52 protein-coding genes, 1 tRNA gene and 1 pseudogene (1 of these 54 running past the window's edge) are annotated in these 55,145 nt (G+C 72.2%); 31 read left to right on the top strand and 23 right to left on the bottom strand.

Translation table 11 applies throughout. The features are described from left to right. The 4 genes from CR165_RS19565 to alaS all read right to left on the bottom strand — a co-directional run. A protein-coding gene (locus CR165_RS19565) for a glycosyltransferase family 2 protein (RefSeq protein ID WP_109518631.1) crosses the window boundary here: on the bottom strand, nt 1-910 show its 5' portion. The gene continues 134 nt to the left of window position 1, outside the view; only the first 910 of its 1,044 coding nucleotides appear in the window; the start codon lies at nt 908-910; the stop codon falls past the left edge of the window. 194 nt (nt 911-1,104) lie between these two features. Next, the gene (locus CR165_RS19560) at nt 1,105-1,299 is read right to left on the bottom strand and encodes a hypothetical protein (protein WP_109518630.1); all 195 of its coding nucleotides are present in this window, start codon (nt 1,297-1,299) and stop codon (nt 1,105-1,107) included. 60 nt (nt 1,300-1,359) lie between these two features. Continuing rightward, nucleotides 1,360-2,445, bottom strand: a complete 1,086-nt coding sequence (locus CR165_RS19555; protein ID WP_109518629.1) for a DmpA family aminopeptidase — start codon at nt 2,443-2,445, stop codon at nt 1,360-1,362. Then, nucleotides 2,442-5,087, bottom strand: a complete 2,646-nt coding sequence (gene alaS, locus CR165_RS19550) for an alanine--tRNA ligase (RefSeq protein WP_109518628.1) — start codon at nt 5,085-5,087, stop codon at nt 2,442-2,444. The genes CR165_RS19555 and alaS overlap by 4 nt, the downstream gene beginning before the upstream one ends. A 141-nt stretch (nt 5,088-5,228) precedes the next feature. Between alaS and CR165_RS19545 the strand changes: the two genes are divergently transcribed. Both CR165_RS19545 and CR165_RS19540 read left to right on the top strand, forming a co-directional pair. After that, entirely contained in the window at nt 5,229-6,662 is a 1,434-nt protein-coding gene (locus CR165_RS19545; protein ID WP_109518627.1) for a replication-associated recombination protein A, read from the top strand. Next, nucleotides 6,659-7,063 (top strand): fluoride efflux transporter FluC, encoded by a 405-nt coding sequence (locus CR165_RS19540; protein WP_109518626.1) that lies wholly within the window; start codon nt 6,659-6,661, stop codon nt 7,061-7,063. Before CR165_RS19545 ends, CR165_RS19540 begins: the two co-directional genes overlap by 4 nt. Before the next feature lie 53 nt (nt 7,064-7,116). Here CR165_RS19540 and CR165_RS19535 read toward each other — a convergent pair whose 3' ends face one another. From CR165_RS19535 to CR165_RS19525, 3 genes are all read right to left on the bottom strand, one after another. Further along, entirely contained in the window at nt 7,117-7,479 is a 363-nt protein-coding gene (locus CR165_RS19535) for a DUF4440 domain-containing protein (protein WP_109518625.1), read from the bottom strand. A 125-nt stretch (nt 7,480-7,604) separates the two neighbouring features. After that, the gene (locus CR165_RS19530) at nt 7,605-8,558 is read right to left on the bottom strand and encodes an aliphatic sulfonate ABC transporter substrate-binding protein (protein ID WP_245906596.1); all 954 of its coding nucleotides are present in this window, start codon (nt 8,556-8,558) and stop codon (nt 7,605-7,607) included. A gap of 149 nt (nt 8,559-8,707) precedes the next feature. Continuing rightward, nucleotides 8,708-8,926 (bottom strand): hypothetical protein, encoded by a 219-nt coding sequence (locus CR165_RS19525; RefSeq protein WP_109518623.1) that lies wholly within the window; start codon nt 8,924-8,926, stop codon nt 8,708-8,710. Nucleotides 8,927-9,046: 120 nt separating this feature from the next. Between CR165_RS19525 and CR165_RS19520 the strand changes: the two genes are divergently transcribed. Together CR165_RS19520 and CR165_RS19515 are read left to right on the top strand one after the other, a co-directional pair. Then, entirely contained in the window at nt 9,047-10,024 is a 978-nt protein-coding gene (locus tag CR165_RS19520; protein ID WP_109518622.1) for an RluA family pseudouridine synthase, read from the top strand. Between the two features lie 4 nt (nt 10,025-10,028). Beyond that, nucleotides 10,029-12,596, top strand: a complete 2,568-nt coding sequence (locus tag CR165_RS19515; protein ID WP_109518621.1) for an AsmA family protein — start codon at nt 10,029-10,031, stop codon at nt 12,594-12,596. A 79-nt stretch (nt 12,597-12,675) separates the two neighbouring features. On the opposite strand, the gene recA is transcribed toward CR165_RS19515, so the two are convergent. From recA to CR165_RS19500, 3 genes are all read right to left on the bottom strand, one after another. Beyond that, entirely contained in the window at nt 12,676-13,716 is a 1,041-nt protein-coding gene (gene recA, locus CR165_RS19510) for a recombinase RecA (RefSeq protein ID WP_109518620.1), read from the bottom strand. Nucleotides 13,717-13,850: 134 nt separating this feature from the next. Next, entirely contained in the window at nt 13,851-15,479 is a 1,629-nt protein-coding gene (locus CR165_RS19505; RefSeq protein WP_109518619.1) for a hybrid sensor histidine kinase/response regulator, read from the bottom strand. 12 nt (nt 15,480-15,491) lie between these two features. Then, nucleotides 15,492-15,773, bottom strand: coding sequence for a hypothetical protein (locus tag CR165_RS19500; RefSeq protein ID WP_109518618.1), 282 nt, complete (start codon nt 15,771-15,773; stop codon nt 15,492-15,494). Nucleotides 15,774-15,886: 113 nt separating this feature from the next. On the opposite strand from CR165_RS19500, the gene CR165_RS19495 reads away from it, so the two are divergent. After that, nucleotides 15,887-16,123 carry a hypothetical protein gene (locus CR165_RS19495; RefSeq protein ID WP_109518617.1) on the top strand — a complete coding sequence of 79 codons (237 nt, stop codon included), beginning with the start codon at nt 15,887-15,889 and terminating at the stop codon, nt 16,121-16,123. Between the two features lie 54 nt (nt 16,124-16,177). Here the strand turns inward: CR165_RS19495 and speE are convergent, their stop codons facing one another. Both speE and speD read right to left on the bottom strand, forming a co-directional pair. Beyond that, entirely contained in the window at nt 16,178-17,047 is an 870-nt protein-coding gene (gene speE / locus CR165_RS19490) for a polyamine aminopropyltransferase (RefSeq protein ID WP_109518616.1), read from the bottom strand. A gap of 83 nt (nt 17,048-17,130) precedes the next feature. Next, on the bottom strand, nt 17,131-17,583 hold the full coding sequence (gene speD, locus CR165_RS19485; protein ID WP_109518615.1) for an adenosylmethionine decarboxylase: 453 nt from the start codon (nt 17,581-17,583) through the stop codon (nt 17,131-17,133). A 308-nt stretch (nt 17,584-17,891) separates the two neighbouring features. Here speD and CR165_RS19480 point away from each other — a divergent pair. Then, nucleotides 17,892-17,982: transfer RNA gene (locus CR165_RS19480), tRNA-Ser, on the top strand. Nucleotides 17,983-18,105: 123 nt separating this feature from the next. On the opposite strand, the gene msrA is transcribed toward CR165_RS19480, so the two are convergent. After that, nucleotides 18,106-18,663 carry a peptide-methionine (S)-S-oxide reductase MsrA gene (msrA, locus tag CR165_RS19475; protein WP_109518655.1) on the bottom strand — a complete coding sequence of 186 codons (558 nt, stop codon included), beginning with the start codon at nt 18,661-18,663 and terminating at the stop codon, nt 18,106-18,108. Between the two features lie 106 nt (nt 18,664-18,769). Between msrA and CR165_RS19470 the strand changes: the two genes are divergently transcribed. The 4 genes and pseudogenes from CR165_RS19470 (at nt 18,770) to CR165_RS19450 (ending at nt 23,658) form a co-directional block, all read left to right on the top strand. Further along, the gene (locus tag CR165_RS19470; RefSeq protein WP_109518614.1) at nt 18,770-19,861 is read left to right on the top strand and encodes a serine hydrolase domain-containing protein; all 1,092 of its coding nucleotides are present in this window, start codon (nt 18,770-18,772) and stop codon (nt 19,859-19,861) included. Nucleotides 19,862-19,964: 103 nt separating this feature from the next. Beyond that, nucleotides 19,965-21,539, top strand: a complete 1,575-nt coding sequence (locus CR165_RS19465; RefSeq protein WP_109518613.1) for an ABC transporter substrate-binding protein — start codon at nt 19,965-19,967, stop codon at nt 21,537-21,539. Nucleotides 21,540-21,665: 126 nt separating this feature from the next. Further along, nucleotides 21,666-22,577: pseudogene (locus CR165_RS19460) on the top strand (peptidase C39 family protein). Nucleotides 22,578-22,632: 55 nt separating this feature from the next. Next, complete coding sequence (locus CR165_RS19450; RefSeq protein ID WP_109518611.1) at nt 22,633-23,658, top strand: dipeptidase; 1,026 nt, start codon at nt 22,633-22,635, stop codon at nt 23,656-23,658. Nucleotides 23,659-23,709: 51 nt separating this feature from the next. Here the strand turns inward: CR165_RS19450 and CR165_RS19445 are convergent, their stop codons facing one another. Further along, on the bottom strand, nt 23,710-24,552 hold the full coding sequence (locus CR165_RS19445; protein WP_109518610.1) for a GNAT family N-acetyltransferase: 843 nt from the start codon (nt 24,550-24,552) through the stop codon (nt 23,710-23,712). Then, a complete protein-coding gene (locus tag CR165_RS19440) occupies nt 24,549-25,928 on the bottom strand; it encodes a formimidoylglutamate deiminase (protein ID WP_109518609.1) in 1,380 nt (459 codons plus the stop codon). The genes CR165_RS19445 and CR165_RS19440 overlap by 4 nt, the downstream gene beginning before the upstream one ends. Nucleotides 25,929-26,008: 80 nt before the next feature. Between CR165_RS19440 and hutC the strand changes: the two genes are divergently transcribed. From hutC to CR165_RS19375, 13 genes are all read left to right on the top strand, one after another. Further along, nucleotides 26,009-26,749 carry a histidine utilization repressor gene (gene hutC / locus CR165_RS19435; protein ID WP_109518653.1) on the top strand — a complete coding sequence of 247 codons (741 nt, stop codon included), beginning with the start codon at nt 26,009-26,011 and terminating at the stop codon, nt 26,747-26,749. A gap of 25 nt (nt 26,750-26,774) precedes the next feature. Beyond that, a complete protein-coding gene (gene hutU, locus CR165_RS19430) occupies nt 26,775-28,454 on the top strand; it encodes a urocanate hydratase (RefSeq protein ID WP_109518608.1) in 1,680 nt (559 codons plus the stop codon). After that, entirely contained in the window at nt 28,451-29,959 is a 1,509-nt protein-coding gene (hutH, locus tag CR165_RS19425; RefSeq protein ID WP_109518607.1) for a histidine ammonia-lyase, read from the top strand. Before hutU ends, hutH begins: the two co-directional genes overlap by 4 nt. A gap of 91 nt (nt 29,960-30,050) precedes the next feature. Beyond that, nucleotides 30,051-31,262: an imidazolonepropionase gene (hutI, locus tag CR165_RS19420; RefSeq protein ID WP_109518606.1), complete on the top strand. Its 1,212-nt coding sequence runs from the start codon at nt 30,051-30,053 to the stop codon at nt 31,260-31,262. A 300-nt stretch (nt 31,263-31,562) separates the two neighbouring features. After that, complete coding sequence (gene pdhA / locus CR165_RS19415; protein WP_109518605.1) at nt 31,563-32,600, top strand: pyruvate dehydrogenase (acetyl-transferring) E1 component subunit alpha; 1,038 nt, start codon at nt 31,563-31,565, stop codon at nt 32,598-32,600. Nucleotides 32,601-32,603: 3 nt separating this feature from the next. Beyond that, nucleotides 32,604-34,025, top strand: coding sequence for a pyruvate dehydrogenase complex E1 component subunit beta (locus tag CR165_RS19410; protein ID WP_109518604.1), 1,422 nt, complete (start codon nt 32,604-32,606; stop codon nt 34,023-34,025). A 16-nt stretch (nt 34,026-34,041) separates the two neighbouring features. Continuing rightward, nucleotides 34,042-35,418, top strand: coding sequence for a pyruvate dehydrogenase complex dihydrolipoamide acetyltransferase (locus CR165_RS19405; protein ID WP_109518603.1), 1,377 nt, complete (start codon nt 34,042-34,044; stop codon nt 35,416-35,418). Then, on the top strand, nt 35,415-35,897 hold the full coding sequence (locus tag CR165_RS19400) for a GNAT family N-acetyltransferase (RefSeq protein ID WP_109518602.1): 483 nt from the start codon (nt 35,415-35,417) through the stop codon (nt 35,895-35,897). Before CR165_RS19405 ends, CR165_RS19400 begins: the two co-directional genes overlap by 4 nt. A 28-nt stretch (nt 35,898-35,925) precedes the next feature. Continuing rightward, complete coding sequence (lpdA, locus tag CR165_RS19395) at nt 35,926-37,323, top strand: dihydrolipoyl dehydrogenase (protein WP_109518601.1); 1,398 nt, start codon at nt 35,926-35,928, stop codon at nt 37,321-37,323. Nucleotides 37,324-37,437: 114 nt separating this feature from the next. After that, entirely contained in the window at nt 37,438-38,484 is a 1,047-nt protein-coding gene (lipA, locus tag CR165_RS19390; protein ID WP_109518600.1) for a lipoyl synthase, read from the top strand. Further along, nucleotides 38,484-38,969, top strand: a complete 486-nt coding sequence (locus CR165_RS19385) for a type II toxin-antitoxin system RatA family toxin (protein ID WP_109518599.1) — start codon at nt 38,484-38,486, stop codon at nt 38,967-38,969. Before lipA ends, CR165_RS19385 begins: the two co-directional genes overlap by 1 nt. Before the next feature lie 67 nt (nt 38,970-39,036). Continuing rightward, the gene (locus CR165_RS19380) at nt 39,037-39,225 is read left to right on the top strand and encodes a hypothetical protein (protein WP_146201946.1); all 189 of its coding nucleotides are present in this window, start codon (nt 39,037-39,039) and stop codon (nt 39,223-39,225) included. Between the two features lie 31 nt (nt 39,226-39,256). After that, the gene (locus tag CR165_RS19375) at nt 39,257-40,321 is read left to right on the top strand and encodes a threonine aldolase family protein (protein WP_109518597.1); all 1,065 of its coding nucleotides are present in this window, start codon (nt 39,257-39,259) and stop codon (nt 40,319-40,321) included. 69 nt (nt 40,322-40,390) lie between these two features. Here CR165_RS19375 and CR165_RS19370 read toward each other — a convergent pair whose 3' ends face one another. Together CR165_RS19370 and tpiA are read right to left on the bottom strand one after the other, a co-directional pair. Next, nucleotides 40,391-41,788, bottom strand: a complete 1,398-nt coding sequence (locus tag CR165_RS19370; RefSeq protein WP_109518596.1) for a dipeptidase — start codon at nt 41,786-41,788, stop codon at nt 40,391-40,393. A gap of 98 nt (nt 41,789-41,886) precedes the next feature. Then, nucleotides 41,887-42,621 carry a triose-phosphate isomerase gene (gene tpiA, locus CR165_RS19365; protein WP_181378247.1) on the bottom strand — a complete coding sequence of 245 codons (735 nt, stop codon included), beginning with the start codon at nt 42,619-42,621 and terminating at the stop codon, nt 41,887-41,889. Between the two features lie 148 nt (nt 42,622-42,769). Between tpiA and CR165_RS19360 the strand changes: the two genes are divergently transcribed. The 7 genes from CR165_RS19360 to CR165_RS19330 all read left to right on the top strand — a co-directional run bounded on the left by CR165_RS19360 (nt 42,770) and on the right by CR165_RS19330 (nt 50,477). Next, the gene (locus CR165_RS19360; protein WP_109518594.1) at nt 42,770-44,665 is read left to right on the top strand and encodes a peptidylprolyl isomerase; all 1,896 of its coding nucleotides are present in this window, start codon (nt 42,770-42,772) and stop codon (nt 44,663-44,665) included. After that, nucleotides 44,662-46,182 (top strand): anthranilate synthase component I, encoded by a 1,521-nt coding sequence (gene trpE, locus CR165_RS19355; protein ID WP_109518593.1) that lies wholly within the window; start codon nt 44,662-44,664, stop codon nt 46,180-46,182. Before CR165_RS19360 ends, trpE begins: the two co-directional genes overlap by 4 nt. 59 nt (nt 46,183-46,241) lie before the next feature. Then, nucleotides 46,242-46,847 (top strand): anthranilate synthase component II, encoded by a 606-nt coding sequence (locus CR165_RS19350; RefSeq protein WP_109518592.1) that lies wholly within the window; start codon nt 46,242-46,244, stop codon nt 46,845-46,847. Then, complete coding sequence (gene trpD, locus CR165_RS19345) at nt 46,844-47,878, top strand: anthranilate phosphoribosyltransferase (protein WP_109518591.1); 1,035 nt, start codon at nt 46,844-46,846, stop codon at nt 47,876-47,878. The genes CR165_RS19350 and trpD overlap by 4 nt, the downstream gene beginning before the upstream one ends. Before the next feature lie 87 nt (nt 47,879-47,965). Further along, nucleotides 47,966-48,775 carry an indole-3-glycerol phosphate synthase TrpC gene (gene trpC / locus CR165_RS19340; protein WP_109518652.1) on the top strand — a complete coding sequence of 270 codons (810 nt, stop codon included), beginning with the start codon at nt 47,966-47,968 and terminating at the stop codon, nt 48,773-48,775. Then, nucleotides 48,772-49,272, top strand: a complete 501-nt coding sequence (moaC, locus tag CR165_RS19335) for a cyclic pyranopterin monophosphate synthase MoaC (protein WP_109518590.1) — start codon at nt 48,772-48,774, stop codon at nt 49,270-49,272. Before trpC ends, moaC begins: the two co-directional genes overlap by 4 nt. Next, complete coding sequence (locus CR165_RS19330) at nt 49,272-50,477, top strand: molybdopterin molybdotransferase MoeA (protein WP_109518589.1); 1,206 nt, start codon at nt 49,272-49,274, stop codon at nt 50,475-50,477. The genes moaC and CR165_RS19330 overlap by 1 nt, the downstream gene beginning before the upstream one ends. Nucleotides 50,478-50,518: 41 nt before the next feature. Here CR165_RS19330 and CR165_RS19325 read toward each other — a convergent pair whose 3' ends face one another. From CR165_RS19325 to CR165_RS19300, 6 genes are all read right to left on the bottom strand, one after another. Further along, the gene (locus CR165_RS19325; protein ID WP_109518588.1) at nt 50,519-51,610 is read right to left on the bottom strand and encodes an SMP-30/gluconolactonase/LRE family protein; all 1,092 of its coding nucleotides are present in this window, start codon (nt 51,608-51,610) and stop codon (nt 50,519-50,521) included. A gap of 194 nt (nt 51,611-51,804) precedes the next feature. Further along, complete coding sequence (locus CR165_RS19320) at nt 51,805-52,224, bottom strand: hypothetical protein (protein WP_109518587.1); 420 nt, start codon at nt 52,222-52,224, stop codon at nt 51,805-51,807. 21 nt (nt 52,225-52,245) lie between these two features. Then, nucleotides 52,246-52,677 carry a hypothetical protein gene (locus CR165_RS19315; protein ID WP_146201945.1) on the bottom strand — a complete coding sequence of 144 codons (432 nt, stop codon included), beginning with the start codon at nt 52,675-52,677 and terminating at the stop codon, nt 52,246-52,248. A 58-nt stretch (nt 52,678-52,735) separates the two neighbouring features. After that, a complete protein-coding gene (locus CR165_RS19310) occupies nt 52,736-53,158 on the bottom strand; it encodes a hypothetical protein (RefSeq protein WP_109518585.1) in 423 nt (140 codons plus the stop codon). Continuing rightward, entirely contained in the window at nt 53,155-53,703 is a 549-nt protein-coding gene (locus CR165_RS19305) for a hypothetical protein (protein ID WP_109518584.1), read from the bottom strand. The genes CR165_RS19310 and CR165_RS19305 overlap by 4 nt, the downstream gene beginning before the upstream one ends. 5 nt (nt 53,704-53,708) lie before the next feature. Then, complete coding sequence (locus tag CR165_RS19300; protein ID WP_109518583.1) at nt 53,709-54,257, bottom strand: hypothetical protein; 549 nt, start codon at nt 54,255-54,257, stop codon at nt 53,709-53,711. Between the two features lie 635 nt (nt 54,258-54,892). On the opposite strand from CR165_RS19300, the gene CR165_RS19295 reads away from it, so the two are divergent. Next, on the top strand, nt 54,893-55,145 hold a 253-nt coding region (locus CR165_RS19295), incomplete at its 3' end, for a transposase (RefSeq protein ID WP_181378245.1).

Genomic DNA, 55,145 nt, shown 5'->3' with positions numbered 1-55,145 from the left:
GCGCCTTCGCCGCCTGCGCCGCACCCCAGCCCAGGCAGAGCAGCGCATAGGCCAGCGGGATGAACAGGAAGGGCGGCCAGAACGGCGCCAGCAGCACGGCGCCGGCGCAGCCCAGCAGCGCCGCAACCGGCGCCATCTGGCGCGGGCGGGGGCGCAGCCCGTGCTTCATCAGGGTGCGGGCGCGCCCCGCCCCGTGCTTCATGTACTGCCGCGCCAGAGAGGGCAGGTCCTTGCGCGGGTAGTAGGTGACGGGCGCCTCCCGGCACATCCACACCTTGCCGCCCGCGAGGTGGGCGCGGTGGTCCAGCTCGGCGTCCTCGTTGTGGGTGAAGGCCTCGTCATAGCCGCCGATGGAGCGGAAGAAGTCGCGGTTGAAGGCGGCGTGGTGGCCATGGTCCACCCAGCCCGAGACGCCGCCCGCGCGGTGCGCCGAGCCGCCATTGCCGAGCTTGCTGTTCTGCGCCAGCGCGATGGCCCGCTGCATCCCGGCATGGCCTTCCGTCTTCATCGGCACCACCACGGAGGTGGCGCCGGCGGAGGGGCCGGTCCGCGCTTCCAGGCACTGGCACACGCGGGTGACGAAGCCCGGCGGATACCAGGCATGGGCATCGGCCCGCAGCAGGATGCGCGCCTCGGGGCTGGCCTCGCGCGCCGCCTGGTTCACCGCGGCGGATTGCAGCCGGGCCGGGTTGTGCAGCAGCCGCACCTCGGGGTGGCGGAGCTGGATGCCGGCCACGATTTCCCGCGTGCGATCGGTGCTGCCGCCATCGAGCACCAGGACCTCCAGCCGGTAGCCATCGCCCTGCGTCAGCAGCGAGGCCAGGCAGTCGGCGATGTAGTGCTCCTCGTTCAGCACGGGCACGGCGATGGCGACAAGCGGGAGGGCGGCGAGGGGACGATCGGAGGACATGAACCGCCTTGTCTGCTGCAACTGCCGGACTTACTGCGAAGGCTCCGGCGCAGCGTCAAATGCCGATTGCGTGTCCGATCCTCGATCCTCGGATGGGTTTTCCCCGCAGATTCTTGTTTTTGATCCGGCCTGTTACCGGAATGCGCGGAGGGCGTGGCCCAGGGAGGATTTTTCCCCCCTGGGCCCTTTCGGCTTCAGTCGGCCGGCGTGTCCATCTGCGCCAGCCAGACCTCCACCTGGTCGAGTGCAGCCTCGTCCGGTGCCGTGATGACAAGCCTGGGCGGCTGCCCCTTGGCCACGGTGATGGTGACATCCCGGCCCTTGTAGCTCTGCGCCAGGCTGGGGTCGGCGCGCAGGGCGACAGGGCAGTCGACGGTGCGGGTGAGCATGGCGTGCCTCCAGTTCCGTGAGCAGGAGGCAACCGGGCCGGCCCCGCCGGGTTGCGCCGCTCAGCCGCGCGCCAGCACCGCCCGCACGGCGTCGAGGTCGATCGCCTCGCCCTTGCGTTTCCGCCGGCTCAGCGGGTCGCGGCTCTCCACCGTGGTGGCCATGGTGAGGGAGTTCAGCACCGCCTCCTCCACCGCCTCGATGGCGGCCACGAAGAGGGGGGACATGCGCTCGTTCGGCCAGTCCTCGTAGCGCGGCTGGGGCCGCCGCACGCCGGGATGGGTGGAGAAGGCGATGGCGTAGTCGCCCGAGCCGTCCGAAAAGGCGGCGCCGGTGCGGGCCAGCCCGGCCATGGCGCGCAGCGCGAGGCGCCCCAGGTTGCGGTCCGAAAGCGGCGCGTCGGTGGCGATCGCCACCATCACCGAGCCGTCCGCGTCCCCCCGGTCGGCGTGCTCGCGCAGGTAGAAGCGGCCCAGCGCCTCGCCGACGCGGTGGCCGTCCATCAGCAGCGCGCCGCCATAGTTGCTCTGCACCAGCGCGCCGAGGGTGAAGCCGCCCAGCGCCGCCGGCAGCACCCGCGAGGCCGTGCCGATGCCGCCCTTCCAGCCGAAGGCCATGGTGCCCGTGCCGGCGCCGACGCTGCCTTCCGCCACCGGGCCGGGCGCCGCCTGCTCCAGCGCCGCCCGCACGTCCGCGGCCTCCAGGCCACGTGCGCGGATGTCGTTCAGCCGCCCGTCATTGGTCTCGCCCACCACGGCGTTGACCGAGAGCACCGCCTCGTTGCCGGGCTGCGCCAGCGTCCAGTCCACCACCGCCTCGACGGCACGGCCGACCGACAGGGTGTTGACCAGCACCAGCGGCGATTCCAGCTCGCCCAGCTCCTGCAATTGGGTGGCACCGGCCAGCTTGCCGAAGCCGTTGATCGTGGCCAGCCCCGCCGGCACACGCTCGCGGAACAGGTTGCCGCCATGCGGGCGGATGGCGGTGACGCCGGTGCGGGTGAAGTCGCCTTCGATCCGCGTCACCTGCCCCACCAGCACGCCCGCCACGTCGGTGATGGCGTTCAGCGCCCCGGGCGGGAAGACGCCAGGGCGCAGGCCGAGGTCGCGGGCGCGGCGGCGCGCCGCGCCCGTCTCCCCCTCGCTCATCCGGCCAGCGCGGCCTTGATGGCGGCCAGCGCCTCGGCGGCCTTGTCGGCCTCCGGGCCGCCGGCCTGGGCCATGTCCGGCCGGCCGCCACCGCCCTTGCCGCCCACCGCGGCGCTGCCGGCGCGCACCAGCGCCACGGCATCGGCGCGGCCCTTGGCGCCCTCGGCCACGCCGACGACGATGCTGGCCTTGCCCTCGGCGGTGGAGAGCAGCGCCACCACGTCGGTGACGCCGGACTTCAGGATCGCCTCGGCCAGCCCCTTCAGGTCGCGCGGCGGCACCTCGCCGAGGTCGCGGCCGGAGAAGCGCAGCCCGCCCACCTCCTCGATGGCGGCATCCGAGCCGCCGGTGGCGAGCTTCTTGCGCAGCTCGGCCACGTCGCGCTCCAGCTTGCGCCGCTCCTCGACCAGGGCGGCGATGCGCGCCGGCAGTTCGGCGGGGGCGATCTTCAGCGCGGCGGCGGCCTCGCGCAGCATGCGCTGCTCCGCCTCGATCAGCGCCAGGGCGGCGGCGCCGGTCACCGCCTCCACCCGCCGCACGCCCGCCGAGACGGCGCTCTCCCCCACGATCTTGAACAGGCCGATATCGCCGGTGCGCTTCACATGCGTGCCGCCGCACAGCTCCAGCGAATAGACGCCGTGCTTCTCCGTGGCCGCCGGGTCATGCCCCATGCCGACCACGCGCACCTCGTCGCCATACTTCTCGCCGAACAGCGCCATGGCGCCGGCCTCGACGGCGGCCTCCGGCGTCATCAGGCGCGTCACCACCTCGGCGTTCTCGCGGATGCGGGCATTCACCTCGGCCTCGACCCAGGCGAGGTCATCGGCCTGCATCGGCGTCGGCTGGGAGACGTCGAAGCGCAGCCGGTCCGGCGCGTTCAGCGAGCCCTTCTGCGCCACATGGGTGCCGAGCCGGCGGCGCAGCGCCTCGTGCAGCAGGTGGGTGGCCGAGTGGTGGGCGCGGATGGCGCCGCGGCGGGTGTGGTCCAGCTCCGCCACCACCGCCTTGCCCGGCGCCGCCTCGCCCGCCTCGACCGTGCCGAAATGCACGAACAGGGCGAGCTTCTTCTGCGTGTCCCGCACCGTAATGCGCAGCCCGTCTGCCGCGGTGATGGTGCCGCTGTCGCCCACCTGGCCGCCGCTCTCGGCGTAGAAGGGGGTCTGGTTCAGCAGCACGGCCACCTCGGTGCCCGGCCCCGCCTTCTCCGCCACCGCGCCATTGGCCACCACGGCGAGGATCTCGCCCTCGGCGCTCTCGGTCGAGTAGCCGAGGAACTCGGTGGCGCCGAGGCGGTCCTTCAGGTCGAACCACAGCGTCTCGGTGGCGGCCTCGCCGGAGCCGGCCCAGGCGGCGCGGGCGCGCTTCTTCTGCTCGGCCATGGCGGCCTCGAAGCCGGCCACGTCAACCGCCTTGCCCTCGCCGCGCAGCGCGTCCTGCGTCAGGTCGAGCGGGAAGCCGTAGGTGTCGTACAGCTTGAAGGCGACGTCGCCGGGCAGCGTGCCCTTGTCGCCGAGCTTGCCGCTCTCCTCCGCCAGCAGGCCGAGGCCGCGCTCCAGCAGGCTGCGGAAGCGGTTCTCCTCCAGCTTCAGCGTCTCGGAGATCAGGCTCTCGGCGCGCACCAGCTCGGGATAGGCGGCGCCCATCTGGCGGACCAGGGTGGGCAGCAGACGGTAGAGCAGCGGCTCCTTGGCGCCCATCATGTGGGCGTGGCGCATGGCGCGGCGCAGGATGCGGCGCAGCACGTAGCCGCGCCCCTCGTTGGAGGGCATCACCCCATCGGCGATCAGGAAGGCGCCGGAGCGGAGATGGTCCGCCACCACGCGGTGGCTCACCTTGAACGGCCCATCCGCCGGCTGCCCCGTCGCCTCGGCCGAGGCCAGGATCAGGGCGCGGAAGGTGTCGATGTCGTAGTTGTCGTGCTTGCCCTGGAGGATGGCGGCGAAGCGCTCCAGCCCCATGCCGGTGTCGATCGAGGGGCGCGGCAGCGGGTTGCGGGTGCCCGCCGGCTCCTCGAGATACTGCATGAACACGAGGTTCCAGATCTCGATGAACCGGTCCCCATCCTCGTCCGGGCTGCCGGGCGGGCCGCCGGGGATGCCCTCGCCATGGTCGTAGAAGATCTCGGAGCACGGGCCGCAGGGGCCGGTGTCGCCCATCCGCCAGAAATTGTCGGAGGTCGGGATGCGGATGATCCGCTCATCCGGCAGGCCGGCGATCTTGCGCCACAGCGCGGCCGCATCCTCGTCCTCCGAGAACACCGTGACCAGCAGCTTCTCCTTCGGCAGGGAGAAATCCTTCGTCAGGAGCGTCCAGGCGTGGGTGATCGCCTGCTCCTTGAAGTAGTCGCCGAAGGAGAAATTGCCCAGCATCTCGAAGAAGGTATGGTGCCGGGCGGTGTAGCCCACATTGTCCAGGTCGTTGTGCTTGCCGCCGGCGCGCACCGACTTCTGAGCGGTGGTGGCGCGGGAATAGGGCCGCTTCTCCTGCCCGGTGAAGACGTTCTTGAACTGCACCATGCCGCTGTTGGTGAACATCAGCGTCGGGTCGTTGCGCGGCACCAGCGGCGAGGATTCCACCACCGTGTGGCCATTGCGGGCGAAATAATCGAGGAAGGTGGCCCGGATGTCGTTGCTGCTGGTCATATTCCGCTCTGTCGCCTTCGCTCTGGCCATGGGCGTGAGATTCCGTGGCCGCTGACGTAGCGCGGCGCGGCGAGGGTGAAAAGCGCCGACATGCCCTGGCCGGGGCAGCCAGCGCCCTGCCCCTGGCGTTATAAGGCCCTCATGCCGCCACGCCGCCCCCCGAGCCCCGCCGCCACCCCCGCCCCCGCCCCTACCGAGGATCTGTTCGGCGCCCCGCCCGCCCCGCCCGGCCCCGAGGCGGCGGAGGCGCAGGCCGCCGACACCGCCCGCCCGCTCGCCGACCGGCTCCGCCCGCGCCGGCTGGAGGAGGTGGTGGGCCAGGAGCACCTGCTCGGCCCGCAGGGCAGCATCAGCCGCATGCTGGAGCGCAGCGCGCTGGCCTCGCTGATTCTGTGGGGGCCGCCCGGCGTCGGCAAGACCACCATCGCCCGCCTGCTGGCCGAGGCCGCCGGTCTGCGCTTCGCCGCCCTCTCGGCGGTGTTCTCGGGCGTCGCCGACCTCAAGCGCGCCTTCGACGAGGCCCGCGCCCGCCGCACCTCCGGGCAAGGCACGCTCCTGTTCGTCGACGAGATCCACCGCTTCAACCGCGCCCAGCAGGACGGTTTCCTGCCCGTGGTGGAGGACGGCACCGTCACCCTGGTGGGGGCAACGACCGAAAATCCCTCCTTCGCGCTGAACGGCGCCATCCTCTCCCGCTGCCAGGTGATGGTGCTGAAGCGGCTGGACGACGCGGCGCTGGAGCGCCTGCTCGCCCGCGCCGAGGAACTCTCGGAGCGCCCCCTGCCGCTGGACGAGGCGGCGCGCGGCGTGCTGCGCGCCATGGCCGATGGCGATGGCCGCTACATCCTCAACATGGCCGAGCAGCTCCTGGCCCTGCCCGCCGGCACCGCACCGCTCGACCCCGCCGGCCTCTCCGCCCTGCTGGCCAGGCGCGCCGCGCTCTACGACAAGGACCGCGAGGAGCACTACAACCTCATCTCGGCGCTGCACAAATCGCTGCGCGGCTCGGACGCCGATGCGGCGCTCTACTGGTTCTCCCGCATGCTGGAGGGCGGCGAGGACCCGCGCTACATCGCCCGCCGCCTGACGCGCTTCGCCGCCGAGGATGTGGGCATGGCCGACCCCACCGCCCTGCCCGCCGCCATCGCCGCCTGGGAGACCTATGAGCGCCTCGGCAGCCCGGAGGGGGAGCTGGCGCTGGCGCAGCTCGTGGTGCATCTCGGCACCGCGCCGAAGTCGAACGCCGTCTATGTCGCCTACAAGGAGGCGCGCCGCGCCGCCAAGGAGACCGGCAGCCTGATGCCCCCCGCCCATATCCTGAACGCGCCGACCAAGCTGATGAAGAGCCTCGGCTACGGCGCCGGCTACGCCTACGACCATGACGAGGCGGAAGGCTTCAGCGGCCAGAACTACTTCCCCGACGGGATGGCGCGCCAGCCCTTCTACCGCCCCGCCGGGCGCGGCGCCGAGGCGCGCATCCTGCAACGGCTGGAGCACTGGGCCGGCCTGCGCGAGGAGCGCGCCCGCGCCGAGGCTACCCCGCCCCGCCGCCCCCGTGGCGGTAGCCAGCCATGAGCGGCGCCTTCTCCCCCGCCCTGCTCGGGCTGGTGGCGGCGGGGGGCGCGGCGGGCTCGGTGCTGCGCTACGCGGTGGGAATCTGGTGCGCGGGCTGGTTCGGCACCCACCTGCCCTGGGGCACGCTGGCGGTGAACGTCATCGGCAGCGCCGTCATCGGCCTGCTCGGCGGCGCCATGCTGGGCGGCCTGGCCTTCCCGCAGGAGGCGCGGCTGCTGGCCGTCACCGGGCTGCTCGGCGGCTTCACCACCTTCTCCGCCTTCTCGCTGGACACGGGCACGCTGTTCCTGCGCAGCCCGTCGCTTGCCGCGCTCTATCTCGGCCTGACGCTGGCGGGCGGGCTCGGCGCCTTCGCCGCCGCCTTCGCCCTGGGCCGCCTGCTCGGCCGCGCCCTGGGCTGAGGCTGCCCCGCCGCGCCGCATCCCCCACGGGGCGCGGCACGGCGGGGCGCGCGTCACGGCGTCACGGTGAGCGGCGGCGTCTGCTGGTGCTGCACCACGCGCCACTCGTCATGCGCCAGGCGCCGGTACACGGAGGTGCAATGCGCCTCGTAGGGCGCCTTGCCCTCGCCCCGCGCCGCCGCCTTGTAGGCGATGACGATCAGCCCCTCCTGCGGGCGCGAGACCTGCTTCTCGGAGATCTCCACCGTGCTCCAGCGCGGCGTGTCCGCCACCGCCGCCACCGCCTCGGCCCCGCCCATCACGAAGGGGGGGTGCGGCAGCACCATCAGGCACTCATCGTCGATCAGCGCGCGGTAGTGCTCCGCATCGCCCGTCCAGAGGCTCTCCTCGAAGGCCCACACCCGTCCGTCGTCCATGAATCCTGTTCTCCCGTTGCGGTCGGGTGGAGAACGCCGGGCGCGGCGGATCGTTCAGCCGCGATGCGCGTCCGCGCCGCCCGGCACGCGGTCAACAATGCCTGACAACAAGGCCCGACGGGGCCTCAGCCTTCCTCCACCCCGGCGGCGACGGCCTCCGCCACCGCCACGCGCCGCCGCAGCAGGCCGAATTCCAGCGCCGCGTCGGCCGCCGCCTGCAGCTCCTCCAGCAGCGCGGCGTCGAGCGGCACGGCGCGGGTGCGCTGGCTGGCGAAGGCCTGCCGCACCGCAGGCTCCGGCAGGCGGGTCAGGCGGGCATTGGCGGCGGCATAGGCCTCCAGCCGGCCGGCGGCCCAGTCCCAGCCGCGCCGCTGGCGGCGGGCCAGGTCGGCCAGCAGCGGCCGGCGCTGGCGCAGCGCATTTTCATGCGCGGCGAGGAAGCTGACGGTGGGGGTCAGCCCGGTGCCGTCCTCCAGCACGCGGGCGCCGAACAGGGTGCGCTCGATCGCCACATAGGGCTCCCAGATCGCCCAGGCATCGACGGCGCCGGAGCGGAAGGCCAGCGCGGCGTCGGCCGGGCCGAGCCAGACCAGCTCCACCGCCTCCGGCGCCAGGCCGGCGCGCTTCAGCGCCGCGCGCAGCAGGAAATGGCCCCAGCCGCCGCGGTTGCCGGCGAGCTTCTTCCCCCGCAGGTCGGCGAGGCTCCTGGCCCGGGAATGCTCCGGCACCAGGATGGCCTGGGAGCGCGGCTCGGCGCGCGTGGCGGCGAAGGCGCGCAGCGGCGCCCCGGCGGCGAAGACGCTGAGGAAGGCGAGGTCGCCCATGGTGCCGGCGTCGAGCGCATCGGCGGAGAGCGCCTCCAGCAGCGGCGCGGCGGCGGGGAACTCGCTCCAGGCGATGTCGTAGGGCGGCGCCTCGCCCTGCGCGGAGGCTTCCAGCAGCGAGCGCAGCCCGCCCTTCTGGTTGCCCACGCGCAGGGTGGGGCGGCCGCCCTGGGCACGGGCCAGGGCGGGCATGGCGAGCAGGCCGGCGGCGGCGAGGCCGAGGCGGCGGCGGGTGGTGCGGAGGGTCTCGGTCATGGCGGCGAGCATGGCCGCCGCCAGAGCGTGCGGAAAAGAGCGAAGTTTGGCAAATTTCGCAGCGAAAAGAGAAGGTTATGCCATGCGGCCAAGGCCGGGCAGTGACTTTCTTCTCCCCGCCCCCGCCACCTTGATAAGAATATATTCCTTTACTCCGCCCGGTTCCTCGCCCTAGGCTGCGGCATCATCGGCTCCGGCCTGTCCAGCACCGTCACCACCCGGCCCGGCCACAGCACCAGCGCCCCGTCATGCACCTGCACCCGGAAATGGCTCGGGCAGCCCAGCGCCTCCATCACGGCGCGCGGCAGGGTCAGCTGGTTCTTGCTCGTCAGCTTGGCCAGCCGGGGCGGGTTGCTCGGGGTTTTCATGCGGGGCCTCCGGTAAGGCAGTAAGATGGTAAGGAAGTAAGGAATATATTCCTTCCACGCAAGCGGAATCGCCCCCGTTTTCGCTCGACGCGGCGCGTCGCCGGAGCTACCTCCCCGCGCATGACCATCCAGCATCGCACCGTCCATCCGGCCGACGAGGAATCCCGCCTCGACCGCTGGTTCCGCCGCCACTTCCCCCAGGTGACGCAGGGCGCGCTGCAGAAGATGCTGCGCACCGGGCAGATCCGCGTCGACGGCAAGCGCGCCGAGGCCAACACGCGGCTGATGCGCGGCCAGGAGATCCGCATCCCGCCCCTGCCCGAGGGACCGGCGCCAGAGCCCGAGCGCCGCGACCGCGAGGTGAGCGATGAGGATGCGCGCGCGCTGGAGAAGCTGGTCCTCTACCGCGACGACAGCGTCATCGCCCTGAACAAGCCGCACGGCCTGCCGGTGCAGGGCGGCCCGAACATCAAGAAGCACCTGGACGGGATGCTGGACGCGCTGCGCTTCGGCCATGAGGAGCGGCCGCGCCTCGTCCACCGGCTGGACCGCGACACCTCGGGCGTGATCCTGCTGGCGCGGGACGCGCTGGCGGCGCGCCGGCTGGCCAGCGCCTTCCGCGGGCGGGATGCCAAGAAGACCTACTGGGCGCTGGTGGTCGGGCAGCCGCAATACGAGGCGGGGCGGATCGACATGAAGCTGGGGCGCGTCGGCACCGGCCAGGGCGAGCGCACCGCCCCCGTGGAGGGCCGCGAGGGCCTCTTCGCCGTCACCGAGTACAGCACGGTCGATGTGGCGCGCCGCCACGCCACCTGGCTGGAGATGCGGCCGCTGACCGGCCGCACCCACCAGCTGCGCGTGCACTGCGCCTCGGCGCTCGAATGCCCGATCCTGGGCGATGGCAAGTATGGCGGGCAGGCGGCGCATCTCGAGGGGATGTCCCACGCGCTGCACCTGCACGCCCGCGCGCTGCAGGTGCCGCACCCGGAGGGCGGCACGCTGGAGGTAAGCGCGCCGCCGCCGCCGCACATGGTGGAGAGCTTCCGCACCCTCGGCTTCGAGGTGCCGCGCACGCCGCAGCCGCGCCGGGTGGGCTGAGGCCATGGCCCCGCCCCGCCGCCGCCGCCGCACCCTGCTGGCCGGCGCCGCCGTGCTCGTGGCCGTGCCGGTGCTGGCCTGGGGCGGGCTGAACCTGGTGCTGCGCGATTCCGTGCTGCGCCCGCGCGTCATCGCCGCCGTGGAGCAGGCGACGGGGCGTGCGCTGACCCTCTCGGGCCCGGTCGGCATCAAGCTCTCCCTGGTGCCGACGGTGACGCTGGAGGGCGTGGCCCTGGCCAACGCCCCCGGCGGCAGCCGCGCCGAGATGCTGACGGCCAGCCGCGTGGAGGCGCGGCTCGCGCTGCTGCCGCTGCTCTCGCGCCGCATCGCCTTCGAGCGGCTGACGCTGATCGAGCCGGACCTGCTGCTGGAGGTGGATGCGGAGGGCCAGGGCAACTGGCGCCTCTCCCCCGCCCCCTCGCCCGCCACGGGCCGGCCGGAAGCGGCACCCGGCGGCGCGGCCGAGGGGCGGCTGGCGCTCTCCATCGCCGCGGTGGATATCGAGGGCGGGCGCCTCACCTGGCACGATGCCCGCACCGGGCGGCGGGAGGTGCTGGACATCCGCAGCCTCGCCCTGCGCGCCGAGACCCCGGCGGCGCCGATCGACTTCCAGGGCGCGCTTGGCCTGCGCGGCGTGGCCGTGGCGCTGGAGGGGCATGCCGGGCCGCTGGCGCGGCTGCTCGGCACCAGCGCCGAGCCCGCCGCCTGGCCGCTGCATGTGGCGCTGGCGGCACCGGGGCTGCAGCTGGTGGCCGATGGCAGCGCGACGCGCCCCGAGGCCGCCGCCGGCTGGCAGCTGGCCCTGAAGGCCACGGCCGAGAGCACCGCGCGCCTTGCGCCCTTTCTGCCGCGCGCCGGCCTGCCCCCGCTGCGCGGGCTGGAGCTGGACGCCGAGCTGGCCGATGCCGGCGCCGGCCGCCCGCCGCGCCTGGACCGGCTGGTGGCGCATACCGAGGGCGGCGATCTCGGCGCCTGGGTGCCGGGGCTGGCGCTGGGCGCCGCCACGCTGCGGATGCCCGGCCCGGAGCAGCCGGGGCAGCTCAACGCCGACCTCTCCCTGCGCGGCCTGCCGGTGCAGGCCGAGGGGCAGCTCCCCGCCCCGGCCGCGCTGCTCGGCGACGGGCCCTGGCCGCTGCGCCTGACCCTGCGCGGCGCCGGCGCCACCGCCGAGGCGCAGGCCGAGTTGCCGGGGCCACGGCTGGAGGGCGCCAATGTGGCGCTGAGCCTCGCCGCACCGGACACGGCGCCGCTGCTCTCGGCCCTGGGGCTGCCCGGACCCCGCCTGACCGAGGCACGGCTGGAAGGCCGCCTGCTGCTGCCAGCCGGCGGCGCGGCGCTGGAAGGGCTGCGCCTGCGCGCCCGCGAGGCGACGCTGGAAGGCGAGGCCCGGCTGGCCCTCGGCGGACCGCGCCCGGCCCTGACCGCGCGGCTGAACGCATCACGGGTGGACCTGGATGCGCTGCTGGCCCCCCTGCCCGCCACGCCCGCCGCCGCGCCTTCCGCCGCCCCGGCGCCAGGCGCTGCCCCCGCCGCGCCGGCCGTGCCGCCGCGCCCGCCCGCACCCGCCGCCACCGCCGAAGGGCCGCGCCGGGTGATCCCCGCCCTGCCGCTGCCGAATCTGGCGCCGCGCGGGCTGGACGGCGACATCCAGCTCGCCGTGGCGGAGCTGCTGGCGCAGGGAATTACCTATCGCGACCTGCGTGGCACGGCGAAGCTGGCCGATGGCCGGCTGACGGTGGCGCCGCTGGCGGTGACGCTGCCCGGCGGCCGCCTCAGTGGCCGCCTCGGCGCCGAGGGCACCGGCCCCGCGCAGCGCCTGACCCTGGCGCTGCGGCATGAGGGCGCCGGGCTGGACCTGCGGCCGCTGCTCCAGGCCTATGGCCTGCCCGGCCAGGCCAGCGGCAGGCTGGAGCTGGAGGCGGACCTCTCCGGCACGGGCGCCGACCTGCGGGCGCTGGCGGGCAGCCTGGGCGGGCATCTCGGCCTCGCCCTGGCCAATGGGCAGATCGACAACCGCCTGCTGGACCGGCTGGGCGGCGATCTGCGCCGCATGCTGGTGCCCAACGCGCCCACCGAAGGCGGCACGCCGCTGCGCTGCCTCGCCCTGCGGCTGAACCTGCGCGAGGGCGTGGCGCGACCCCAGGCGATGCTGCTCGAGACGGGGCTGGCCGATGTGGTGGGCAGCGGCCGCATCGACCTCGGCCAGGAGACGCTGGCGCTGCGCCTGCTGCCGCAGGTGCGGCTGGGCGGGCTGGGGCTGACGGCACCGGTGCTGGTGGGCGGAACGCTGGCCGCGCCGAGCTACCGGCTGGACCCGGCCGGCGTGGCCGAGGCCACCGCCGGCATCGTGGGCGATCTGGTAGCGCGGCAGATGGAGAACCAGGACTCCGTCCTCGGCCAGCTGGCCCAGCAGCTCGCCGGACGCGGCAATGCCCTGCCCGACTGCGCCCAGCAACTGGCCGTGGCACGCGGCGGGCGCAGCGGCCCCGTGCCGGCGCCACGCCCTGCCTCCCAGGGGCAGGAACGCCCCGCCAGCCCGGTGGACCTGCTGCGCGGCCTGCTCGGCCGCTGAGCGGGCCTGAGGCCCGGGCACGAAAAAGGCGCGGGGGCGTTCTCCGCTCCCCGCGCCGTTCCTGTTTCGCCTTGCTGCCTTACTCGGCCGCGGCGGCATCGTCCGGGTCGGGCCCGGCCACCATCAGGCTGTTGGCGACGATGCCGGACTGGGCACGGATGCGCTGCTCGACGCTGTCCGCCATGGCGGGGTTGTCGCGCAGGTACTGCTTGGCGTTCTCCCGCCCCTGGCCGATGCGCTGGCTGTCGCAGCTGAACCAGGCGCCTGACTTCTCGACGACACCGGCCTTCACGCCGAGGTCGAGCAGCTCGCCCACCTTCGAGATGCCCTCGCCATACATGATGTCGAACTCGACCTGCCGGAACGGCGGGGCCATCTTGTTCTTCACCACCTTGACGCGGGTCTGGTTGCCGACGACCTCGTCACGGTCCTTGATCTGGCCGATGCGGCGGATGTCGAGACGGCAGGAGGCATAGAACTTCAGCGCGTTGCCGCCCGTCGTCGTCTCCGGGTTGCCGAACATGACGCCGATCTTGAGCCGGATCTGGTTCAGGAAGATCAGCAGCGTGTTGGAGCGCGAGACGGAGCCGGTCAGCTTGCGCAGCGCCTGGCTCATCAGCCGGGCATGCAGGCCGACATGGCTGTCGCCCATCTCGCCTTCCAGCTCGGCGCGCGGCACGAGGGCGGCGACGCTGTCGACCACCAGCACGTCGACGGCGCCGGAGCGCACCAGCGTGTCAGCGATCTCGAGCGCCTGCTCGCCGGCGTCGGGCTGGCTGATCAGCAGGTTGTCCACGTCCACGCCCAGCTTGCGGGCATAGCCGGGGTCGAGCGCGTGCTCGGCGTCGAGGAAGGCGCAGGTGCCGCCCTGCTTCTGCGCCTGGGCGATGGCATGCAGCGCCAGCGTGGTCTTGCCCGAGCTTTCCGGCCCGTAGATCTCGACGATGCGGCCCTTCGGCAGGCCACCGATCCCGAGCGCCAGGTCGAGGCCCAGCGAGCCCGTGGAGATCACCTCGACCTCGTCGGATTGCTGCTTCGCGCCCATGCGCATGATCGAGCCCTTACCGAAGGCCCGTTCAATCTGGCTGAGCGCGGCGTCGAGCGCCTTGTTCTTATCCATTCTGGAACCTCTTAGCCCTTCGGCTCTGTTCGTCTCGCAACCGGGCACGGCGAGGAGCCGGTCCGTATGACTGGAATAACATGTGAGCGGGGCAAAGGTCGCGTCCCCATGCCGCCCTGGTGTTCGCTATATGTTCATGATTGCGGCGTTCCGCAAGAGGCTCCCGCAACATCCGCCAGATCAGCCACAGCCGCCGTCAGCTCGGCGGCGGTGTAGGGCTTGGCGAGGAAGCGCAGGCCCTGGTCGGACAGCCCTTCTTCTACCACGGACGGTGCATATCCGCTCACCAGAAGCACGGGCAGGCGGGGATTGCGGGCCCGCAATGCCCGCGCCAGGGCGGGGCCGTCCATGGCGCCAGGCATCATCACGTCGCTGACCAGCAGGGCGGGCGGCGATTCGGCCGCCAGGGCCAGTGCCGCCTCGGCATCCTCCGCCGCCAGCACCGGCCAGCCGGCGCGGCGCAGGGTGCGCTCGGCCAGCCGGCGCAACGGCACCTCGTCCTCGACCAGCAGCAGCGGCCCGCCGCCGGCCGGGGCGGCCATGGGAGCCTCGGCCGGGTCGGGCTCGGCTTGGGCGGGCTCGGCTTGGGCGCGATCGGTGGGCAGGCTGGCGGCGGGCGGCGATGGCGGCCCGGCAGCCGGCGCCTCGGTGCGCGGCAGCAGGATGCGGATTCGGGTGCCCTGCCCCGGCCGGCTTTCCACCGCGATATAGCCGCCCGATTGCCGCACGATGCCATGCACCGTGGCCAGCCCCATGCCGGTGCCGCCCTGCTGCGGCCGGCTGGTGAAGAACGGCTCGAAGATACGCGGCAGGATCTCGGGCGGGATGCCGTGGCCGGTGTCGCGCACCTCCAGCACCGTCCAGCGCCCGGCCGGAATCGGCTCGGGCATGGCCGGCTCCGGCTGGAGCAGCAGCGCGCGGCTGGTCGCCAGGGTCAGGCGCCCGCCCTCCGGCATGGCCTGACGGGCGTTCATCGCCAGGTTCATCAGCACGCGGTCGAGCTGGGAGGGATCGATCCGCACCAGGCGCCCGGGCGAATCCAGGACCAGCTCCAGCGCGATGGCCCGGCCGAGCAGCGGGCGCAGCATCCGCGCCATCTCGGAGACGGCGGTGTTCAGCGGCACCAGCCGCGGCTCCAGCACCTGCTGCCGCGCATAGGCCAGCAATTGCCGCACCAGCCCCGCACCCCGCTGCGCCGCCTGCCGCACCTGCTCCAGCTCCGCGGCGAGAGCCGGATCGGGGTTCTCGCCCAGATGCCGCCTCGCCTCCTCCGCAGCGCCCAGCACCACGCTCAGCAGGTTGTTGAAGTCGTGCGCGATGCCACCGGCCAGCCCGCCCAGGGCCTGCAGCCGGTCGGACTCGGCGAGCTGGGCGGCCAGGGCCTTGCGGGGGGCGGCATCCGTCAGCAGCAGCACCGCCTCCCCCTGCGGCAGGGCGATGCGGCGCGGCAGCACGATCAGGCCCGGCTGCCCCAGGGGCGCGGCCAGGCGAAGCTCCGGCGGCTCCGGGCCGCCCGCCAGCCATTGCTGCAAGGCAGCGCGCGATTCGGGCGCGAAGATCAGTGTGATGGGCGTACCCGTCCGCAGAGGCAGGCTGGGTCCCAGGGCCGCGCGCAGGGCCGCGTTGCCTCCGCGAAGCCTGGCGGCGCCGTCGAGCCAGAGGGCGGGCTCGGGCAGGCCGGCCAGGAGAGACTGGAAGGCCGCCGGGCTGCGCCGCAGAGAGGCACGCCAGCGGGGCCAGAGATCGCGCAGGGGCATGGCCATGCGGTCATAGCATCACGATTTGGTGACGTCAGTCTTTCTTGGCCGGCCGATCTGCCCGAGGGTTTCGCTGAGCACGGCGCGGGCATTGGCCAGCACGGTACGGTTGCGGGTGTCGGTGCCGGCCGGCAGGGGAAGGCCCGCCAACGGCCCGGCCAGGGCAGTCCTGGTGGTGCGGATGGCGGCGGGGGTGGTGGCTGAAACGTCGCCGGAAAGGCGCATGGCCACGGCCAGCAGCCGTTCCGATGGCGCCATCAGGCTGGCCACGCAGCTATCGAGCGCCTCGTTGATTTCCATCGTGCCTCCGGTTCCGCAGCGGGAGGACAGCAGGATGGAAGGCGCTGGTAAGGATTCGGTTAGGACGGTGCCGCTGCAGGTTTCGGTAACGAAGGCCCGTCTAGCCTGCCGCCATGTCCGTCACCGCCCTGCCTGCCCTGCTGGCCGCCCTCGATTCCCTGGAGACGACGCTGAAGCTGGCCGAGGCGCTGGCCACGGGCGGCCGCTCCATCGATCTGGAGGGGCTGGATGCCGAGGTCACCGCCCTCTGCGCCGCCGCCCTCTCCCTGCCCGCCGCAGAGCAGGCCGAGGCCGGGTGGGCGCTGCGCCGGCTGCACGGGCGGGTGGAGCGGTTGCAGCGCCTGGTTTGAAGCGGCGCGCGGCCGGGCAAGGGAAGGATTGTGTCCTTCCCTTGCGCCGCCGCATCAGCCCTGCGGCAGATGCTTGCTGATGTAGGGCGGCAGGTTGAAGGCGCCGGTGTGGATCTCGGGCGTCCAGTACTGCGTCTGGCCCAGGATGCCGGCGGCCTCGGCGCGGGCGCGGATGGTGGCGGTGTCCACCTGGCGCAGCGTGGCGTCCTTCGCCGCCCAGCCCAGCGTCATGAAGCCGCCGACATAGGTCGGCACGGCGGCGACATAGGCCCAGATGTCGGCGAACACCTTGCCGCGGCGCAGGCTGGTCTCGGCCAGCTCCTCCGCCTGCATGGCGGGCACGCCGCACTGGTTGACGATGAGGCCGCGGTCGGAGAGCAGGCGCGCCGCGTTGGCGTAGAACTCGTCGGTGAACAGCACCTCGCCGACGCCGATCGGGTCGGTGGAATCGACGATCACCACGTCGAAGCTGCCGGCCTCGGCCTTGCGGACGTAGTCGATGCCGTCACCCACGATCACCTCGGCGCGCGGATCGTTCCAGGCGTCGCCGGCGATGTCGGGCATGTGCTCCTTGCAGAGCCGGATCACCTCACCGTCGATCTCGACCATCACGGCGCGCTCGACATTACGGTGCTGCAGCACGCGCTTCAGCACGCCGCCATCGCCGGCGCCGATGATCAGCACGCGCTTGGCGTCGCCATGCGCCAGCAGCGGCACATGCGTCAGCATCTCCTGATAGACGAACTCGTCCTTCTCGGTGATCTGCACCACGCCGTCGAGCAGCATGACGCGCCCGTGGCTGTAGCTCTCGAACAGCATGATGTCCTGGAAGTCGCTCTGCACGCGGGCCAGTTCGCGCTTCACCAGGAAGCGCTGGCCCCACTCGGCGTAGAGCGTCTCGTTCACCCAAGAATCGGTCGGCATGGAGGAAATCCTCGGTCAGGAAACACAAGAAGGGGGCGGGATCCTGAGACCCCGCCCCCGCCTCGTCACGTGAAAGGCTGATGTCAGCCGATCAGGCCGCGCTTGTGCTCGGCGAGCTGCACGCGCTCCGGCCCGAAGCCCTTCTTCAGGATCGGCACCGCCTTGTACGGATTGCAGATCCCGCAGACGAAGATGTCGAGCGCCGCGTAGGCACGCTCCGGCCAGGTGTGGATCGAGATGTGGCTCTCGGCCAGCACCAGCACGCCGGACACACCGTCGGGCGCGAAGTGATGGAAGTGACCGTGCAGGATGGTCGCGCCGGTTTCGATGGCGGCCTCGCGCAGAACGGAATCGATATGCGCGGGGTCGTCGAGATTCGTGGCGCCCCACAGATCGACGATCAGATGCGTGCCGGCAAAACGCACACCATCACGCTCGACGAAGTGGTCCTTCGCCTCGCCGTGAGTATCAACAGACTGGGCTTCGCTCGGGCTGCAATCCGAAACCATCCCCAGCGGAGAAACGAGAGCGTCCATGGTTTGAGGGCTCCTTCCCACCAGAAGATGACCAGGGTGATCGTGGATCGATCAGGTCAACGAGGCGGCATATGGGGCATGGGGGGTCCTCCCCGCAACAGAAATCGGGACTTTGAGGCCGAAAAAAACGCGGGTCGTTCCCGCGTTCAGCGCGTATCTCGCCGCGCCGCCCCCCTCCCGCTCCGCAAATGCCCCCCGTGGACAGGGTCAGGGCTCGGAAAATCTTCTGTCACAATCCGCCCGGCGTCGAAAACCGCATCTTGGCCCTTGCCCGGCCTGGAAAGCCTGCTATACCGCCGCCCTGCGCTGGATGGGTGGCCGAGCGGTCGAAGGCGCACGCCTGGAAAGTGTGTATACCTCAAAAGGGTATCGTGGGTTCGAATCCCACCCCATCCGCCACGGCCGTCCTGGCCGAACCAGCCTCCGGGCCTTCCGAAATTCCGCTGACGGCAACAGGCAAGAAGAAGCCCCGCCGCGCTTGCGCGGGCGGGGCCGGTGTTTCGCCGCGCGGCGCGGGCCGGTTCAGGCGGCGCGCGTCTTCAGCCGGCCGGCGAAGCTCTTGCGGAACTTGGCCACCTTCGGCGCCACCACCATCCGGCAGTAGCCACTCCACGGGTTGCGGGCGAAATAGTCCTGGTGCTCCGGCTCGGCCGGCCAGAAGGTGCCGGCGGGCTCCAGCTCCGTCACCAGCGGCGCCGGCCACAGCGCCGCGGCCTCGATCTCCGCCATCACCTGCCGCGCCGTCGCGGCCTGTGCCTCGGAGGTGGTGAGGATGATGCTGCGGTATTGCGGGCCGACATCGGCGCCCTGCCGGTCCTTCGTCGTCGGGTCGTGCAGGGTGAAGAAGATGCGCAGGATGTCGGCGTAGGAGATGGCGGCGGGGTCGAACACCACCTTCACCACCTCGGCATGGCCGGTGCGCTTGCCGCAGACCTGCTCGTAGGTCGGGTTCTCGGCATGGCCGCCGGCATAGCCGGAGACCACCTCGGTCACGCCGGCCAGGTCGCGGTAGGCGGCGTCGATGCACCAGAAGCAGCCGCCACCCAGGATGGCGGTCTCCTGCGGGGCATTCTCAGGCATGGGGTTCTCCTTGCTTGGGATGTCGAGCACGGAGATGGGGTCGCGGAGCGCTCCGCGCATCCCCGGCCGCTTGCGCGCCGCACGGGGCGGGGCCACCGTCGCGGCCATGGAATCGCACACCCCCTTCCCCGCCCAGGACCCGGCCCAGGCCGGGTTCGACCCCGCCGCCCTGGCCGAGGCCGTGGCCTTCGCCCAGGCGCATGAGAGCCCCTTCCCGCGCGACATCCTGGCGCATCTGGAATCCGGCTATTTCGAGCCGGCGCCGGACAACGAGGTGCTGGGCAACACCGCGCCGCGCGGCGCGCCGAACGGGCTGGTCCTGCGCCATGGCAGGCTCGTCGCGCATTGGGGCGACACGCGGCAGGTGGACATGACCTTCAGCGTGGCCAAGAGCTACCTGGCGCTGCTGGCCGGCCTGGCGCTCGGCGACGGGCTGATCGACAGCCTCGATTCCCGCGTCTCCGCCAGCGTGGACGACCCGGCCTTCGCCGGGCCGCACAACGGCGCCATCACCTGGCGGATGCTGCTGGACCAGACCAGCGAGTGGGAAGGCACCCTGTTCGGCAAGGCCGACCGCATCGACCGCGGGCGCGACCTGAAGCGCGAGGGCAGCGGCCCCAAGGGCCATGAGCGCCCGCTGAAGACCCCCGGCACCTACTGGGAATACAACGACGTCCGGGTGAACGCCCTCTCCCTCGCCCTGCTCCACCGCTTCCGCCGCCCGCTGCCGGAGGTCTTCGCCGAGCGCATCATGGCGCCGATCGGCGGCAGCACGGATGGGCGCTGGGAAGGCTACCGCACCAGCTTCGTCGAGATCGACGGCCGGCGCATCCAGTCCGTCTCGGGCGGCGGGCACTGGGGCGGCGGCGTCTTCACCCATGCCGAGGACCAGGCGCGCATCGGCCTGCTGATGCTGGGCGACGGCGTGTGGGAAGGCCGCCGCGTGCTGCCCGAGGGCTGGGTGGCCGCCTGCACCACCCCCTGCCGGCTGAACGCCGATTACGGCCTGCTCTGGTGGCTGAACGGCCAGGGCCGCTACCCGGGCGCCAGCCGCGCCAGCTTCTTCGCCCAGGGCGCGGGCGGCAACTACATCTGGATCGACCCCGAGAACGGCCTCGTCGCCACCTTCCGCTGGCTCGACCCGGCGGCGCTGCCGGAGATGACGGCCCGCGTCACCGCCGCGCTGCGCGCCGGCTGAGGCAACCACCGCCATCAGGAAAGGGGGAGCGGCGCCGCTCGCCGCTTGCCCCGCCCTTCCCGCGCGCCCAGGCTCGCCAGCCGACAGCCGAGGGAGAGACCGCATGACCACCTTCGCCTTCCCCCGCCGTGCCGCCCTGCAACTGGGCGCCGGGCTCGCCACCGCCGGCATGCTGGGCCGCCCGGCCCTGGCGCAGTCGGCGGCGCGCACGCTGCGCTTCGTGCCGCACACCAACCTCCAGACCCCCGACGCGCTGCAATCCAGCACCCTCATCTCGCTGAACGCCGCGCACGCCATCTGGGACCAGCTCTACGGGCTGGACAGCAAGCTGCAGCCGCGCCCGCAGATGGCGCAGGGCCACGAGCTTTCCGAGGACCGCCTGCGCTGGCGGTTCCGCCTGCGCGCGGGCCTGCGCTTCCACGACGGCGAGCCGGTGCGCGCCGCCGACTGCGTCGCCTCGATCAACCGCTGGTCGCAGCGCGACCTGTTCGGCAAGCGCCTCGCCGCGCAGCTGGAGGAGATGCGCGCCACCAGCGACACGGAATTCGAGATCCGGCTGAAGCAGCCCTACAACCAGCTGCTCTACGGCCTCGGCGCCACCGCCTGCTACATCATGCCCGAGCGCGTGGCGCAGACGCCGGCCACCACCACCGTCGCCGACTTCACCGGCAGCGGCCCCTTCGTCTTCCGCCGCGAGGAATGGGTCTCCGGCGCCTCCGTCGTCTTCACCCGCAACGAGGCCTATGTGCCGCGCGACGAGCGGCCGGACATGTGGGCCGGCGGCAAGGTGGCGAAGCTCGACCGGATCGAGTGGCGCATCATGCCCGATCCGTCCACCGCCATCTCCGCCCTGCAGACGGGCGAGGTGGACTGGCTGGAGCGCCCCCTGGCCGACCTGCTGCCCCTGCTGCGCGGCCGGCGGGGGCTGGAGGTGAAGACCATCGACCCGATCGGCGTCTGGGCCGAGCTGCGGCTGAACGACAGCGTGCCGCCCTTCGACAACCCGGCGATGCGCCGCGCCCTGTTCCCGGCGCTGCGGCAGGTGGACTACATGCAGTCCCTGGTGGGCGGCGATCCCTCCCTCTACCGCACCGGCGTCGGCGCCTTCCTGCCCGGCTCTCCCGCCGCCAGCGATGTGGGGCTGGAGGCCGTCACCGGCGAGCGCAGCATCGAGCGCGCGCGGCAGGCGGTGAAGGCGGCGGGCTACCAGGGCGAGACCATCATCCAGATGGCCGCCACCGACATCAGCTCCGCCGCCGCCATGTCGCCCGTGGCGCAGCAGATGCTGCGCGAGATCGGGCTGAACGTCGATTACCAGAGCGTCGACTGGGGCACGCTGATCAGCCGCGCCAATGCCGCCGGCGCCGCCGAGCGCGCCAACTGGCACTGCTACTGCACCGGCTGGGCGGGGCTGTGGGTCTCCAACCCCGGCAGCCACCTGCATCTCTACGGCACCCGTCCCAACCCGCGCCTGGAGGCGCTGCGCGACGCCTGGTTCGACGCGGCGGATGCCGCCGCGCAGCAGCGCATCACCCGCGAGATGCAGGCCATCGCCTTCGAGGAGCCGCCCTTCCTGCCGCTCGGCCAGTACTTCACGCCGCAGGCCTACAGCACCAGGCTCTCGGGCTTCGTGCCCAGCCCGATCGCGCTGTTCTGGAACCTCGAGAAAGCCGCCTGAGAGAGGAGAGCCGCCATTGCCGACGCCGCCACCCTCGACACCGCTCTGCCCGAGGCGCTGCGCGCGCGCCTCGACACGCTCTCCGGCTTCGAGGGCGCACTGCTGCTGCGGGAGGGGGCGGAGGGCGTGGCGCTGGCCCTGCGCCGGCCCACCGGACTGGTGCTGCGCGTGGCGGCCTTCTGGATCTCGCCCGGCGCGGCGGATGCGGAGGCCACCGCCCGGGCGCTCGCCGCGCGGCTGGAGGCGGCGGCGCGGGAGGCCGGGCTGCTCGCCCTGCGTGCCGCGCCGGAGGATGCGCCGTGGCTCGACCCCGCCGGGCTGCGCCAGCTGGGCCTCGCGCCGCTCGCGGCACCCTATGCCGAACGCTGGCTCGGCAATGACGCGCCGCGCCGTGCCCTGCCGCTCTACGCGCAGACCACCCCCTTCACCTGCGGCCCCGCCTCGCTGCTGATGGGCTTCCAGGCCCTCGCCGGCCGCGCGCCCACGCGGAGCGAGGAGATCGCCCTCTGGCGCGAGGCCATCACCATCGTCAGCCTCGCCGGCCCCGGCGGCTGCGACCCGCACGGGCTGGCGCTGGCGGCCCGGGCGCGCGGCTTCGGCGCCCGCATCCTCGCCACCACCGACCGCGCACTGCTGACCGAGCGCGCCGACACGGCGCAGAAGCGCGAGCTGATCGAGTTCGCGCAATCGGAGTTGCGGGCGCAGAGCGCCGCGGCCGGCATTCCCGTCACCCTCGGCGACTTCGCCATCGCCCCGCTGGCCGCGCATCTCGGCGCGGGCGGTCTCGTGCTGCTGCTGATCGACCAGCACCCGACCCATGGCCGGCATGCGCCGCACTGGATCCTGCTGCACCAGGCACGGGATGGCTGGTTCCTGGTGAACGACCCCTGACCCGATCCGCCGCGCGGCGAGACGGCGGCGGATGCCGCCAACCTGCCCATCCGCGCCGAGGCGCTGGAGCGCATGGCCTGGTTCGGGGAGCCGCCCTACCGCGCCGCCGTGCTGCTCACCCCGCCCGGCGGTGGCGCTGGCGATTGACGGCCGCGCGGCCCCGCCCGAGACTCCCGCGACCGCCACCGCCGCAGGACGAGACATGACCGACATCCAGACCGCCAGCGCCGTCCACGCCGCGACCCTGACGCTCGACACCCATGTGGACATCCCCTGGCCGCAGACGCCCGACCCGCGCGGCGAGACGGCGCGCTGCGTGGACTTCCCGAAGATGCGCGCCGGCGGGCTGCGCGCCGTGGTGTTCGCCGCCTACCTGCCGCAGGGGCCGCGCACGCCGGAGGGCCACGCCGCCGCCGCCGAGCGTTGCGAGGCGATGCTGCGCGCCATCCGCGCCACCGCCAGCGGCGAGGACCGCCGCATCGTCAGCCGCGCCGCGGAGCTGGAGGCGCTGCGGGGCAGCGGCGGCTTCGGCGTGCTGCTGGCGGTGGAGAATGGCTACGCCATGGGCGAGGATCTCTCCCGCCTGGCGCTGTGGCGCGGCCTCGGCGCCTGCTACGTGACGCTGACGCATAATGGCCATAACCTGCTGGCCGATTCCGCGATCCCCCGCCCCGACCTCGGCGATGGGCCGGTGCTGCATGGCGGCCTCTCCACGCTGGGGCGCGCGGCGGTGGCGGAGATGAACGCGCTCGGCCTGCTCGTCGATGTCTCGCATGTCGCCAAGAGCGCGATGCTGCAGGCGGTGGAGATCTCCCGCGCGCCGGTGGTGGCCACCCACACCTGCGTCCGCGCGCTCCGCGACCATCCGCGCAACCTCGACGACCAGCAGATGGACGCGCTGCGCGCCACCGGCGGGCTGATGCAGATCACCGCCGTGCCGGGCTTCCTGCGCAGCCCGGGCGCGGACGGCAAGGTGCGCGCCCGCGTGGCCGACATCGCCGACCATGTGGACTACGCGGTGCAGCGCATCGGCATCTCCCATGTCGGCCTCTCCTCCGACTTCGATGGCGGCGGCGGCGTCGAAGGCTGGATGAATGCGGCCGACAGCGCCAACCTCACCGCCGAGCTGTTGCGCCGGGGCTATGATGCCGAATCCGTCGGGCTGCTCTGGTCGGGCAATTTCCTGCGCGTGATGCGGGCGGCGGAGGCGGTGGCGGCGGCCGGGTAGAAAAGGCAGGCCGGGGAAGGAATTCCCCGGACCCCTTCTTTTTTCTGCCAGTCAGCCGAGCTCGAAGCTCATCAGGCCAAAGATCTCGTCCAGCGGCAGGGCGGGCGCGGGGCCGCGATACATGCGCGCGGTCTCGAAGACGGGCGCCATGCCGGCCTCCCCGGCCAGGGCCAGGGCGGCGGCGTTCGGCTCGGGCAGGTCCAGGAACACCGGGCCGGGGGCACCCTCGGCCAGCGCGTTGAACAGGGCGCGCGCGAAGGGCGCCCCGGTGGCCGTCAGGGGGCCGATCTTGGCGCCCTCCCGGCAGGGGCGCAGCACGCCGAAGCCGCGCACCGCCCCCGCCCCGTCCCGCACCGCCAGGGCGCGGTGCCCGGGCGCCGTGAGCCAGGCGCGCAGCAGCGCCTCGCGCGGCGCCGGGAACACCCGCGCATCCAGCGCCGCGAGCGCGGCGAAGGGCACCGAGGCCGCCGGCACCACCTCCCCCTCCACCCCACCGACGGCGCGCGGCGCCGCGGCCCCAAAGCGGACATTGCGCCACGCCAGGGCGAAGCCGGAGCGCGCGTAATTCGCTTGCTGCGCCACCACGCCGTCCAGCCCCACCACGCGCCCCTCCAGCCGCGCCATCCCCGCCCGCCACAAGGCCAGGCCAAGCCCCTTTCCGCGCCAATCCGGGCGGACGATGTAGAAGCCGATGAAGCCATGCTCCTCCCCCTGCCGCACGGCGGAGAGGCAGGCGACGGGCAGGCCCGCCACCTCGGCCAGCAGGAAGCCCCCGGCATCGGCGGCGTGGAAGGTGGCGGCGTCGGCGAGGCCTGGGTTCCAGCCCTCGGCGGCGGCCCATTCCACCAGCAGCGGCATCTCCGCCGCGCCCGCGGGGCGGATGACGGGGCTCATGCCGAAAGCCTCCGCATGGCGGCGCGGAAGGCGGCGGCGATGGGTTCGGCCGCCACGTGCCGCCCCTCCCGCACCACCACGCGCCCGCCGGCCACCACCTGCCGCACCGGGTTGCCCTGGCCGCTGAACACCCAGGCGTCGAGCAGCTCATCCCCTTCCCGGCCGCACAGGGCGGGGTGTTCGTCGTCCAGCGCCACCAGGTCGCAGCGCTGGCCGGGAGCGATGCCGGCGATGGCCCGCGCGCTCACCTGCGCCCCGCCGGCGAGAGACGCTTCCAGCAGGTTGCGCGCCGGGTGGGGGTGGGCCTCGTCCGTCGCCACGGAGCGCCGGCGCTGCGCCAGGCGCTGGCTGGTCTCCAGCTGCCGCATCTCGTCGCGCGGCGAGGTGCCGACATGGCTGTCCGTGCCGAAGCCAAGCCGCCCGCCCGCCGCGCGATAGGCGGGCAGGCCGAAGATGCCGTCCCCCAGCGAGGCCTCGGTGCTGGGGCAGAGCCCGGCCACGGCGCCGCTGCGGGCGAGGCCCACGGCTTCCGCCTCCGTCATGTGGGTGCAGTGGATCAGGCACCAGCGCGCGTCGAGCGGCATGTTCTCCAGCAGCCATTCCACGGGGCGGGCGCCGGTGGCGGCGCGGCATTCCTCCACCTCGCGCAGTTGCTCGGCGGCGTGGATGTGGATGGGGCCGCCGAAGCGCGAGACCTCGCGCAGCATCTCCGGCGTCACCGCGCGCAGCGAGTGCGGCGCGAGGCCGAGCCCCGCCTGCGCATCGCCCGCGATGGCGCCGCGGATGCCCTCGACGATGCGCCAGAAGCCGTCGAGGTCGTTGAGGAAGCGGCGCTGCCCCGGCACCGGGTCCTTCCCGAAGATGCCGCCATGCCGGTAGAGGCTCGGCAGCAGGGTGATGCCGATGCCCGTGGCGCGCGCCGCCGCCAGATGCCGCAGCGCCATCTCCGCCGGCTCGGCATAGGGCGTGCCGTCGGCCTGGTGGTGCAGGTAGTGGAACTCGGCGAGACTCGTGAAACCCCATTCCAGGCATTCGGCGTAGAGCTGCGCGGCCACGGCTTCCGCATCCTCCGGCGTGAAGCGGCCGACGAAGCGGTACATCGTCGTCCGCCAGGTCCAGAAGGAATCCTCGCCGCCCTCGGCATCGCGCGCCTCGGGGGGCGAGCGGCGCTCGGCATGGCCGGCCATGGCGCGCTGGAAGGCGTGGGAATGCAGGTTCGGCAGGCCGGGGATGACGGCGCCCGGCAGGCGTTCCGCTCCGGCCGGATCGCCCCCCGGCGTGACGGTCGCGATGCTGCCGGCGCCATTGGTCTCGATGCGCACGTCGCGCGCCCAGCCGGTGGGCAGCAGGGCGGCGGGGGCGAAGTAGTGGGTCATGCCGGGCGGCCTTCTCGCAGCGGTGGGCGGCATCGTCTTTCCGGTTGACTGGACTTGTCAAGACAACCATGCTCCCGGCCATGCCGAGCTCCGAAACCCCTGCCCTGCTGCCGACGCCCAGCCCGGCCACGCCGCGCTACCAGCAGATCAAGGCCTTCATCCTCAGCCGCGTCGCCAGCGGCGAATGGGGGGTGGAGGACCGCGTGCCCTCCGAGCATGAGCTGGTGAAGCTGACCGGCGTCTCCCGCGTCACCGTCAACCGCGCGCTGCGCGAGCTGGCCGATGCGGGGCTGCTGGTGCGGGTGCAGGGGGTGGGCACCTTCGTCGCCGGCGCCAAGCCGCAATCGAACCTGCTGGAGCTGCGCGACATCGCCGAGGAGATCGCCGAGCGCGGCGGCATGCACGCAGCCGAGGTGCTCTCCCTCGGCCGGCTGCGGGCGGACGCGGCCATGGCCGCCGCCTTCGGCCTGCCCGAGCAGGCAGAGCTCTTCCGGGCGCGGCTGGTGCACCGGGAGGATGGCATGGCCGTGCAGTTCGAGGAGCGGCTGGTGAACCCGGTGATCGCGCCGCGCTTCCTGGAGCAGGATTTCAGCCGCATCACGCCCTACCGCTACCTCACCTCCTGCGCGCCGCCCGAGCGGGTGGAGCATGTGGTGGAGGCCACCCGCGCCGCACCCGACATCGCCGCTTCCCTCGGCATCCCGCCCGACGAGCCCTGCCTGCTGGTCCACCGCCGCACCTGGTCGTGGCGCGTGGTGGCGACGCGGGCCTTCCTCACCCATCCCGGCACGCGCTACCGCCTTGGCGGCGCGCTGGACTGAACCCCGACCGAGACGAGACAGACCCATGTCGCACAGCCGGTTCCGCAATGCCCCCGCCATCCGCGCCCCGCGCGGCGACACCCTCACCGCCAAGCATTGGACCACCGAGGCGGCGATGCGGATGCTGATGAACAACCTCGACGACGAGGTGGCCGAGCGGCCGGGCGAGCTTGTCGTCTATGGCGGCATCGGCCGCGCCGCGCGCGACTGGCAGAGCTATGAGCGCATCCTCGACGTGTTGAAGCGGCTGGAGGAAAACCAGACGCTGCTGGTGCAGTCCGGCAAGCCGGTGGGCGTGTTCGAGACGCACAAGGATGCGCCGCGCGTGCTCATCGCCAACTCCAACCTCGTGCCGGCCTGGGCGAACTGGGAGCATTTCAACGCGCTCGATCGCGCCGGGCTGATGATGTACGGCCAGATGACGGCGGGTTCCTGGATCTATATCGGCAGCCAGGGCATCGTTCAGGGCACCTACGAGACCTTCGTGGAAGCCGGGCGGCAACATTTCGGCGGCGATCTCGGCGGGCGCTGGATCCTGACGGCGGGCCTCGGCGGCATGGGCGGCGCGCAGCCGCTGGCGGGCGTCTTCGCGGGTGCCTGCGTGCTGGCGGTGGAGTGCCAGCCGAGCCGCATCGAGAAGCGGCTGGAAACCGGCTATCTCGACCGCCGCGCGGAGACGCTGGACGAGGCGCTGGCGATGATCCGGCAGGCCTGCGCCGAGCGGAAGGCCATCAGCATCGGCCTGCTCGGCAACGCCGCCGAGATCTTCCCCGAGCTGGTGCGGCGCGGCGTGGTCCCCGACATCGTCACCGACCAGACAAGCGCGCACGACCCCGCCAATGGCTACCTCCCCGCCGGCTGGACGCTGGCGGAATGGGAAGCGAAGCGCGAGAGCGACCCGAAATCCGTCGCCGCCGCCGCCAAGAAGTCGATGGTCGCGCATGTGCAGGCGATGCTGGACTTCAAGGCAATGGGCAGCGCCGTGCTCGACTACGGCAACAACATCCGCCAGATGGCCAAGGATGAAGGGCTGGAAGGCGCCTTCGGCTTCCCGGGCTTCGTGCCGGCCTATATCCGCCCGCTCTTCTGCCGCGGCGTCGGCCCCTTCCGCTGGGCCGCGCTCTCCGGCGACCCGGAGGATATCCGCCGCACCGACGACAAGGTGCGCGAGCTGATCCCGGACGACAGGCACCTGCACCGCTGGCTGGACATGGCGCGCGAGCGGATCAAGTTCCAGGGCCTGCCGGCGCGCATCTGCTGGGTGGGGCTGGGGCAGCGGCACCGGCTCGGCCTCGCCTTCAACGAGATGGTGGCGCGGGGCGAGCTGAAGGCGCCCATCGTCATCGGCCGCGACCATCTCGATTCCGGCTCCGTCGCCTCGCCCAACCGCGAGACGGAGGCGATGCGGGATGGATCGGATGCCGTGAGCGACTGGCCTCTGCTCAATGCGCTGCTCAACACCGCCTCGGGTGCCACCTGGGTGTCGCTGCACCATGGCGGCGGCGTCGGCATGGGCTATTCGCAGCATGCCGGCATGGTCATCGTCGCCGACGGCACGGAGGATGCGGCGCGCCGCCTGAAGCGCGTGCTGTGGAACGACCCGGCCACCGGCGTGATGCGCCACGCCGATGCGGGCTACGACATCGCCCTCGACTGCGCGCGGGAACAGGGGCTCGACCTGCCGATGCTCGGGGGTGCGAAGTGAGCGCCGCCCGCATCGTGGCACCCGGCCACGCCACGCTGGCCGATCTGCGCGCCATCCTCGAAGGCGCCGTGCTGGAGCTGCCGGCAGGGTGGGAGGCGCCGGTGGCGCGCTCCGTCTCGGCGCTCGCCGCGCGCATCGCCACGGGCGAGGCGCTCTATGGCGTCAACACCGGCTTCGGCAAGCTGGCCAGCCAGCGCATCGGCACGGAGGACCTGGCGAAGCTGCAGCGCAACCTGCTGCGCAGCCACGCCGCCGGCATCGGCCCCTTCATGCCTGCCCCCGTCGTGCGGCTGGTCCTGGCGCTGAAGGCCCTCTCCCTGGCGCGCGGCGCCTCGGCGGTGCGGCCGGAGGTGGTCTCCGCCCTGCTCGCCCTGCTGCGCGCCGATGTGCTGCCGGCCATCCCCGCCAAGGGCTCGGTCGGCGCCTCGGGCGATCTCGCGCCGCTGGCCCACATGGGGCTGGTGCTGATCGGCGAGGGCGAGGCCTTCGTCGGCGAGGAAGTGTTGCCCGGCGCCGAGGCGCTGAAGCGCGCCGGCCTGGCGCCGCTGGAGCTGGGGCCGAAGGAGGGGCTGGCGCTGCTGAACGGCACGCAGGTTTCCACCGCGCTGGCGCTCGCCGGGCTGTTCGCCACGCAATCCCTCTGGCGCAGCGCGCTGGTGGCGGGGGCGATGAGCGTCGATGCGGCGCGCGGCTCGGACACGCCCTTCGACCCGCGCATCCACGCGCTGCGCGGCCAGCCGGGGCAGATCCGCGCCGCCGCCGCGCTGCGCACCCTGCTGGAAGGCAGCGCCATCCGCGAGAGCCACCGCACCGGCGATAGCCGCGTGCAGGACCCCTATTGCCTGCGCTGCCAGCCCCAGGTGATGGGCGCCTGCCTCGACCTGCTGGACCACGCCGCCGCCGTGCTGGAACGCGAGGCCAACGCCGTGACCGACAACCCGCTCGTCACCGCCGAGGGCGAGGTGCTCTCGGGCGGCAATTTCCACGCCGAGCCGGTGGCCTTCGCGGCCGACACCATCGCCCTCGCGCTCGCCGAGATCGGCGCCCTCTCCGAGCGCCGCATCGCGCTGCTGACGGACCCGGTGCTCTCCGGCCTGCCCGCCTTCCTGGTGCGCGAGGGCGGGCTGAACTCGGGCTTCATGATCGCGCAGGTGACGGCGGCGGCGCTGGCCAGCGAGAACAAATCCCTCGCCCACCCCCGCAGCGTGGACAGCCTGCCCACCAGCGCCAACCAGGAGGACCATGTCTCCATGGCCACTGGCGCGGCGCTGCGCCTGGCCGAGATGGCGGACAACACCGCGGGCATCCTCGCCATCGAGTTCCTGGCGGCGGCGCAGGGAATCGGCTTCCATCGGCCGCTCGCCACCTCGGAGGTGCTGGAGAAGGCGCTGGCGGAAATCCGCGGCATCGCCGCGCCCTGGGATGAGGACCGGCTCATGGCGCCGGATATCGCCGCGGCCAGGCGTCTCGTTGAGCACGGGGTGTTTGCCGCGCTCCTTCGCTGAAAGCCTGGCCAGGAGGGGCGCCGCCCCTCCTGGACCACCCCGCCGGGGGAACTGAGTTCCCCCGGAGCCCCCACATTCGGGAAGGATCGCGATGAGCGGGTTCGATCACGTCTGGCTCAATGCCCACCTCGCCACCATGGACGGACCGGCCGAAGCGCCGCTCGGAATCGTCGAGGACGGGGCCATTGCCACGCAGGGCGGCAGCATCGCCTGGGTCGGGAAGCGCGCGGACCTGCCGGCGCATGAGGCACCGGTCACTGATTGCGCGGGCGCCTGGGTCCTGCCGGGGCTGGTCGATTGCCACACCCACCTCGTCTTCGGCGGCAACCGCGCGGGCGAGTTCGAGCAGCGGCTGGAAGGCGCCACCTATGAGGAGATCGCCCGCGCGGGGGGTGGCATCTTCTCCAGCGTCCGCGCAACGCGCGCGGCCAGCGAAGGCGCCTTGCTGGAAGCCGCCCTGCCCCGGCTGCAAGGGCTGATGGCCGAAGGTGTCACCACCGTCGAAATCAAGTCCGGCTATGGGCTCGATCTCGAATCGGAGATGAAGATGCTGCGGGTCGCCCGCCGCCTCGGCGCCGCGCTGCCGGTGGAGGTGGCGACCTCCCTGCTCGCCGCCCATGCCGTGCCGCCCGGCTACGAGGGCGGCGCCGGGGCCTACACGGATTTCGTGGTGCGCGAGGTCATCCCCGCCGCCGCCGCCACCGGGCTGGCCGACGCGGTGGATGCCTTCTGCGAGCGCATCGCCTTCTCGCCCGCGCAGACGGAGCGGGTCTTCGCCGCCGCGCGGGCCGCCGGCCTGCCGGTGAAGTTGCACGCCGACCAGCTTTCCGACCTTGGCGGCGCGGCGCTCGCCGCCCGCTTCGGCGCCCTCTCGGCCGACCACCTGGAATATGCCAGCGCCGAAGGGCTGCGCGCCATGGCCGCCGCCGGCAGCGTGGCGGTGCTGCTGCCGGGGGCCACCTATTTCATTCGCGAATCGAAGCATCCGGACGTCGCGGCGATGCGGGCGGCCGGGCTGCGCATGGCCCTCTCCACGGACATGAACCCAGGCTCCTCGCCCGCCCGCTCCCTGCTGCTGATGCTGAGCCTGGGCTGCACCCTGTTCCGCCTCACCGTGGCCGAGGCGCTGCTGGGCGTGACGCGCCACGCCGCGGCCGCGCTTGGGATGGCCGACCGCGGCGTGCTGCGGCCCGGCCTGCGGGCCGATCTCGCCCTCTTCCGCATCGGCCGCCCCGCGGAGCTTTGCTACTGGATCGGCGGCAATCCCTGCGTCGGACGGGTGGTGTCGGGGCGGGCCGGCTGAATGCGGCGCGGCCGGGCGAATGGCCGCTTGGCCCGCAACTCCCACACAGCCTTTCCGTTGCTTTCGTCAGGGGAAGGACAAGCGAAAGCTTCGGCCTGTATCCTGCCGCGATGCCGCAGTGGTATTGCGCCGCCTGAGGAACGATCTGGCTTTTAACCACATTCCGGTTAAATGCCATATTGCACCGCAGCATCAAGGACTTGGCTATCGCCTTGCGCTTGCAGTTGGGCGTTGCGCCACGTATCTCGGCCTTGCGCTGCCGCCAATTCCGAGCGGTTGCGGGCAGAATGGAGCAGCCGGATGGTCCAAGGCGCCGAAGCGGCCACCACCAAGCGTCGCGGCAAGGCGAAGGCCCCACCCGCAGGGCGGGAAGGCCTCTCGCAGGAGCAGTTGCTCAAGGCCTACCGCGACATGCTGCTGATCCGGCGCTTCGAGGAGAAGGCGGGCCAGCTCTACGGCATGGGGCTCATCGGCGGCTTCTGCCACCTCTACATCGGCCAGGAGGCCGTGGTGGTGGGCATGCAGCTCTGCCTGCAGCCGGGCGACCAGGTCATCACCTCCTACCGCGACCACGGACACATGCTGGCCACCGGCATGGAGGCGCGCGGCGTGATGGCGGAGCTGACCGGTCGCTCAGGGGGCTACTCCAAGGGCAAGGGCGGCTCGATGCACATGTTCAGCCGCGAGAAGGGCTTCTACGGCGGCCACGGCATCGTCGGTGCCCAGGTCAGCCTTGGCGCCGGGCTGGCCTTTGCCAACATGTACAACGACAACGGCAATGTCTGCCTGACCTACTATGGCGACGGCGCGGCCAACCAGGGCCAGGTGTTCGAGAGCTACAACCTCGCCGCCGTGTTCAAGCTGCCGGTCGTGTTCATCATCGAGAACAACAAGTACGGCATGGGCACCAGCGCCGAGCGCGCCTCCGCCTCGAAGGACCGCTCGAAGGACGGCACCCCCTGGGGCATCCCGGGCGAGCAGGTGGACGGCATGGACGTGGAGGCCGTGCAGGCCGCCGGCGAGCGCGCGGTCGCGCACTGCCGCGAGGGCAAGGGCCCCTACATCCTGGAGATGAAGACCTACCGCTACCGCGGCCACTCCATGTCCGACCCGGCGAAGTACCGCACGCGGGAGGAGGTGCAGAAGATGCGCGAGCAGCATGACTGCATCGAGACCGCCCGCAAGAAGCTGCTGGACAGCGGCCTGCCCGAGGCCGAGCTGAAGAAGATCGACGACGAGGTGAAGCGCATCGTCGCCGATTCCGCCGAATTCGCCCAGACTTCCCCCGAGCCGGACGAGTCCGAGCTGTGGACGGACATCCTGCTGGAGGCCCGCTGACCCATGGGTGCGACGATCCTGATGCCCGCCCTCTCCCCCACCATGACCGAGGGGAAGCTGGCGCGCTGGCTGAAGAAGGAAGGCGACACCGTCGCCGCCGGCGACATCATCGCTGAGATCGAGACCGACAAGGCCACCATGGAGGTGGAGGCGGTCGATGAGGGCGAGCTGACCAGGATCCTGGTGCCCGAGGGCACCGAGGGCGTGGCGGTGAACTCCCCCATCGCCGAGATCGATGGCGGGGATGGGGGCGCCGGCACCTCGGCCTCCGGGCCGCAGGAGCCCGTCTCCAACGCCATCCAGGCCGGCGGCGAGACCGCCGAGGTGGCGAAGGAGGCCGAGGACCACGCCGCCGTCGCCGCCAAGGGCACCGAGCAGCGCCCGGAGACGGACGCGCAGCCCAAGGCCCCCGCGCAGGAGGCCGAGAAGGACTGGGGCGAGACCAAGCCCATCACCGTACGCGAGGCGCTGCGCGACGCGATGGCCGCCGAGATGCGGCGCGACGACAAGGTGTTCCTGATGGGCGAGGAAGTCGCCCAGTACCAGGGCGCCTACAAGATCAGCCAGGGGCTGCTGGACGAGTTCGGGCCGAAGCGCGTCATCGACACGCCGATCACCGAGCACGGCTTCACCGGCATGGCGGTGGGCGCGGCCTTCACCGGGCTGAAGCCGATCGTCGAGTTTATGACCTTCAACTTCTCGATGCAGGCGATCGACCAGATCGTGAACAGCGCCGCCAAGACGCTGTACATGTCCGGTGGCCAGCTCGGCTGCCCGATCGTCTTCCGCGGCCCGAACGGCGCGGCCGCCCGCGTCGCCGCCCAGCACAGCCAGTGCTACGCCTCCTGGTACGCGCATGTGCCGGGCCTCAAGGTGGTGGCGCCGTGGTCGGCGGCCGATGCCAAGGGGCTTCTGCGCGCCGCCATCCGCGACCCGAACCCGGTGGTGTTCCTCGAGAACGAGATCCTCTACGGCCAGACCTTCGAATGCCCGACGGACGAGGATTTCATCCTCCCCATCGGCAAGGCCAAGGTCGAGCGCGCCGGCAAGGACGTCACCATCGTCGCCTTCTCGATCGAGGTGGGGCTGGCGATGCAGGCGGCCGAGAAGCTCGCCGAGCAGGGGATCGAGGCGGAGGTCATCAACCTGCGCACCATCCGCCCGCTCGACACCGAGACCATCGTCGCCTCGGTGAAGAAGACCAACCGCCTCGTCACCGTCGAGGAAGGCTGGGCCTTCAGCGGCATCGGCTGCGAGGTGGCGATGCAGGTGATCGAGCACGCCTTCGACTACCTGGACGCGCCGCCGGTGCGGGTCGCCGGCCTTGACGTGCCGATGCCCTACGCGGCCAACCTTGAGAAGCTCGCCCTGCCGACCATCGACCACGTGGTCGATGCGGCGAAGCGCGTCACCTACAAGAAGTAACGGGGGAAGCGGGACGATGGCCACCAACATCCTGATGCCCGCGCTGTCCCCCACCATGACCGAGGGGACGCTGGCGCGCTGGCTCAAGAAGGAAGGCGACGCGGTCAAGGCGGGCGACGTCATCGCCGAGATCGAGACCGACAAGGCCACCATGGAATTCGAGGCCGTGGATGAGGGCATCCTCGGCAAGATCCTGGTGCAGGAGGGCACCGAGGGGGTGAAGGTGAACGCCCCCATCGGCGTGCTGGTCGAGGAGGGCGAGGCGGTGCCGGACGATGCTGGCGCCGCCGCCCCGAAGCCGGCCCCGAAGCAGGAGGCCCCGAAGCAGGAGGCGCCGAAGCAGGAGGCGGCGAAGGAGAAGGCGCCCGAGCAGGTCGCGCCGAACCGCCCCGGCACGCCGCCGGCCACCGAGGCACCCAAGGCGGAGCAGAATTCCGCCCCGGCGGCGCAGGGCGACCGCGTCTTCGCCTCGCCGCTGGCGCGCCGCATGGCGCAGCAGGCGGGCATCGAGCTTTCCGATGTGCAGGGCTCCGGCCCGAACGGGCGCATCGTGAAGGCCGATATCGAGGCCGCCGCCGGCAAGCCGAAGCAGGCCCCTGCCCCAACCGCCGCGCCGAAGGCCGAGGCCGCCGCGCCCGCCGCCGCGCCCGCCGCCGCCCCGGCCGCCGCCAAGGCGCCTGCGCCCGCCATCACCGCCCCGCACACGGCGGTGCCGAACTCCTCCATGCGCAAGGTCATCGCCAAGCGCCTGGCGGAGAGCAAGGCGACAGTGCCGCACTTCTATGTCTCGATGGACATCGAGCTGGACGCGCTGCTGAAGCTGCGCGCCGACCTCAACGGCCGCGCGCCGAAGGACGGCCCTGGCGCCTTCAAGCTCTCGGTGAACGACCTCATCATCAAGGCCGCCGCGCGGGTGCTGCGCCAGTTCCCGAATGTCAACGCCTCCTGGACCGACGACGCGATCATCCAGTACCACGACGTGGACATCTCGGTGGCCGTGTCGATCCCGGACGGGCTGATCACGCCGATCGTGAAGAAGGCCGACCAGAAGGGCCTGGCCGCCATCAGCAACGAGATGAAGGACCTGGCCGCCCGCGCCAAATCCGGCAAGCTCAAGCTGGAGGAGTTCCAGGGCGGCAGCTTCAGCATCTCCAATATGGGGATGTATGGCGTCACCAGCTTCTCGGCCATCATCAACCCGCCGCAGGGCGGCATTCTCGCCGTCGGCGCCGGGCAGCAGCGGCCGGTGGTGAAGGATGGGGCGCTCGGCATCGCCACGGTGATGACCTGCACCCTCTCGGTCGATCACCGCGTCGTCGATGGCGCGCTGGCGGCCGAGTGGATGGCCGCCTTCAAGAAGGTGGTCGAGGATCCCCTGAGCCTCATGCTGTGAGCGGCGGCCCCGGCTTCACGCTGCGCGAGGCGAAGCCGCGCGACGCCGAGGCAGTGCTCGCCCTGGTGCGCGGCCTCGCCGCCTACGAGAAGCTGGAGCACGAGGTCACCGCCAGCGCGCAGGATTACTACGGCGCGCTGGCCACCCGCCGCATCCAGGGGCTGATCGCCGAGATCGACGGCGAGGCGGTGGGAATCTGCCTCTGGTACGAGACCTTCAGCACCTTCGCCGGCCGCGCCGGGATCTGGGTGGAGGATGTGTTCATCGTGCCGGAGCGCCGGCGGCACGGCATCGGCCTCGCCTTCTTCCGCGCCCTGGCGAAGCGGGCGGTGGAGGGCGGCCATGCCTGGATGGAATGGAACGTGCTCGACTGGAACGAGCCGGCGATCGCCTTCTACCGGCGGATCGGCGCGGTCGGGCGCACGGAATGGACCGATCAACGCCTCTCCGGCGACGCGCTGAAGGCGCTCGCCGGCTGAAGGCCCCGCCCTGAAGGGACCGGAAAACATGGCCGAACAGTTCGACCTGGTGGTGGTGGGCGGCGGCCCGGGCGGCTACGTCGCCGCCATCCGTGGCGCGCAGCTCAAGATGAAGGTCGCGCTGGTGGAGCGCGAGCATCTGGGCGGCATCTGCCTCAACTGGGGCTGCATCCCCACCAAGGCGCTGCTGCGCGCCTCCGAGATCAACCACCTGCTGCACAGCCTCGACCAGTACGGCTTCGCGGCGGACAATGTGCGCTACGACTTCGCCAAGGTGGTCAAGCGCTCCCGCCAGGTGGCCTCGCAGCTCTCCTCCGGCGTCAAGGGCCTGCTGAAGAAGCACAAGGTCACCGTGTTCGACGGCAGCGGCAAGCTGGCCGGCCCTGGCAAGCTGATGGTGACGGGCAAGGACGGCAAGCCGGCGGCGGAGCTGCAGGCGAGGAACATCCTGCTGGCCACCGGCGCGCGCGCCCGCGTCATCCCCGGCATCGAGCCGGATGGCAAGCTGATCTGGTCCTACCGCGAGGCGCTGGCGCCGGACATCATGCCGAAGAAGCTGATCGTCATCGGCTCGGGCGCCATCGGCAGCGAGTTCGCCTCCTTCTTCCTCAACATGGGCGCCGAGGTGACGCTGATCGAGGTGATGGACCGCATCCTGCCGGTGGAGGATGCCGAGGTCTCCGCCTTCGTGCAGAAATCCTTCGCCAAGCAGGGCATGAAGATCATCACCGGCGCCCGCGTCCAGGGCGTGCGGAAATCGGCCGATGGCATCACCGCCATCGTCGAGGCCGGCAACAAGGTGCAGGAGATCCAGGCGGACCGGCTGATCTCCGCCGTGGGCATCGTCGGCAATGTCGAGAATATCGGCCTCGAGGGCACCAAGGTGAAGGTCGAGCGCACCCATGTGGTGACCGACCCCTATGGGCAGACCGGCGAGCCGGGCGTCTGGGCCATCGGCGACCTCACAGGCGCGCCCTGGCTGGCGCACAAGGCGAGCCACGAGGGCATCATCGCCGTGGAGGCGATGGCGGGGATGCACCCGCATGCCATGGATGTCACCAACATCCCCGGCTGCACCTACTGCCGCCCGCAGGTGGCCTCCGTCGGGCTGACCGAGGCGCGCGCCAAGGAGGCCGGGCACGAGGTGCGGGTGGGCCGCTTCCCCTTCATCGGCAACGGCAAGGCGATCGCGATGGGCGAGCCGGAGGGCTTCGTCAAGACGGTGTTCGACGCCAAGACGGGCGCGCTGCTCGGCGCCCACATGGTCGGCCCGGAAGTGACCGAGATGATCCAGGGCTACACCATCGCCCGCACCCTCGAGACCACCGAGGCGGAGCTGATGCACACCGTCTTCCCCCACCCCACCGTCTCGGAAGCCATGCATGAGTCGGTGCTTGATGCCTATGGCCGGGTGATCCACATCTAGCGGCAAGAGGCCCCGCGCTGGCTTGCGGGGCAAGACTGCCTTCATAGATCATGGCAGGCGGCGGCCGCTCCCGGCAGGGTGGGGCCGCCGCCTTCCCTACAGCCGGGGTTCCGAATGGCCACCCGTATCCTGATCGACCACCGGGCCGGCGGCGCGGTTTCCAACGCCGAGGGCACCGTGAAGCCCGTGGCCCTGCCCCCCCAGGCGGCGGCCCCGCTGCGCCACCCCGAAAAGGCGCACCGGCCGGACAACCCGATCAAGCGCAAGCCGGACTGGATTCGCGTCAAGGCGCCGACGCACCCGATCTACCAGGAGACGCGCAACCTGATGCGCGACAACAAGCTGGTGACGGTGTGCGAGGAGGCCGCCTGCCCGAATATCGGCGAGTGCTGGTCGCAGCGCCACGCGACCATGATGATCATGGGCGAGATCTGCACCCGCGCCTGCGCCTTCTGCAACATCACCACCGGCATGCCGAAAAGCCTGGACGCCGATGAGCCGCGCCGCGTGGCCGATGCCGTGGCCAAGCTCGGCCTGCGGCACGTCGTCATCACCAGCGTGGACCGCGACGACCTGGCCGATGGCGGCGCCGCGCATTTCGCCGCCGTCATCGCCGCCATCCGTGCCGCCGCGCCCGAGACCACCATCGAGATCCTGACGCCCGACTTCCTGCGCAAGGATGGCGCGCTGGAGGTGGTGGTGGCCGCCCGGCCGGACGTGTTCAACCACAACCTCGAGACGGTGCCGAAGCTCTACCCCACCATCCGCCCCGGCGCCCGCTACTACCACTCGCTGCGGCTGCTGGACCGGGTGAAGCAGCTCGACCCCTCGATCTTCACCAAGTCCGGCGTCATGGTGGGTCTGGGCGAGACGCGGCCGGAAGTCCTCCAGGTGATGGACGACATGCGCAGCGCCGAGATCGACTTCCTCACCATCGGCCAGTACCTGCAGCCCACCATCAAGCACGCGGCGGTGGACCGCTTCGTGGAGCCCGCCGAGTTCGAGGACTATGCCCGGATGGCGCGCGGCAAGGGCTTTCTCCTCGTCTCCGCCACGCCGCTGACCCGCTCCTCCTACCATGCGGACCGGGATTTCGCGGCGCTGCGCGAGGCCCGCAACGCCAGGCTGGCGGGCCGTGCGCTGGCGGGCGCCGCCGCCTGATGCCGACCCATGCCGAGAAGCGCATCCTGCGCTACACGCCGGAGCAGATGTTCAACCTGGTGGCGGATGTGCGCCGCTACCCGGAATTCCTGCCCTGGTGCGTGGGCGCGCGCATCGTCTCCCAGACCGAGACGGAGCTGCTGGCCGACCTGACCATCGGCTTCAAGATGTTCCGCGAGACCTTCCGCTCCCGCGTGGTGCTGGAGCGCCCGCACGCGGTGCGGGTCCGCTATGAGAACGGCCCCTTCCGCTACCTGAACAACAACTGGACCTTCACCGCCGTGGAGGCCGGCACCGAGGTCGATTTCTTCGTCGATTTCGAGTTCAAGTCGCGGCTCCTCCAGGCCGTCATCGGTACCGTGTTCAACGAGGCGGTGCGGCTGATGGTGCGCGCCTTCGAGCGCCGCGCCATGGCGCTCTATGGGCGGGACGGACGTGCCGGCGGAGCCCAGCCCGTGCCCGGCAACCCCGCCGCGGGCGCCTGACGGGCAGGAACCGGCAAGAAGGGGGGGGCTGACGCGGCCGGTGCGGGCTGGCATGCTGCCCCGCGCCATGCCGAAGATCCTTGCCCTGATGCTCTGCGCCGCCATCGGGCTGCTGCTCTGGCGGCGTGAGGGCCCTGGCTGGCTGGCGGACTGGCCGTGGGAGGCGCTTCTCGTGTCGATCCTGCTGCCGGCCCTGCCGCTTGCCTGGTTGGGCTGGCGCCGCCTGCGCGCGGCCATCCGCGACATGAACGACTGATCCTCCCGCAACATCCACGAGGTCCCGCCCCATGGTGCATGCTCCCGCTCGTCCGCCCGCCGGGGCGCCGCCCATCCGCATCAACCTCTATTCGGACACCCAGACCCTCCCCACGCCCGCCATGAAGGCGGCGATGATGGAGGCAGAGATGGGCGACGAGCAGCATGGCGACGACCCCACCGTCCACGCGCTGTGCGACCGGATGGCGGCGCTGCTGGGCAAGGAGGCGGCGGTGTTCCTGCCCTCCGGCACCATGTGCAACGTCATCGCCATTCTCACCCATTGCCGCCCTGGCGAGGAGGTGCTGGCGCATGAGACGGCGCACATCCTGGGCAGCGAGGGCGGCACCCATGCGGCGCTGGCCGGCGTGCAGATCAACCCGCTGAAGGGCGAGCGCGGCATATTCAGCGCCGAGACGCTGCGCGCCGCCATCCGCCCCCGCAGCCGCCACGCGCCGCCGCAGAGCCTGCTGGAGGTGGAGCAGACCGCCAATATCGGCGGCGGCGCCGTCTGGCCGCAGGCGGAGCTGGACGCGGTGGTGGCCGTGGCGCGCGAGCAGGGCTGGGCCACCCATATGGACGGCGCCCGGCTGATGAACGCCGTGGTGGCCAGCGGCATCCCCGCCGCCGAGATGGTGGCCGGGTTCGACACGGTGTGGCTGGACTTCACCAAGGGCCTTGGCGCGCCGCTCGGCGCCGTGCTGGCGGGCTCGGAGGAGTTCATCGGCGAGGCCTGGCGCTGGAAGCAGCGCCTGGGCGGCGCCATGCGCCAGGCCGGCATCTGCGCCGCCGCCTGCATCCACGCGCTGGACCACCATGTGGACCGGCTGGCCGACGACCACGCCAATGCCAGGGCGCTCGCCCGCGGGCTGCGGCAGATCGAGGGCATCACCGTCGAGGAGCCGGACACCAACCTCGTCTTCTTCGACCCCGCCGGCACCGGCCTGGCGGCGGGCGAGCTGGTGAAGCGGCTGCGGATGGAGGGCGTGCAGCTCTCCATGCTGGGCGGGCGCATCCGCGCCTGCACCCATCTCGGCGTCACGGCGCCGATGATCGAGGAGACGCTCTCCCTGACCCGCAAGGCGCTCGCCGCCTGAGCGCCGTGGGGAGGCGCGGCCTCCCCACACCCCTCCGCCGGGGTGACAGTGTCACCCCGGACCCCGCCTTCAGTCCTTCCGCGCCAGGCGGCCGAGCAGGCGGGCATGGCTGCGGGCGCCGGCATGCAGGCAGCTCAGCTCGAACTTCTCGTTCGGGCTGTGCACCTGGTCGTCGTCCAGGCCGAAGCCCATCAGCAGGCTGTCCAGCCCCAGGATGGACTGGAAGCTGGACACCACCGGAATCGAGCCGCCGCCGCCCGCCAGCACCGCCGGGCGGCCGAACTCCTCCGCCAGCACCTCCCGCGCCGCCTGCACGAAGCGCGACTCCATCGGGATCGAGATGCCCGGGCCGCCGGCGAAGACCTGCAGCTCGAAGCTCGCATCCGCCGGCAGGCGGGACTGCACGAACTGCCGGATGCCCTCGATCACCTTCTGCGGGTCCTGCCCCGGCACCAGGCGGCAGGAGAGCTTGGCATGGCCCTCGCAGGCGATGACGGTCTTGGAGCCCTCGCCCATGTAGCCGCCCCAGATGCCGTTGATGTCGGCGGTGGGGCGCGCCCAGAGGCGCTCCGGCGCGCTGCGGCCGCGCTCGCCGCCCGGCACGGAAAGGCCCTGGGCGCCGAGGAAGGCGGCCTCGTCGAAGCCCAGCGCCTCCCAGGCGGCGCGCTGCTCGGCGGTGGGTTCCTGCACTCCGTCGTAGAAGCCGGGGATCTGGATGCGGCCCTCCTCGTCCTTCAGCTCGCCCAGGATCTTCGTCAGCAGGTTCAGCACATTCGCCGCCGAGCCGCCGAACAGGCCGGAATGCAGGTCCCGGTCGCCCAGCCGCAGGTCGATCTGGGTATAGACCAGCCCCCGCAGGCTGACGGTGAGCGAGGGCGCCCCCGGGGCCCACATGTTGGTGTCGCTGATCAGCACCATCTCGGCGGAGAGGATGTCCTTCTCGGCCGCCAGCACCGCCTCCAGGTTCGGGCTGCCGATCTCCTCCTCGCCCTCCACCAGCACCGTCACGCGCACGGGCGGGCCGCCGGCCACGCTGTTCCAGGCACGCAGCGCGGCGAGCCAGGTCATCACCTGCCCCTTGTCGTCCACCGCGCCACGGGCGACGAGGCGCGGGCCGCGCGGCCCCTCCACCACCTGCGGCTCGAAGGGCGGGCTGTCCCACAGCTCCAGCGGCTCCGGCGGCTGCACGTCGTAGTGGCCGTAGATGAGGATGTGCGGCGCGTCCGGCCCCGGGCCGGGATGGGTGGCGATCAGCACCGGGTGGCCCGGCGTCTCGCGCAGCCCGGCCTCGAAGCCGAGGCCGATCAGCTCCCGCGCCAGCCACTCGGCGGCGCGGCGGCAATCCGGGGCGTGGGCGGGCTGGGCGCTCACGCTCGGGATGCGCAGCCAGTCGATCAGGCTGGCCTCGGTGGCGGTGCGGGCGGAATCGAGCGCGGCGAGAACCCGCGCAGTCTGGTCCTGGGTCATGGCGGCAGTCTCGCGCCGGGCGCGGCCGCCGCCAATTCCCCCGCCGACAAAAAAGACGGGGGGCGGGGTCCGCCCTCCTCCGGAAAAAAGCGCCCGCCTCAGAGGGCGGCGGCGATCCCCAGGAAATCCTCCGCCTTCAGGCTGGCGCCGCCGACCAGCGCGCCATCCACATGCGGCAGGGCCAGGATGCCCTTGGCGTTGGAAGGCTTGACCGAGCCGCCATAGAGGATGCGGAGCGTCTTGCCGGCCTCGCCGAACGCCTTCTCCAGCTCGGCGCGGATGCGGGCGTGCATGGCGGCGATGTCGTCCTCCGTCGGCGTGCGCCCGGTACCGATGGCCCAGACCGGCTCATAGGCCACCACGCCGCCGGCTGCCGCGAAGCCCTCCGGCAGGCTGCCGGCGAGCTGCCCGGCCACCACCGCCTCGGCCTCGCCGGAGAGGCGCTGCGCCTCGCTCTCGCCCACGCAGACCACGGGCACGAGGCCGGCGGCCAGCGCCGCCTCGGCCTTGGCCTTCACCGCGGCGTCGCTCTCGCCATGGTCGGCGCGGCGCTCGGAATGGCCGAGGATGACATAGGCCGCGCCGAGATCCTTCAGCATGGCGGCCGCCACGTCGCCGGTATGGGCGCCCTTGGCGGCGGCGTGGCAGTCCTGCGCGCCCAGCGCCACGGCCTTGCCGCGCAGGGCCTCGGCCACCGGCACCAGATGCGGGAAGGGCGGGCAGACCAGCAGTTCCGCCTTCTCCGTGGCGCCGGCGGCGACGCCGGAGGCTAGGGCGGTGGCCTCGGCCAGGGTGCCGTGCATCTTCCAGTTGCCGGCGATCAGCGGGCGCACGCCTGGGGTCATTCCCGGTCTCCTTCTGCCTGTCGGGCGGTCCGTGGTGAACAAAGTGTTGCCGTGCCGCGCTACAGGCGGCGCCGGTGTTTGGCAACCGCCTGCCTTTTCCCTATGGTCCGCCCGCCTTCATCAGTCGCGGAATACGATGCTCACTGCACTGCGCCGCCTTGCCGGTACCTGGTTCGCCAAGGGCCTCTTCGTCCTCCTCATCCTGTCCTTCGCCATCTGGGGGATCGAGGACATCGTGCGGAACTTCGGCACCGACCGGGCGGTGGCCCGCGTGGGCGGAGAGCCGATCGAGCTGCCCGAGGCCCAGGAGGCCGCGCGGCGCGAGATGCAGCGCGTGCAGCGCCAGCTCGGCGCCGGCTTCGAGATGACGCCGCCGATGGCCACCGCCCTCGCCCGCCAGGCGGTGGAGGGGCTGGTGATGGAGCGCGTGCAGCGGCAGGAGGCCAGCCGCCTCGGCATCGTGGCCCCCGAGGCCGCGCTGCGCGACTATGTCTTCTCCATCCCCGCCTTCCACGGCGCCGATGGCCGCTTCAGCCGGCCGCTGCTGGATGGCTTCCTGCGCAACAACGGCCTCTCCGAGGCGGGCTTCCTGAGCCTGCTGCGCGACGATCTGCGCCGCCAGCAGCTGGTCGGCGCCGTGCGCGCCGGCGCCGCCGCGCCGGACGCGCTGACCCGCCCGCTGCTGGCCTGGGAGCGCGAGCAGCGCGTGGCCGAGCTGGTGCTGCTGCCGCTGGCCGCCGCGCCCGAGCCGGCGGCGCCGGAGGAGGCGCAGCTGCGCCGCTACCACGAGAACAACCCGGACCGCTTCTCCGCCCCCGAATACCGGCGCGCCACCATCGCCGTGCTCTCGCCGGAGACGCTGGCGGCCGAGGTGCAGCCCACCGAGGCGGAGCTGCGCGCCGCCTACGAGGCGCGCCGCAGCCAGTTCGAGGTGCCGGAGCGCCGCACCCTGGAGCAGGTGCTGGTGCAGGACGAGGCCAAGGCCGCCGAGATCGCCGCGCGCTGGCGCGAGGGCGCCGACTTCGCCGCCATCGAGGCGGCGGCGCAGGAGGCGGGCGGCCAGGCCCTCGCCCTCGGCACGCTGGACCGCGCCGGCCTGCCGGTGGAGGCGCTGGCCGAGGCCGCCTTCGCCCTGCCGGAAGGCGGCGTCAGCGCCCCGGTGCAGAGCCCCTTCGGCTGGCACGTGCTGCGCGTCACCGACATCGAGGCGGGCGAGAGCCGCGGCTTCGACGCCGTGCGCGCCCAGGTGGAGGCCGAGGTGAAGCGTGAGCGCGCCGCCGACCTCGCCTATGAGCGCGCCAACCAGGTGGAGGACGCGCTGGCCGGCGGCGCCACCCTGGCCGAGCTGGCGCCGCGCTTCGGCCTCGCCTTGGCCGAGGTGACGCTGGACGCCCGCGGCCTCGACCGCGAGGGCCAGCCCGCCGCGCTGCCGCTGGAGGGTGGCGCGCGGGACATCGCGCTGCGCGCCGTCTTCGCCGCCGAGCAGGGGCAGATGCCGCGCCTGGCCGAGGCCGGGCAGACCGCCCTCTTCGCCTTCGAGCTGCGCGAGGTGATCCCCGCCGCGCTGCGCCCCTTCGAGACGGTGCGCGAGCAGGTGCTGGAAGCCTGGACCGCCGATGCCCGCCGCCGCTCGGTGGAGGAGCGCGCCGCCGGGCTGCTGGCCGCCGTGCAGGGCGGCAAGCCGCTGGCCGAGGCGGCGCGCGAGGCCGGGCTCGCCACGCGCCGCGTTGGCCCCTTCGGGCGGCAGCCGCAGCCGCAGTCGGGCCTGCCGCCGGAGCTGGTGCAGCCGCTCTTCGCCACCGCTCCGAACGCCGCCACCATGGCCGAAACGGGCAACGGCTTCGCCGTGGCGCAGGTGCTGGAGGTGCTGCCCTTCAACCCGGACAGCGACCCGCTGGCGCTCGGCCGCACCCGCGACGCCGTGGAGCAGGCCATGCTGGCCGATCTCGAGGTGCAGTATCTGGACGCGCTGCGCGCCCGCGGCGACGTCACCTACAACGAGAACATGCTCGGTCAGGTCGCCAACCGATGAACGCTCCCTCCACCAGTCCGACCCAGGGCCCCGACTTCACCGCCTTCGCCGCCGGCCTTGGCGCCGGCCAGGGGCAGGTGCTGTGGCGCGAGCGGGTCGCCGACCTCGACACGCCGGTCGGCGCCTATCTCAAACTGGTGCAGGGGCAGCCCAACGCCTTCCTGTTCGAGAGCGTCGAAGGCGGCGCGGCGCGCGGGCGCTACTCGGCCATCGGCATGGCGCCCGACCTCGTCTGGCGCTGCCGCGACGGCCACGCCGAGATCAACCGCCACGCCCTCTCCGCGCCGCACGCCTTTGTCCCCGAGGCGGCGCCGCCGATGGAGAGCCTCGCCGCCGCCATCGAGGCCGCGCGCCTGCCGCTGCCGGCCGGGCTGCCGCCGATCGCCGCCGGGCTGTTCGGCTATCTGGGCTACGACATGGTGCGGCACATGGAGCGCCTGCCGGCGCTGCGGCCGGACGTGCTCGGCATCCCCGAGGCGGTGATGATGCGCCCCACGCTGATCGCCGTGTTCGACCATGTGCGGGACACGCTGACGCTCTGCGCGCCGGTCTTCCCCGGCCTCGACCCGCAGGCCGCCTGGGACGCCGCCCAGGCGCGGCTCGACGAGGCCGAGGCGGCGCTCGACCGCCCCCTGCCCCGCCCGGCGCCGCCGGCCAACCTGCCCGCCCTGCCCGAGCCCGCCTCCAACTACACAAAGTCCGACTTCCTGGCCGCCGTGGAGCGGGCCAAGGAATACATCCGCGCCGGCGACGTGTTCCAGGTGGTGCCGAGCCAGCGCTTCTCGGTGCCCTTCGCCCTGCCGCCCTTCGCCCTCTACCGCGCGCTGCGGCGGATCAACCCGGCGCCCTTCCTGTTCTACTTCGACTTCGGCGGCTATGCGGCGGTGGGCGCCAGCCCGGAGATCCTGGTGCGGCTGCGGCATGGCGAGGTGACGGTGCGCCCGCTCGCCGGCACCCGCCCGCGCGGCGCCACGCCCGAGCAGGACCTGGCGCTGGAGAAGGAGCTGCTGGCCGACGAGAAGGAGCGCGCCGAGCACCTGATGCTGCTCGACCTCGGCCGCAACGATGTCGGGCGCGTGGCCGAGATCGGCTCGGTGAAGGTGACGCAGAGCTTCAACATCGAGCGCTACAGCCAGGTGATGCACATCGCCAGCGAGGTGCGCGGCAAGGCCCGGCCGGGCGTGGGCGCGCTGGAGGCGCTCTCCGCCGGCTTCCCCGCCGGCACGCTCTCGGGCGCGCCGAAGGTGCGGGCCATGGAGATCATCGAGGAGCTGGAGCCCTCGCGGCGCGGCCTCTATGCCGGCGGCGTCGGCTATTTCGGCGCCGATGGCGGCATGGACACCTGCATCGCGCTACGCACCGCGCTGGTGAAGGAGGGCACCATGTATGTCCAGGCCGGCTGCGGCGTGGTGGCCGATTCCGACCCGGTGGCGGAATACGAGGAGACGCGGGCCAAGGCGCGCGGCCTGTTCCGCGCCGCCGAGGAGGCGGTCCGCTTCGCCGCCGGGCGCCGCTGAGAGACGCCGAGCAGCCCACGCTTGACCCGCACCCGCCCAGGGGAGAAGGATCGCGCACCATGATCCTGTTGATCGACAACTACGACAGCTTCACCTTCAACCTCTACCACTTCCTGGGCGATCTCGGCGCGCGGGTGGAGGTGCGGCGCAACGACGCGCTGACGCCGGAGGAGGCGCTGGCGCTCGAGCCGCAGGCCATCCTGCTCTCGCCCGGCCCCTGCACCCCGCGCGAGGCCGGCATCTGCCTCCCCCTCATCCACGCCGCCGCCGCGGCCCGCGTGCCGCTGATGGGGGTGTGCCTCGGCCACCAGGCGATCGGCGATGCCTTCGGCGGCGTCGTCGAGCGCGCGCCGGTGCCGGTGCACGGCAAGGTATGGGCCATGCACCACCGCGACACCGACCTCTTCGCCGGCCTGCCCAGCCCCTTCCCCGCCACGCGCTACCACTCGTTGGTGGTGCGGCGCGAGGGGCTGCCGCCGGAGCTGGAGGTGACGGCCTGGACCGAGGACGGGCTGATCATGGGCCTGGCGCATCGCGACCTGCCGATCTGGGGCGTGCAGTTCCACCCCGAGAGCATCGCCAGCGCGCATGGGCACGACATCCTGCGCAACTTCCTGACCATGGCCGGCGCCGACCTGCCCGCGCCGGAGCGGCAGGCGGCATGAACACGCTGAAGCCGGTGCTGGCCCGCCTCGCCGAGGGCGAGACGCTGGCCGAGAGCGAGGCGGAGCACGCCTTCGGCCTGATCATGGAGGGCGAGGCCACGCCGGCGCAGATCGCCGCCATGCTGATGGCCATGCGCGTGCGCGGCGAGACGGTGGCCGAGATGACCGGCGCGGTGCGCGCCATGCGCGCCCGCATGAACGCCGTCGAGGCGCCCGAGGGCGCCATCGACATCGTCGGCACCGGCGGCGACGGCATGGGCACGCTGAACATCTCCACCGCCACGGCCTTCGTGGTGGCCGCCTGCGGCGTGCCGGTGGCCAAGCACGGCAACCGCGCGCTCTCCTCGAAATCCGGCGCCTCGGACGCGCTCTCGGCGCTCGGCATCAACCTCGACGTGCCGCTGCCGGCCCTGCCGGCGGTGCTGCGCGAGGCGGGCATGGTGTTCCTGATGGCGCCGCGCCACCACGCTGCGCTGCGCCACGCCGCCGGGCCGCGCGTCGAGCTCGGCACCCGCACCATCTTCAACCTGCTCGGGCCGCTGACCAGCCCGGCGCGGGTGAAGCGGCAGATGACCGGCGCCTATGCCCCGGAATGGCTGCGCCCGATGGCCGAGACCCTCTCCCGCACCGGCAGCGAGCGCGCCTGGCTGGTGCATGGCCAGGGCATGGACGAGCTGGCCCTCTCCGGCCCCAGCCAGGTGGTGGAGCTGCGCGGCGGCCAGATCCATGAATTCACTCTCACCCCGGCCGATGCCGGGCTGCCGGAGGCGCCGATGGCGGCGCTGAAGGGCGGCGACCCGGCCGAGAATGCCGCCGCGCTGGTGGAATTGCTGCGGGGCGCGCATGGCCCCTATCGCGATTGCGTGGTGCTGAACGCGGCCGCCGCCCTTGTCGTCGCCAGCGAAACAAACGATCTGAGGGGCGCCGCCGCCCGCGCGGCCCGCGCCATCGACGAGGGCGCGGCCCTGGCGGCGCTGGAGCGGCTGCGGCACGCCACCCATGCGCCGCCGGCCGAGATTTCTCCGGGCTGAAGGCCCGGCCGCGCACCCGACCACCCGACCTCCCCCAGAAGCCCCGGCACGCTTCTCCCCCCGCGCCCAGGGCTGCAAGAGATGACCATGAACGCTGATACCCTGCCCGACACACTCCTCCGCATCCTGGCCGACAAGGAGGTGGAGGTGCGCGAGCGGGCCGCCGCCACGCCGCTCGGCGAGATGGAGAAGCGCGCGCAGGATGCCGGCAAGCCGCGCGACTTCACCGGCGCGCTCTGCAACGCCGTGGCCGAGGGCCGCATCGGGCTGATCGCCGAGATCAAGAAGGCCTCGCCCTCGGGCGGGCTGATCCGCGAGCCCTTCGACCCCGCCGGGCTGGCCAAAGCCTACGAGGCCGCCGGCGCCGCCTGCCTCTCCGTGCTGACCGATGCGCCATATTTCCAGGGTACGCCGGCCGACCTCGTCACCGCCCGCAGCTCCTGCGCCCTGCCGGTGCTGCGCAAGGACTTCATGATCGACCCCTACCAGGTGTTCGAGGCGCGGGCGATGGGCGCCGACTGCATCCTGCTGATCATGGCCGCCCTCTCCGACGCGCAGGCGCGCGAGCTGGAGGATGTCGCCCGCGGCCTGGACATGTCGGTGCTGGCCGAGGTGCACGACCAGCGCGAGCTGGAGCGCGCGCTCGGGCTGCACACCCGCCTCATCGGCATCAACAACCGCAACCTGCGCAGCCTCAGGACCGACCTGGCCACCGCCGAGGCGCTGGTGCCGATGGTGCCCGCCGACCGCATCCCGGTGGCCGAGAGCGGCCTGCGCGACCCGGAGGATGTGCGCCGCATGGCCGCCGTCGGCGCCCGCTGCATCCTGGTGGGCGAGCACCTGCTGCGCCAGGCGGACGTGACCGAGGCCGCCCGCGCCATGGTGCAGGCGGGATGAGCGACCCCTCCGAGGACAGCGCGCCGGCCGGCCTGACGCATTTCGATGCCGAGGGCCGCGCCGTGATGGTCGATGTCTCCGGCAAGCCGGAGACCGCCCGCCTCGCCATCGCCCGCGGGCGGGTGGTGATGGCGCCGGCCACGCTGGAGACGATCCGCGCGGGCGGCATCGGCAAGGGGGACGTGCTGGGCGTGGCGCGCATCGCCGGCATCATGGCCGCCAAGCGCACCGCCGAGCTGATCCCGCTCTGCCACCCGCTGGCGCTCTCCTCGGTGAAGCTGGACCTCACCCCGGCCGGGCCGGACACGGTGGAGATCGAGGCACGGGTGAAGACCACCGGCCCCACGGGCGTGGAGATGGAGGCGCTCACCGCCGTCTCCGTCGCGGCGCTGACGGTCTATGACATGTGCAAGGCGATCGACCGCGGCATGCGCATCGAGGCGATCCGCCTCGCCCGCAAGGAAGGCGGCAAGTCCGGGGTCTGGGAGGCGTCCTGATGATTTCCGTGGAGGAGGCGCGCGGCCGCATCCTGGAGGCCCTCTCCCCCTGCGGCGCCGAGACGGTGCCGCTGGCCGAGGGCTGGAACCGCGTGCTGGCCCGCCCCGTGGCGGCCCGCCTGACCCAGCCGCCGGCCGATGTCTCCGCCATGGACGGCTATGCCGTGCGCGCGGCCGATGCCCTGGAGGGGGCCATGCTCCGAGTCATCGGCGCGGCGCCGGCGGGCCATCCCTTCGCCGGCGTGGTCGGCGCGGGCGAGGCGGTGCGCATCTTCACCGGGGCGCCGGTGCCCGAGGGGGCGGACGCCATCCTGCTGCAGGAGGACGCCACCGCCGCCGGGGGCACGGTGCGCGTCAACGAGGCGGTGCGGCCCGACCGCTGGATCCGCCGCGCCGGCATGGATTTCCGCGCGGGCGACACGCTGCTGAAGGCCGGGCGCCGCCTCACGGCACGCGACATCGGCCTTGCCGCCGCCGGCAACCATGCCTGGCTTGCCGTGCATCGCGCGCCGCGCATCGCCATCCTGGCCACGGGCGACGAGATCGTGCTGCCGGGCGAGCCGCTGCCGGGGGGCGGCATCGTCTCCTCCAACGCACACATGCTGGCGGCGCTGGTGCGGGCGGCGGGAGGTGTGCCGGTGGTGCTGCCCATCGCCGGCGACAACCACGACGCCATCGGCGCCGCGGCCGAGGCCGCACGGCGCTGCGAGATGCTGGTGACGACGGGCGGCGCCAGCGTGGGCGAGCACGATTTGGTGCAATCGGCCCTTGCCCCGCACGGCTTCACGCTGGATTTCTGGAAGATCGCCATGCGGCCGGGCAAGCCGCTGATCTGGGGCCGGCTGGGCGAGACGCCGGTGCTGGGCCTGCCGGGCAACCCGGTCTCGGCGCTGGTCTGCTCCGTGCTGTTCCTCTGGCCGGCGCTGGCGCGGCTCTCCGGCTTGCCGGTGGCGCCGCTGCCGCTGCGCATGGTGCGGCTCGGCGCTGCCCTGCCGGAGAACGACCGGCGCGAGGAATACATGCGCGCCCGGCTGGAGACCGATGCCGAAGGCCGCGCCGTGGTGGTGCCCGCCACGCGGCAGGACAGCGCCATGCTGCGCATCCTGGCGGGCGCGGATGCGCTGCTGCAGCGCCCGCCACACGCCCCGGCCCTGCAGGCCGGCGCGCTGGTGCCGGTGGTCAGCCTGGCCGATCTGGGGATCTGACCTGGGATCCGACCGGGCGGCTTCCCGCCGGCCGGCGCGGCCTACACCGCGCCATGCGCCTCCACATGCAGGGCATAGAGGGAGTGGCTGGCGGTCATGTAGAGCCGGTTGTTCTTCGGGCCGCCGAAGGCCAGGTTGGCGCAGCGCTCCGGCAGGCGGATGAAGCCGATGGCCTTGCCCTCGGGGTTGAACACCATCACCCCGTCCAGCTCCTCCGGCTTGCCGCGCAGCGCGTAGACGCGGCGCCCGCCCACCTCGCGCGGCTCGGCCTCCAGCGCGCCATTGCTGCCCCAGCCGCACCAGAGATTGCCGTCGCGGTCCACCTTGAAGCCGTCCAGCGCGCCCTGGTCGGCGGCGTCGATGAACTTGGTCTTGTTCGCCACCCGGCCATCCGCCTGCACGTCGTAGCGCCAGATGCTGCGGTTGGGCGTGCCCTTCCATTCCACGACGTAGAGCTTGCTCTCATCCGGCGAGAAGGCCAGGCCGTTGGGGTTGACCAGATCGGTGATGACGGCGCTGAGCTTCCCGTCCGTGCCGATGCGGTAGACATTCGTCGTCGGCTGCTCGGGGCGGGCGCGGCTGCCCTCCCACTCGCCGTTGATGCCGAAGAGCGGATCGGTGAACCATATCGTGTCGTCCGAGCGCACCACGATGTCGTTCGGCGCGTTCAGCCGCTTCCCCTCGAAGCTGTCCGCCAGCACCGTGATGCTGCCATCCTTCTCCGTCCGCGTGACGCGGCGGGTGACGGAGTGCTCGCAGGTGAGCAGCCTTCCCTGCCGGTCTCGCGCATTGCCGTTGCTGTAGTTGGCGTTCTCGCGGAAGACGGTGAAGCGGCCATCCTTCTCGTCGAACTTCATGATGCGGTTGTTCGGGATGTCGCTGCACAGCAGGTAGCCGCCTTCGGGGAAGTAGGCGGGCCCTTCCGCCCAGCGCATGCCGGTCGCCACCTGCTCCAGCGTGCTGCTGTAGATGCGGTAGCGCGCGAAGCTCGGGTCGAGGATCTGCACCGCCGGGTCCGGGTAGCGCTGGTTCGGCGTGAAGGGGAAGGATTGCGCGGCCGCGCCGGAGGCGAGAAGCGCCCCGCCGGCCAGGCCGGCTCCGCCCCGCAGCAGGCTGCGGCGTGTCGTGCTCATGGTGGTTCCTCCTTGGCGGCACTGACGGCCGCTTACCGCCCGCCCCGCCCCCGGAGGCCCCACGCGCCATGCGTGCGGGTGCCGCGAGGAAAGGCTGTTCCAGAAGCAGGCTGGCATTGGGGCCGGAGGGTGTCAATTCGTCATATGACACGATAAGGCGTAAAGCGGCATGCCGGCGCCGCCTTGATGCACGCTTACTCGATCGCGTTGGCCTGCAGGAACAGGGCCTGGGACAGGGTCTCGAAGAAGCGCTGGAACGGCGCCGGATCGGACAGCTCGTACTGGTTCATCTGGCCGGAGGCGCGGACGATGGTCCGGTTGCCCCCGCCGCGGCGCAGCGTGACGGTGAAGCGTACCAGTCCGCCATTGCCGTAGCGCGTGGCGCTGATGGTGCCCAGTACGGTGTCGGCGCGGTCCACCACGAAGCCCAGATCCTGCAGTGCGCTGAGCGCCGCCTGGAACACCTTGGCCTTATCCGCCGTCTCGAAGGCGCGGGTGGAGATGGCGCGCTGCGCCGCCTGGCTGTTGGCGCTGCCGAGCACCTGCTGGCGGCTGTCCATCTGGCAGGCGGCCAGCAGCGGCAGCAGGGCCATGGCGGAGGCGAAACGGAGCATGAAGGGATTTCCGGGCAGGACTCAGATCTCGTGGGCGGTGAGGAAGGCGGATTGCGCCAGCTTCTCGAAGAAGCCCTGGTAGATGGCCGGATCTTCCAGGGTCTCCCCCATGGCGATCATGGCACCCGGACGCGGGACAATGGTCTGGAAGGTAGCGCGGACCAGGATGCTCCGGCCATCGGCGCCCGGCCGCAGCACCACCTGCGCGCGGACGCGCCCGCTTGTGTTCTTGGTGCCGACGACGACGCCATGCGCCGCCTGCGTCTCCTCGATGAGATAACCGAGATCCTGCAGCGCGCCGACGGTGCTCTGCAGCATCAGTTCCCGGTCGGCCGTGTCGAAACGGCGGGATTGCCGGGCGCGCAGCGCGGTCGCCGCGGCGCTCGGCATGAAGGCGGCCGCCTGCTGCTCGGCCGTGGGCGCGCAGCCGGCCAGCGCCGCGGATGGCAGCACGGCCAGAACGTGACGGCGCCGCGGGCGGGAGGGCCGCCGCATGACCCGCGCCCCCGGCTCAGAAGCTCGAGGAGCGGTAGGAGAAATCCCGCACCTTGCCGGCCGCGTCGTAGCGGATGATCACGGTGAGGGTCCGCTGCGAGGTGCTGGCGGCCCCGGCGCGCCCGCTCGCCCCGCCCAGGAACAGCACCCCCGCGCCGCCCTGGGAGCTGGAATAGACCTGCTCGGTGGCGATGCGGTCATAGACCCAGGTTTCGCGGCGCTGCTCGTCGGTGGTGACGATGTTGGGCGAGCCCAGCACCGCCGCCACCTCCGCGCCACTCATGCCCACGCGGATCTCACGCTGGACGGTGCCGACCGTCATGCGGTCCTGCGCCTCGCGGCCCGCCGCGACGCTGCGGGCATGGTCCTCGGCGGAGGCACAACCAGCCAGGAGGGCGGCCAGGCCCAGGGCCGGCAGCAGACGGCGTATCGCATTCATCGGGAAGAAGCTCCGTTTGCAGGGCTCGCCGTGGCGGGCTGCGCGACAGCGCGGGCGGCGGCCTCGCGCTCCTGGATGGTGTTCAGTTCGGCGGTGGGGCGCTGAGCCTCCGGGGCGGTCACATCCGCCGGCGCCTCGGCCACCTCACGCTGCAGCGTCGCGGCCAGCTGGGCAAAGAAATTCTTCTGGTAGAACTCGGCGCTGTCCACCTGCGCCTCGCGCAGCGGTGCGACGATGGTGGCATTCGCACGCACCACGGATTCCCCTGGCGAGCGCGGGCGCACCACCACCGCCATGCGCAGCGCGGTGACGCGGGTGGCGGAGACGGTTCCCGCCTCCGGCTCAACCTTGGTGATGCGGTAGCCGAGGTCGTGCAGGGTGGCGATGACGCCGCGCATGGCGGACTCGGCATCCACCGGCACCAGGCGGACCTGGGCGGCGCGCAGCTCGGTGGCGGGCTTGCGGCTGGGCTCGAAGACCGTTTGCTGCTGGGCGCAGGCGGCGAGAAGCGGCGCAAGCAGTGCCAGGGGCAAAATGGTGCGCATCCGGTTCATGCCGCGCGCGCCAGGCCGGCGCGCACCCTCTCGAAGAAGCCGCTGGAGAACTCCGCCTCGGTGAGGCGCTCGACCCGGGATAAGCCCTGGTTCGTCGTGACGATACGCTCGAAGGAGACGCGCAACTGGCTGTCGCGCGTGCCGAGTGGCTGGGTGGTGAGCGTCGCCCGGATCACCTGATCGGTGTCGTAGACCGGGTTGTACCGCACGCCCAGCAGCGCCAGGCCCACAGTCAGCGCCACCTGCCCGACCACCTGGCCGGCTTCGGTCGCGTCGCGGTCCTTGCTGCCGGCGAGTACGCCGTAGCCGGGGGCGCTTTCCTCGATGGTGAAGCCGAGATCCTGCAGAACCTGGGTCGCCTCGACGAGCAGGCGCTGCTCGGAGGTCTCAGGGAAGCGCGCAGTCTGCGCCTCCCGCAGCGCGGCGGCATTCTCCAGGGGTGCGCCGGCCTGAAGGGCGGCCTTGTTGGCCCAGTCCTGGTCGGGCTGCTGGCACGCGGCAACGGATGTTGCTGCCGCAAGGGCGACAAAGTGCGAGAGGCGCATCAACATTCCCGGCGAGGTCGGCTTTGAGCAGGCTTGGCTTGACAATGATCTGTTACAGCCTTGCCACTCCCCGTCAAGTTCTCGTGAACGAAGACGTGCTCGCCGCCCTATCACGCAGCATTCCATACCTGAATGCGCCATAGCGACTTCAGGGAAGCAGGCCTCATGCGGCCGCGAAATCTGTGATGTCAGCAGGAGAGGGTGGCGGAGGGGATGGCCTTCTCACACCGCCTCCCAAGCTACTGTAACTGCTACCGATTTTAGTTGAGGGCGACCTGTGCCCACGATTTTAACCCATGATAGGCCAACCGCTTCCTGATTCTGACTCAAGCCTATTAGCCCTCGGTTTGAAGGAGGGAGCTGACTTTAAACAGCCTCCTCTAGACGCTTGATTTCACTCTCCTCAATCATGCGATCTCAGACTGGCCCACGATCCAGCCCCATTTTGTAACTTTTTCGTGACCAACACGGGGTATGCCTCAAAAAAGATCGTACCTTAGGCATCGAGCCATAAGGCATCCGCGCTCTGAGGCGCCCCCCCCGGCCATCGCGGGCCACCGAACAGAAGCTAACTGCCTGTTTGAGAATGCTGGTGGTGAGGTGTTTGGGCGTCCCTGCGTGGCCAGATGGGCTGGATGTGGACCAAGGAACACCGTGCCCGGCAGGCAGCGTTTGAGCGGCGGCGCTACCCGACAGATCTGACTGACGAGGAATGGCAGGTCATTTGTCCTCTGCTGCCGCCCAGCAGCGCCCGCGGCAGACGGGTTGGCGTCGACCTGCGCGAGGTGCTGAACGCGATCCGCTACCTGGCGCGGGCAGGATGCGGATGGCGCATGCTGCCGGTCCATTTCGGGCCATGGCAGACGATCTACTGGTGGTTTCGACGGC

This window comes from Teichococcus aestuarii (assembly GCF_003116135.1).
GTDB classification, from domain to species: domain Bacteria; phylum Pseudomonadota; class Alphaproteobacteria; order Acetobacterales; family Acetobacteraceae; genus Pseudoroseomonas; species Pseudoroseomonas aestuarii.
The sequence above is the reverse complement of the archived record's forward strand: the minus strand, read 5'-3'. Positions and strand labels throughout refer to the sequence as shown.

Bases quoted from the DNA above. Each gene is read 5' to 3' on its own strand.
- CR165_RS19530 (WP_245906596.1), bottom strand. From the start codon at position 8,558: ATGACCGAGACCCTCCGCACCACCCGCCGCCGCCTCGGCCTCGCCGCC.
- CR165_RS19330 (WP_109518589.1), top strand. From the start codon at position 49,272: ATGATTTCCGTGGAGGAGGCGCGCGGCCGCATCCTGGAGGCCCTCTCC.
- CR165_RS19535 (WP_109518625.1), bottom strand. From the start codon at position 7,479: ATGGACGACGGACGGGTGTGGGCCTTCGAGGAGAGCCTCTGGACGGGC.
- hutU (WP_109518608.1), top strand. From the start codon at position 26,775: ATGTCGCACAGCCGGTTCCGCAATGCCCCCGCCATCCGCGCCCCGCGC.
- CR165_RS19450 (WP_109518611.1), top strand. From the start codon at position 22,633: ATGACCGACATCCAGACCGCCAGCGCCGTCCACGCCGCGACCCTGACG.
- CR165_RS19360 (WP_109518594.1), top strand. From the start codon at position 42,770: ATGCTCACTGCACTGCGCCGCCTTGCCGGTACCTGGTTCGCCAAGGGC.
- CR165_RS19545 (WP_109518627.1), top strand. From the start codon at position 5,229: ATGCCGCCACGCCGCCCCCCGAGCCCCGCCGCCACCCCCGCCCCCGCC.
- CR165_RS19470 (WP_109518614.1), top strand. From the start codon at position 18,770: ATGGAATCGCACACCCCCTTCCCCGCCCAGGACCCGGCCCAGGCCGGG.
- CR165_RS19445 (WP_109518610.1), bottom strand. From the start codon at position 24,552: ATGAGCCCCGTCATCCGCCCCGCGGGCGCGGCGGAGATGCCGCTGCTG.
- CR165_RS19495 (WP_109518617.1), top strand. From the start codon at position 15,887: ATGTCCGTCACCGCCCTGCCTGCCCTGCTGGCCGCCCTCGATTCCCTG.
- speE (WP_109518616.1), bottom strand. From the start codon at position 17,047: ATGCCGACCGATTCTTGGGTGAACGAGACGCTCTACGCCGAGTGGGGC.
- CR165_RS19375 (WP_109518597.1), top strand. From the start codon at position 39,257: ATGGTGCATGCTCCCGCTCGTCCGCCCGCCGGGGCGCCGCCCATCCGC.
- CR165_RS19370 (WP_109518596.1), bottom strand. From the start codon at position 41,788: ATGACCCAGGACCAGACTGCGCGGGTTCTCGCCGCGCTCGATTCCGCC.
- CR165_RS19380 (WP_146201946.1), top strand. From the start codon at position 39,037: ATGCCGAAGATCCTTGCCCTGATGCTCTGCGCCGCCATCGGGCTGCTG.
- CR165_RS19305 (WP_109518584.1), bottom strand. From the start codon at position 53,703: ATGCGCACCATTTTGCCCCTGGCACTGCTTGCGCCGCTTCTCGCCGCC.
- msrA (WP_109518655.1), bottom strand. From the start codon at position 18,663: ATGCCTGAGAATGCCCCGCAGGAGACCGCCATCCTGGGTGGCGGCTGC.
- CR165_RS19405 (WP_109518603.1), top strand. From the start codon at position 34,042: ATGGCCACCAACATCCTGATGCCCGCGCTGTCCCCCACCATGACCGAG.
- hutI (WP_109518606.1), top strand. From the start codon at position 30,051: ATGAGCGGGTTCGATCACGTCTGGCTCAATGCCCACCTCGCCACCATG.
- CR165_RS19325 (WP_109518588.1), bottom strand. From the start codon at position 51,610: ATGAGCACGACACGCCGCAGCCTGCTGCGGGGCGGAGCCGGCCTGGCC.
- trpD (WP_109518591.1), top strand. From the start codon at position 46,844: ATGAACACGCTGAAGCCGGTGCTGGCCCGCCTCGCCGAGGGCGAGACG.
- CR165_RS19500 (WP_109518618.1), bottom strand. From the start codon at position 15,773: ATGGAAATCAACGAGGCGCTCGATAGCTGCGTGGCCAGCCTGATGGCG.
- CR165_RS19410 (WP_109518604.1), top strand. From the start codon at position 32,604: ATGGGTGCGACGATCCTGATGCCCGCCCTCTCCCCCACCATGACCGAG.
- CR165_RS19310 (WP_109518585.1), bottom strand. From the start codon at position 53,158: ATGAATGCGATACGCCGTCTGCTGCCGGCCCTGGGCCTGGCCGCCCTC.
- CR165_RS19320 (WP_109518587.1), bottom strand. From the start codon at position 52,224: ATGCTCCGTTTCGCCTCCGCCATGGCCCTGCTGCCGCTGCTGGCCGCC.
- trpC (WP_109518652.1), top strand. From the start codon at position 47,966: ATGAACGCTGATACCCTGCCCGACACACTCCTCCGCATCCTGGCCGAC.
- CR165_RS19555 (WP_109518629.1), bottom strand. From the start codon at position 2,445: ATGAGCGAGGGGGAGACGGGCGCGGCGCGCCGCCGCGCCCGCGACCTC.
- CR165_RS19525 (WP_109518623.1), bottom strand. From the start codon at position 8,926: ATGAAAACCCCGAGCAACCCGCCCCGGCTGGCCAAGCTGACGAGCAAG.
- recA (WP_109518620.1), bottom strand. From the start codon at position 13,716: ATGGATAAGAACAAGGCGCTCGACGCCGCGCTCAGCCAGATTGAACGG.
- CR165_RS19540 (WP_109518626.1), top strand. From the start codon at position 6,659: ATGAGCGGCGCCTTCTCCCCCGCCCTGCTCGGGCTGGTGGCGGCGGGG.
- alaS (WP_109518628.1), bottom strand. From the start codon at position 5,087: ATGACCAGCAGCAACGACATCCGGGCCACCTTCCTCGATTATTTCGCC.
- hutC (WP_109518653.1), top strand. From the start codon at position 26,009: ATGCCGAGCTCCGAAACCCCTGCCCTGCTGCCGACGCCCAGCCCGGCC.
- CR165_RS19465 (WP_109518613.1), top strand. From the start codon at position 19,965: ATGACCACCTTCGCCTTCCCCCGCCGTGCCGCCCTGCAACTGGGCGCC.
- moaC (WP_109518590.1), top strand. From the start codon at position 48,772: ATGAGCGACCCCTCCGAGGACAGCGCGCCGGCCGGCCTGACGCATTTC.
- lpdA (WP_109518601.1), top strand. From the start codon at position 35,926: ATGGCCGAACAGTTCGACCTGGTGGTGGTGGGCGGCGGCCCGGGCGGC.
- lipA (WP_109518600.1), top strand. From the start codon at position 37,438: ATGGCCACCCGTATCCTGATCGACCACCGGGCCGGCGGCGCGGTTTCC.
- CR165_RS19520 (WP_109518622.1), top strand. From the start codon at position 9,047: ATGACCATCCAGCATCGCACCGTCCATCCGGCCGACGAGGAATCCCGC.
- CR165_RS19515 (WP_109518621.1), top strand. From the start codon at position 10,029: ATGGCCCCGCCCCGCCGCCGCCGCCGCACCCTGCTGGCCGGCGCCGCC.
- trpE (WP_109518593.1), top strand. From the start codon at position 44,662: ATGAACGCTCCCTCCACCAGTCCGACCCAGGGCCCCGACTTCACCGCC.
- CR165_RS19440 (WP_109518609.1), bottom strand. From the start codon at position 25,928: ATGACCCACTACTTCGCCCCCGCCGCCCTGCTGCCCACCGGCTGGGCG.
- CR165_RS19505 (WP_109518619.1), bottom strand. From the start codon at position 15,479: ATGGCCATGCCCCTGCGCGATCTCTGGCCCCGCTGGCGTGCCTCTCTG.
- CR165_RS19350 (WP_109518592.1), top strand. From the start codon at position 46,242: ATGATCCTGTTGATCGACAACTACGACAGCTTCACCTTCAACCTCTAC.
- pdhA (WP_109518605.1), top strand. From the start codon at position 31,563: ATGGTCCAAGGCGCCGAAGCGGCCACCACCAAGCGTCGCGGCAAGGCG.
- CR165_RS19560 (WP_109518630.1), bottom strand. From the start codon at position 1,299: ATGCTCACCCGCACCGTCGACTGCCCTGTCGCCCTGCGCGCCGACCCC.
- CR165_RS19300 (WP_109518583.1), bottom strand. From the start codon at position 54,257: ATGCGCCTCTCGCACTTTGTCGCCCTTGCGGCAGCAACATCCGTTGCC.
- CR165_RS19385 (WP_109518599.1), top strand. From the start codon at position 38,484: ATGCCGACCCATGCCGAGAAGCGCATCCTGCGCTACACGCCGGAGCAG.
- speD (WP_109518615.1), bottom strand. From the start codon at position 17,583: ATGGACGCTCTCGTTTCTCCGCTGGGGATGGTTTCGGATTGCAGCCCG.